The organism is Hymenobacter coccineus, assembly GCF_001816125.1.
Classification (GTDB): domain Bacteria; phylum Bacteroidota; class Bacteroidia; order Cytophagales; family Hymenobacteraceae; genus Hymenobacter; species Hymenobacter coccineus.
This window is the reverse complement of the sequence record NZ_MDZA01000255.1, coordinates 1-40,874: the sequence shown is the minus strand read 5'-3', so window position 1 is coordinate 40,874 and position 40,874 is coordinate 1. Positions and strand designations below refer to the sequence as shown.

Annotated in this window: 31 protein-coding genes and 1 pseudogene; 23 read left to right on the top strand and 9 right to left on the bottom strand. The window is 61.8% G+C overall.

Annotated elements, in window-relative coordinates; translation table 11 throughout:
- Positions 1–898, bottom strand: an 898-nt coding sequence (locus tag BEN49_RS14585; protein ID WP_070744587.1) for an alpha/beta hydrolase, incomplete at its 3' end; no start/stop codon positions are given.
- Between the two features lie 180 nt (positions 899–1,078).
- Between BEN49_RS14585 and BEN49_RS14580 the strand changes: the two genes are divergently transcribed.
- The 8 genes and pseudogenes from BEN49_RS14580 (at position 1,079) to BEN49_RS14545 (ending at position 8,311) form a co-directional block, all read left to right on the top strand.
- A complete protein-coding gene (locus BEN49_RS14580; RefSeq protein WP_070744585.1) occupies positions 1,079–1,783 on the top strand; it encodes an esterase family protein in 705 nt (234 codons plus the stop codon).
- 41 nt (positions 1,784–1,824) lie between these two features.
- The gene (locus BEN49_RS14575) at positions 1,825–3,021 is read left to right on the top strand and encodes an ATP-grasp domain-containing protein (RefSeq protein WP_083326114.1); all 1,197 of its coding nucleotides are present in this window, start codon (positions 1,825–1,827) and stop codon (positions 3,019–3,021) included.
- Between the two features lie 131 nt (positions 3,022–3,152).
- A complete protein-coding gene (locus BEN49_RS14570; protein WP_070744583.1) occupies positions 3,153–4,256 on the top strand; it encodes a carboxylate-amine ligase in 1,104 nt (367 codons plus the stop codon).
- A gap of 96 nt (positions 4,257–4,352) precedes the next feature.
- Positions 4,353–5,186, top strand: a complete 834-nt coding sequence (locus BEN49_RS14565; RefSeq protein ID WP_070744581.1) for a type 1 glutamine amidotransferase — start codon at positions 4,353–4,355, stop codon at positions 5,184–5,186.
- 72 nt (positions 5,187–5,258) lie between these two features.
- Positions 5,259–6,473 carry a hypothetical protein gene (locus BEN49_RS14560; protein ID WP_070744579.1) on the top strand — a complete coding sequence of 405 codons (1,215 nt, stop codon included), beginning with the start codon at positions 5,259–5,261 and terminating at the stop codon, positions 6,471–6,473.
- A 55-nt stretch (positions 6,474–6,528) separates the two neighbouring features.
- Positions 6,529–6,882: pseudogene (locus BEN49_RS30580) on the top strand (YkvA family protein); the annotation flags it as partial.
- 227 nt (positions 6,883–7,109) lie between these two features.
- Positions 7,110–7,409 carry a hypothetical protein gene (locus BEN49_RS14550; protein ID WP_070744575.1) on the top strand — a complete coding sequence of 100 codons (300 nt, stop codon included), beginning with the start codon at positions 7,110–7,112 and terminating at the stop codon, positions 7,407–7,409.
- A 101-nt stretch (positions 7,410–7,510) separates the two neighbouring features.
- A complete protein-coding gene (locus tag BEN49_RS14545; protein ID WP_070744572.1) occupies positions 7,511–8,311 on the top strand; it encodes a DUF1571 domain-containing protein in 801 nt (266 codons plus the stop codon).
- 195 nt (positions 8,312–8,506) lie between these two features.
- On the opposite strand, the gene BEN49_RS14540 is transcribed toward BEN49_RS14545, so the two are convergent.
- A complete protein-coding gene (locus BEN49_RS14540) occupies positions 8,507–9,373 on the bottom strand; it encodes an SDR family oxidoreductase (RefSeq protein WP_070744593.1) in 867 nt (288 codons plus the stop codon).
- A 170-nt stretch (positions 9,374–9,543) separates the two neighbouring features.
- On the opposite strand from BEN49_RS14540, the gene BEN49_RS14535 reads away from it, so the two are divergent.
- The 3 genes from BEN49_RS14535 (at position 9,544) to BEN49_RS14525 (ending at position 12,329) form a co-directional block, all read left to right on the top strand.
- Positions 9,544–10,404 carry an NAD(P)H-binding protein gene (locus tag BEN49_RS14535; protein ID WP_083326112.1) on the top strand — a complete coding sequence of 287 codons (861 nt, stop codon included), beginning with the start codon at positions 9,544–9,546 and terminating at the stop codon, positions 10,402–10,404.
- 37 nt (positions 10,405–10,441) lie between these two features.
- Positions 10,442–11,737, top strand: a complete 1,296-nt coding sequence (locus tag BEN49_RS14530; protein WP_239691946.1) for a BaiN/RdsA family NAD(P)/FAD-dependent oxidoreductase — start codon at positions 10,442–10,444, stop codon at positions 11,735–11,737.
- A 139-nt stretch (positions 11,738–11,876) separates the two neighbouring features.
- Complete coding sequence (locus BEN49_RS14525) at positions 11,877–12,329, top strand: PA2169 family four-helix-bundle protein (RefSeq protein ID WP_070744568.1); 453 nt, start codon at positions 11,877–11,879, stop codon at positions 12,327–12,329.
- 211 nt (positions 12,330–12,540) lie between these two features.
- On the opposite strand, the gene BEN49_RS14520 is transcribed toward BEN49_RS14525, so the two are convergent.
- The gene (locus tag BEN49_RS14520) at positions 12,541–14,583 is read right to left on the bottom strand and encodes a DEAD/DEAH box helicase (protein WP_070744566.1); all 2,043 of its coding nucleotides are present in this window, start codon (positions 14,581–14,583) and stop codon (positions 12,541–12,543) included.
- A 533-nt stretch (positions 14,584–15,116) separates the two neighbouring features.
- Here BEN49_RS14520 and BEN49_RS14515 point away from each other — a divergent pair.
- Positions 15,117–16,991, top strand: a complete 1,875-nt coding sequence (locus BEN49_RS14515; RefSeq protein WP_204376125.1) for a retaining alpha-galactosidase — start codon at positions 15,117–15,119, stop codon at positions 16,989–16,991.
- Positions 16,992–17,113: 122 nt separating this feature from the next.
- Here BEN49_RS14515 and BEN49_RS14510 read toward each other — a convergent pair whose 3' ends face one another.
- A complete protein-coding gene (locus BEN49_RS14510) occupies positions 17,114–17,308 on the bottom strand; it encodes a cold-shock protein (protein WP_068239330.1) in 195 nt (64 codons plus the stop codon).
- 149 nt (positions 17,309–17,457) lie between these two features.
- Here BEN49_RS14510 and BEN49_RS14505 point away from each other — a divergent pair, with 149 nt between their 5' ends.
- A complete protein-coding gene (locus BEN49_RS14505) occupies positions 17,458–17,880 on the top strand; it encodes an acyl-CoA thioesterase (RefSeq protein ID WP_070744563.1) in 423 nt (140 codons plus the stop codon).
- Positions 17,881–18,455: 575 nt separating this feature from the next.
- On the top strand, positions 18,456–19,745 hold the full coding sequence (locus BEN49_RS14500; RefSeq protein WP_070744561.1) for a sugar MFS transporter: 1,290 nt from the start codon (positions 18,456–18,458) through the stop codon (positions 19,743–19,745).
- An 85-nt stretch (positions 19,746–19,830) separates the two neighbouring features.
- Here BEN49_RS14500 and BEN49_RS14495 read toward each other — a convergent pair whose 3' ends face one another.
- Both BEN49_RS14495 and BEN49_RS14490 read right to left on the bottom strand, forming a co-directional pair.
- Positions 19,831–20,862, bottom strand: a complete 1,032-nt coding sequence (locus BEN49_RS14495; protein ID WP_070744559.1) for a LacI family DNA-binding transcriptional regulator — start codon at positions 20,860–20,862, stop codon at positions 19,831–19,833.
- Between the two features lie 157 nt (positions 20,863–21,019).
- A complete protein-coding gene (locus BEN49_RS14490) occupies positions 21,020–23,299 on the bottom strand; it encodes a GH92 family glycosyl hydrolase (RefSeq protein ID WP_070744556.1) in 2,280 nt (759 codons plus the stop codon).
- A gap of 562 nt (positions 23,300–23,861) precedes the next feature.
- Here BEN49_RS14490 and BEN49_RS14485 point away from each other — a divergent pair.
- The 8 genes from BEN49_RS14485 (at position 23,862) to BEN49_RS14450 (ending at position 37,688) form a co-directional block, all read left to right on the top strand.
- The gene (locus tag BEN49_RS14485) at positions 23,862–27,023 is read left to right on the top strand and encodes a SusC/RagA family TonB-linked outer membrane protein (RefSeq protein WP_083326111.1); all 3,162 of its coding nucleotides are present in this window, start codon (positions 23,862–23,864) and stop codon (positions 27,021–27,023) included.
- Positions 27,024–27,106: 83 nt separating this feature from the next.
- Positions 27,107–28,618 (top strand): RagB/SusD family nutrient uptake outer membrane protein, encoded by a 1,512-nt coding sequence (locus BEN49_RS14480; RefSeq protein ID WP_070744552.1) that lies wholly within the window; start codon positions 27,107–27,109, stop codon positions 28,616–28,618.
- Between the two features lie 199 nt (positions 28,619–28,817).
- The gene (locus BEN49_RS14475) at positions 28,818–29,426 is read left to right on the top strand and encodes a basic secretory protein-like protein (protein ID WP_204376124.1); all 609 of its coding nucleotides are present in this window, start codon (positions 28,818–28,820) and stop codon (positions 29,424–29,426) included.
- Positions 29,427–29,527: 101 nt separating this feature from the next.
- The gene (locus BEN49_RS14470; protein WP_083326110.1) at positions 29,528–31,837 is read left to right on the top strand and encodes a GH92 family glycosyl hydrolase; all 2,310 of its coding nucleotides are present in this window, start codon (positions 29,528–29,530) and stop codon (positions 31,835–31,837) included.
- Positions 31,838–31,962: 125 nt separating this feature from the next.
- Positions 31,963–33,381, top strand: coding sequence for a glycoside hydrolase family 125 protein (locus tag BEN49_RS14465; protein WP_070744547.1), 1,419 nt, complete (start codon positions 31,963–31,965; stop codon positions 33,379–33,381).
- Positions 33,382–33,492: 111 nt separating this feature from the next.
- Positions 33,493–34,125 (top strand): porin family protein, encoded by a 633-nt coding sequence (locus BEN49_RS14460; RefSeq protein ID WP_070744545.1) that lies wholly within the window; start codon positions 33,493–33,495, stop codon positions 34,123–34,125.
- Positions 34,126–34,302: 177 nt separating this feature from the next.
- Positions 34,303–37,260 carry a UvrD-helicase domain-containing protein gene (locus tag BEN49_RS14455; RefSeq protein ID WP_070744543.1) on the top strand — a complete coding sequence of 986 codons (2,958 nt, stop codon included), beginning with the start codon at positions 34,303–34,305 and terminating at the stop codon, positions 37,258–37,260.
- Complete coding sequence (locus BEN49_RS14450) at positions 37,230–37,688, top strand: hypothetical protein (RefSeq protein WP_070744540.1); 459 nt, start codon at positions 37,230–37,232, stop codon at positions 37,686–37,688. The genes BEN49_RS14455 and BEN49_RS14450 overlap by 31 nt, the downstream gene beginning before the upstream one ends.
- Before the next feature lie 90 nt (positions 37,689–37,778).
- Here BEN49_RS14450 and BEN49_RS14445 read toward each other — a convergent pair whose 3' ends face one another.
- The 3 genes from BEN49_RS14445 to BEN49_RS14435 form a co-directional block, all read right to left on the bottom strand.
- A complete protein-coding gene (locus BEN49_RS14445; protein WP_125916881.1) occupies positions 37,779–38,411 on the bottom strand; it encodes a hypothetical protein in 633 nt (210 codons plus the stop codon).
- Positions 38,378–38,938: a hypothetical protein gene (locus tag BEN49_RS14440; protein ID WP_070744536.1), complete on the bottom strand. Its 561-nt coding sequence runs from the start codon at positions 38,936–38,938 to the stop codon at positions 38,378–38,380. Before BEN49_RS14440 ends, BEN49_RS14445 begins: the two co-directional genes overlap by 34 nt.
- A gap of 83 nt (positions 38,939–39,021) precedes the next feature.
- On the bottom strand, positions 39,022–39,912 hold the full coding sequence (locus BEN49_RS14435) for an alpha/beta hydrolase (protein ID WP_204376123.1): 891 nt from the start codon (positions 39,910–39,912) through the stop codon (positions 39,022–39,024).
- Positions 39,913–40,065: 153 nt separating this feature from the next.
- Between BEN49_RS14435 and BEN49_RS14430 the strand changes: the two genes are divergently transcribed.
- The coding region (locus tag BEN49_RS14430; protein WP_141765677.1) for a transporter at positions 40,066–40,874 on the top strand (809 nt) is incomplete at its 3' end.

The following is a 40,874-nucleotide window of genomic DNA, read 5'->3' as shown; positions in this document are numbered from 1 at the left end:
GGGGGCCAGGTGCGGGATCGAGATGCAGGCGCACCACGGGCAGCGGCGGCGGCAGCGCGGCCGCCACGGCGGGGGCCCCAAACGCCCAGGCCAGGAAATCGGGCAGCACCCGGCCCCAGGTATCGGGGTGATGGTGGCCGCCCTCCACCTGCACGTAGCGCAGCTGCCGGGCAATATCAAGCCCTTGAGTGCGCAAGGCATCCACGAGGTCCAGAGAGTCCTCAATGGCGTCGATGACGCCGTTTTCGTTGCGGTCGTTGCGCTCGTCGAGGGTGCCGGTTTGCAGCCAGAAGGCGTGGGTGGGGTGCGCCGGCCGCGCCTGAATCTGCTGGTGCATAAGGCGGTCGGCGGGCGTGTAGCCATCGCCCACGGCCCGCCCGCGCCACCAGAACGAGCCCGAGAAGGCCCCCGCCCGCGCAAAAGCCTCGGGGTGGTGCCACACGGCATCAAAAGCCATCAGCCCACCCAGCGAGAACCCGGCGAATACGGCGTCGGCGGGGTCGGCCGTGGCGCGGAACTGGGCCTGGGCCCAGGGCAGCAGCTCGCGCAGCACAAAGTCGGTGTAGGCCTCAGCGCGGTTGCCGCGGCCGTTGTAGTCGGGCCGGCCGGCAATGCCGTACTCGTGCAGGCGTTGCTCGTTGGCGTGAGGCGCCACCAACACGAAGGGCCCCAGGGCCCCCTGGTCCCACAACGCGGCCAGCGTGGCGCGCAGGTACAAGCGCTCCAGGTCCTGGCCGTCGTTGAGGTAGAGCACAGGGTAGGGCGCGGGCCGGGCCATATCATGGCCGGGGGGCAGCAGCACACTCACCGCCACCGGGCGGCCCAAAAACTCCGACGCCAGCACTTCTTCGTGCTGCCGCACGGCTAGCAACGCCGCGTCTGCATTCACCACAACCATGCGGCAAAGTAACGGCAGCCCCGGCACTTACCGTACAACCCCTGGCTGGAGCCCCCACCAGTGGGCAGGGCCTGCCCCTTTATTTCTTACTTTATTACTACGGCTAATAATTTTCTTGCTAGTTTGCCGCACCGGCCGGTCCCTGCTGGCCCTCCATGCTTCTTCCCCCGCCCCCCGATTTTGCAAGAACAGCACCGCCGCTTTTATTCGCACCACCTCGGCCAAGACATCGACATGCTCGTGTTTGGCACCTGGGGCTACCCCGTAGTTATTTTCCCCACCTCGGGCGGCCGCCACTACGAGGCCCGCGATTTCAACCTCGTCGAGGCCGCCCGCCCGCTTATAGAAGCCGGCCGCGTGAAACTGTACTGCATCGACAGCATCGACCAGTACTCGTGGTACGCCAAGCACTTAGAGCCCGCGGTGCGGGTGCAGAACCACGTTTTCTACGACCGTTTTCTCTGCGAAGAACTCGTGCCGCAGCTCCAGCAGGAGTGTCACGTGGACAAGATTGCGGTGGCCGGGTGCAGCTTCGGCGGCTACCACGCGCTCAACTTCGCCTTCCGGCACCCCGACCAAGTGGCCCACCTGTTCACAATGGGCGCGGCCTTCGATATCCGCCAGTTCCTCGGCGGCTACCACGACGAGAACGTATACTACAACAACCCGCCCGAGTTCATGCCCGGGGCCCACAGCGAGCATTTCCAGTGGATGAACATCAACATGTGCACGGCTGAACACGATTTTTGTAAGGAATCGAATTACCAGATGGCCGCCCTGCTGGGCCGCAAGGGCATCCCGTACCGCCTCGACGTGAACCCCTACGGCACCCACGACTGGCCAATATGGCGCGAAATGTTTCCGCAGTACCTGAACACGATTTAGCCTGAGCTTCTCTTCTTAAACACACCCAAACGCTTCTTATCATGAAAAAAATTGGCATCCTCTTTGGCCAGGAAAACACCTTTCCGCAGGCTTTCGTCGACCGCGTGAATCAGAAAGCCGTCGATGGCATTACCGCCGAATTTGTCAAAATCGACCACGTCGAGCAAGCCGTGCCCACCGACTACGCCGTCATCATCGACCGGATTTCGCAGGACGTACCCTTCTACCGCGCCTACCTCAAGAACGCCGCCCTCACGGGTACCGACGTGATTAACAACCCGTTTTGGTGGAGCGCCGACGAGAAATTCTTCAACAACGCCCTGGCCGTGCAGCTCGGCGTGCCCGTGCCCAAAACCCTGCTGCTGCCCAGCAAGCACCGCCCCGACGACACCAGCGAAAACTCGTTTCGCAACCTCAACCTGTTCGATTGGGAAAAGGCCTTTGAGAAAATTGGCTTTCCGGCCTTCATGAAGCCTCACTCAGGTGGCGGCTGGAAAAGTGTGTATAAGGTCGACAACCCCTACGAGGCCTTGAGTGCCTACGAAGAAACCGGCCAGCTAGTGATGCTGTACCAGGAAGCAGTCGATTTTACCGACTATTTCCGGTGCTACTGCCTGGGCGGCAAAGACGTGCTCATCATGCCCTATGAGCCGCGCAACGAATTTCACCAGCGCTACCAAACTGAGATGAAAACCCAGGGCGAAGCCGGCGAAAAGCTGCTCGCTACCGTGAAAGACTACACCCTGCGCCTGTGCCAGGGCCTGGGCTATGACTTTAATACGGTGGAGTTTGCGGTGCGTGACGGCATTCCCATCGCCATTGATTTTGGCAACCCTGCCCCCGATGCCGACATTAACTCGGTGGGGCCCGAGAACTTTGAGTGGGTGGTAGAGCACGCCGCTAACCTCGCCATTGCGCGGGCCCAGGCCCAGCAGCCTGGCACTACCAACCTCACCTGGGGCACGTTTGTGCAGAAATCAGCTAGCCAAGTGGCTGCTCCATCGGCCGCTGGCAAGGCGAAAGTAGGTGCTTCCGTGCACGAAACCAATGATTTGGGCGCAACTGGGGCCCCAGCAGCCCCTAAAAAAGCCGCCGCGCCCAAAAAGTCCGGCGCTCCCAAGCCTGAAGCGCCCACGGGCAGCGTGCCCAAGCCTGCCCCCAAGCCCAAATCAGCTCCTAAGGCAGCTCCGGCTGGCGGAGCACCGGCCAAGCCCAAAAAGCCGGCGCCCAAAAAATAATCGCCTCTTCTTGGTGCCTCTGCCCAAAAAGGGCCGCCGTTGCACGTGGCGGCGGCCCTTTTTATGGCGGTGCTTTGGCACTCAGGAACTAACCCAGGGACTTTCTTCTCATTTTCAGTAGTTTAATTGCTATGGCCCGGCCAGTTTTCACCCTCGGAATTGAAGAAGAATTCCAAACCATCGACCCCATCACCCGCGACTTGCGCTCCCACATGTCGAAAATTGTGGAGGACGGCAAAATCACCCTGCACGAGCAGGTGAAGGCCGAAATGCACGAGTCGGTGGTGGAAGTCGGCACCAATATTTGCAAGAATATTGACGAGGCGCGGACCGAAGTGGTGCACCTACGCCGCCAAGTAATTGAACTGGCCGACCGCGTGGGCTTGAAAATCGCGGCGGCGGGTACGCACCCGTTTTCGCGCTGGCAAGACCAGCCCATTACGCCCGATGCCCGCTATGATAAAATTGTGGAGGAATTGCAGGAGGCCGCCCGCTCAAACCTCGTGTTTGGGATGCACGTGCACGTTGGCATCGAAAACCGTGATTTGGGCGTGTACATGATGAACGCCCTGCGCTATTTCCTGCCGCACCTGTTCGCGCTCAGCACCAACTCGCCGTTTTGGGAAGGCCGCGAAACGGGCTATAAGTCCTTTAGGACCAAGGTATTTGAGCGCTTCCCACGCACCGGCATCCCCGGCTTTTTTCACAGTGCCAGCGACTACGATGAGTTTTTGGCGCTCCTGATAAAGACCGGTTGCATCGACAACGGCAAGAAAATCTGGTGGGACATTCGCCTGCACCCCTTCTTCGATACCATCGAATACCGCATCTGCGACATGATGATGCGCGCCGACGAAACCATCGCCGTGGCGGCCGTCATGCAGGCGCTCGTAGCTAAAATCTATAAGTTAAAGGAGCAAAACCTGAATTTTCGGGTGTACCGCAGCGCCCTCATCAAGGAAAACAAGTGGCGCGCCGCTCGCTACGGCATCAGCGGCACGCTCATTGACTTTGGCACGCAGGAAGAAAAGCCGGCCCGCCAACTTATCCTTGAACTACTTGATTTTGTGGATGATGTACTGGACGAACTCGGCAGCCGCCACGAAGTGGAGTACGTGCTGAAAATGCTGGAAATGGGCACCGGCGCCGACCGCCAGCTCGCTGTTTTCCACCAGACCGGCGATCTGACCAAGGTTGTGGACTACATCTTGTCCGAAACCACGCACGGGTTGTAATTTTGGGGCTTTTCCAAACTAGAACGCCAGCCGCTTGGTTGGCGTTTCTGTTTTGCTTATTTTCCCTTTTACTGTTGATTACCAATTTCTTGCTTTATGAAAACTATTCGCTTAGCTATCCTGGATATGTACATGGGCGCGGCCAACGAGGGCATGCGCTGCATTCGCCAGCTCATTCGCCGCGCCGAGGCCGACCACGGCATCCACTTTGCCACCGAAACCTTCGACGTGCGCGGCCAGGACCAACTCCCGCGCCTCATCGACTTTGATATTTTTATTTCCTCCGGGGGCCCCGGCAGCCCGCTGGCCACCGCTGAGGCCTGGGAAAGCGGTTACTTTCAGCTGATTGATGAATTATTTGCCCACAACCAAACGTCAGGGCCCAGCAAGCACCTGCTGCTAATTTGCCACTCGTTCCAGCTCGTGAGCCGCCACTTCGGCCTCGGCGAGCTGAGCCAGCGCAAGTCCACTTCGTTTGGGGTGATGCCCGTGCACCTCACCGACGCCGGCCACGCCGACCCTGTGCTAGGGGCCCTACCAGAGCCGTTTTTCGCCGTCGACTCGCGTGATTACCAGCTCACTCACCCCAATTTGGAACGGCTGGGGGCCCTGGGAGCTGAAATTCTGTGCCTCGAAAAAGAGCGCCCCCACGTGGCGCTGGCCCGCGCCGTAATGGCCATCCGCTTCTCGCCCGAGGTACTCGGCACCCAGTTCCACCCCGAAGCCGACGGCGAAGGCATGCTTCGCTACATGCTTACCGACGAGCGCAAGCAGCAGGTAATCACCGCTTACGGCGAAGACAAGTACGACGAAATGGTGCGCCTACTCGCCGACCCTACTACCATCGAACTCACCGAAGGGATTGTGGTGCCCACATTTCTGCGCTTGGCCATGGCCCAGCTTGCCCCCGAACTAGCCGCTGTTAATTAGTTAATTTTCTTCCGAATAATTAATTAGAAATCATTAATTATTCGGCCCATTTAATTCAGCCCCGCTTCGCTTATGATTCCCGCCTACCGCCAGGTTTTCAACGCTGCGTTTTCGTCGGATACTTACCGGGAAATGATGGCCGACATGGACCAACAACTGCCCGGCCAGTTGGACTTCCGGGTGGCCGAAACGCCGGTATTTGTGCCCGCTGGATTGCGCGATAAATTAATTGCTGCCGGTGAGAACATCATCGACGTCATTGCGCAGTCCGATTTCAAGGCCCGCACCGAGGCGGCCATTCCGCCCCACCAGCGCGTGCCGAACGAAGACGAGCGGCCGGAGTTCTTGACGTTTGATTTTGCTGTGTGCCGCGATGCACAGGACGAGCTTGAGCCACAACTAATTGAGCTACAAGGCTTTCCATCTCTATACGCCTTCCAGGCCTGGCTACCTGGCGTTTTTCGCCAGCACTACCCCATCGCTAATGGCGTGTCGCCGTTTCTGGGTGTGCCCGATGCGGAGGCGTACCATGCGCAGATGCGCCAATTAATTCTGGGCGACGAAGCGGCCGAAAACGTGGTGCTGCTAGAATTATTTCCTGAACTACAAAAGACGCGGGTTGATTTCGCACTGTCGAAAAAATCGTGGGGTATTGATGCGATTCATCTGGGCAATATTCGCAAAAAAGGCCGGCAATTATTTTATGAAAAAGACGGGCGTGAAATTCCAATCAAGCGTATTTATAACCGGATTATTTTCGATGAGCTAGCGCGCCACCCGGAATTAAAAACCGAGTTTAATTTGACCGATGAAGTGGACGTGAAATGGGTGGGCCACCCCAACTGGTTTTTTCGCATCAGCAAGTTTACAATGCCGCTGCTGCGGGGCCCCTTCGTACCGCCCAGTCACTACGTGAGCGACCTGGCCGAGTACCCGGCCGACTTGGAAAACTACGTGTTGAAGCCACTTTACTCGTTTGCCGGAGCCGGTGTGAAGCTGGATGTTACCGCCGCCGATCTTGATGCCTTGCCCAATAAGGCGCACTATTTGTTGCAGCGCAAAGTCGCATATGCTCCCGTTATACAATCCCCCGACGGGCTGGTAAAGTGCGAAATCCGACTGCTGTACGTGTGGCAGCGCGGCGAGTCCCGTCCGCGCCTGCTCACCGGCCTGACCCGCCTGAGCCGCGGCGCCATGATCGGCGTCGATTTTAACAAGGACAAGGATTGGGTGGGGGGCACTACCCCGATGTTTGAGCGGGCCGCGCCTGCGGCGGCGCAGCCGTAGGAACATCCGGCGGCGGTTGTGCGTATCCGGCTCATTAATTCACCGACCGTATACCATGTCCAGCCTCGCTGAAAAAGGCCTTCGCATCTCCAAAAACGCCGCCTTTAACTTTTTTATTAAGCGTGCCACCAAGCTTCTGGGGCGGCCGTTCAAAGTAATTACTGTTTTAAACGAGGTAGCGACCAAGCTATCCGACGAGGAAAGTAAGGACAACAAGTTCAAGCAGTTGCTGAACGTAGCCATGACGCTGGTGCGGCTGGTGCGCCGCTACGTCAGCGGCGATTACCGTGAGGTTTCGGGTACCACCGTCGTGTCGGGGCTGGCTGTGCTGTTATACGTGCTGTCGCCAATTGACCTAGTTCCCGATTTCATTCCCGTCATTGGCTTCCTCGACGACTTGAGCTTAGTGAGCTGGTTTGTGGGCAAGTTCCAGGTTGAAATTACCAAGTTTCACGATTGGGAAAAATCGCAGGAAGGCGACTTAATTGACGAGCCCGATGCGGCGGCGGAACCCGCCCGCGGCGATGCCACGCTACCCGCCGTAGCCGAACTGGGCCACTCGTAGGCACCTTCTATTCATTAACAACCTGGCATTTAACAACCTGGCATTTTTTCGGGGCTGATTTTCTACTTACCATGCCTACGTTCGTCGTTACCATCTCGCTACCAGATACCTATGAAGACGAATTTCTGGCGCTCATTCCCCGCCACCGCTCGGTAATTAACCGCCTGCTATCGGAAAAAGTCATCGAAGCATACGCCATCAGCGCCGACCGCCGCCGGGGCTGGGTGACCATCAACGGCGACGATACGGGAGCGGTGCGCGGCATCGTGGAGAAGTTTCCGCTGTACCGCTATTTCCTCGGCATTGAAATTGATGAGCTGTTTATTTTCGACTCGGTGGCTACCCGATTTCCCATTATTGGCCTGAATTAGGGTTGGGCCCCTGCGGTCATTCTTTATTCTTTGCGTTAATGTCATTTTTGTTTATCCGTCGTTTCATTTTTTTAGCGATTGTCTTAGTTGCATTGGGCGGAGTGCTGACGGCAGCCCGCCCCGCCCCGGCCATTACCACCGGGCAGCTGGTGGAGCGCATGACCAGCGCCATCGAAAACCTGCGCTACCTGCGCTGCTCGGCCAAAGCGCAAGAGCGGCTCGGCCGGGAAATTAAGCCGTCCAGTAGCATCATGAAGCTGTCTTTCAATCCGTTTCGGGTGTATTTGAAAGACAATAAAAACGTAGAGGTGCTGTGGGCAACCGGCCAAAACGATGGCGACGCTTGGGTATATCCGGCCAGTTTTCCCTACGTCACACTCAGCCTCGACCCCAAGGGGGCCCTGATGCGTAAGGGTCAGCATCACACCGTATTACAAGCCGGCTTTGGCACCATTGCTGACCTGCTGCGGCCCACTCCCCTGCGCCAGGATGCTACGTATAGCCGCACGTTTCGCTACACTGGCGACACGACGGTGCTGGGCCGCTCGTGCCACGTGCTACGGTCTGATTTTCCGCAGTTTCGCTACGTGACCTACCGTGCTGGCAAGAAGGAAACCGTGGCCACTGTAGCTGAGCGGTTTGGCTGCGGCGAATACCGCATTCTGGAGCGCAACAACCTGAGCCCTGGCGCAATGCTGACAGAGGGCCAGGTACTGCAAGTGCCCAACGGCTACGGCCGCCGCGTCACCTTATGCATCGACCCTCAAAGCTACCTTCCCATTGTGGTAGACGTACGCGACGACAAGGGACTATTCGAGAAATTCGAATTCTATAACCTTGTAGTAAATCAGCCCATCCCAACCGAGGAATTTACCAAAACCTATAAAGGCTATAAGCTATAACCACGGATTTAAACTACTTCAGCAGATTTGTCGGGGTTCTGCTCGTGGTAATCCAGCATCAGTAGCATTACCAAAAACGATAAACAGAAAGGGCGACCCGATTGGGTTGCCCTTTCTGTTTATCGGTTTTTGGTAATGCCTCATCAGGAGCGGAACCTCAAAAAATCCGCTGGAATCAGTTAAATCTATGGTCCTTTAGCGGCGCATGGTTTTCTCGATCTGGTCCCACATTTCGGGCGTTAGGGCCCCTAGTTTATTAAATTCGCCGGCGCCGTTGAGCCACTCACCGCCGTCGATGGTAACCACTTCGCCGTTGACGTAGGCCGAGAAATCTGACACCAGGTAAGCGGCCAGGTTAGCTAATTCTTGGTGCTGGCCCACGCGCTTGAGGGGCACGCTGGCGGCGGGGTCGAGTTGGCTGGCCAGTGGCTCGGGGAACAGGCGGCTCCAGGCCCCCTCCGTCGGGAAGGGCCCCGGTGCAATGGCGTTGCTGCGGATGCCGTACTTGGCCCACTCCACGGCCAGCGAGCGGGTCATGGCCAACACGCCGGCCTTGGCCGCAGCCGAAGGCACTACGAAAGCAGAGCCCACCGAGGCGTAGGTGGTAACAATGTTGAGGATAGTACCGGGCTCTTTGTCGGCAATCCAGCGCTTGCCCACGGCCAGGGTGCAGTTGTAGGAGCCGCGCAGCACGATGTCCACAATTACGTCGAACGCCTTGTGGCTCAGGCGCTCAGTAGGCGAAATAAAGTTACCGGCGGCGTTGTTCAGCAGCACGTCCACGCCACCAAATTCAGCGATGGTGGCGTCGAGCATGGCCTCTACTTCGTCGTACTTGCGCACGTCGCAGGCCACGGCCAGCACCCGGCCGCCGGTTTGCGCCCGCAGCTCGGCAGCGGTGGCTTCGAGCACGTCCAGCTTGCGGCTAGTGATGGTAACTTGGGCCCCCAATTGTAGGAAATACGTGGTCATGGCGCGGCCCAGGCCGGTGCCGCCGCCGGTCACGATGATGGTTTTACCAGCCAGGGCGTTGTCGCGCAGCATGGGTTGGGCAAAGGGCATGGTCATATGAATACACAGCGAAAAAAGGTGGGAGTTTGACCAGCCGAAGGTACGGCAGGGCCCCGTCCAGGGCTCATCGGTAAAATATTTATTAGCAGAAGTATATATTACTGGTGGTTTCCTTCGCAGCTTTGCTGCTTATTGCTGAGCTTTACCATTGCCCTGTGCCTATGAATATGGCTTCTGACGTGCCTTCGCCCGAGATGCCCACCGTGGTTTTGTTGGGGTGCGGCTGGCTGGGCACGGCCCTGGCCCAGCACCTGTTGGCCACCGGGTACCCCGTGGTGGGCACCACCACCACCCCGGCGCAGCTGCCCGTGCTCACCGAAATGGGGGTTCAGCCGCACCTGTTGCAGCTAGGGACCGATTTTGGCCCGCCCGCCTACGACCAGCTGACGGACCTGCTGCGTACCGCCGACGTGCTCGTGCTGAACGTGCCGCCGCGCACCGCCGCCGCTGGGGGCTACCCGGCCCTGCTGCGCCCCGTGCACCGGGCCGTGGCGGCGGCTGGCATCAGCCGCGTGCTGTTCGTGAGCTCCACCGGCGTGTACCCCGACGAGCCGCGCACCATGCGCGAGGCCGACGCCTACAGCAACCGCGACGCGGCCTCGGACGTGCTGCGGGCCGAGGGCCACTTTGTGCCGCGCTACGGGCAGTGGCGCAGCACCGTCGTGCGCCTGGGGGGCCTCATCGGGCCGGGTAGGGCCCCGGGGCGCTTCCTGGCCGGCCGCCAGGAGCTGGCCCAGGGCAACGCGCCCGTCAACCTGCTGCACCTCACCGACGCGGTGGGCGTGCTGGCCGCTATCATTCAGCACGATACCTGGGGCCACACCTTCAACGTGGCAGCGGCCGGGCACCCGCTGCGGCGCGATTTTTACCCCGCCGCGGCCCACTACCTCGGCCTCGTGCCCCCCACGTTCCGCCCCGAAACCAGCCCCACCGGCAAAACCATCGACAGCAGCCTGGTGCGCGAAAAGGTACCTTACGTGTTTCAGCACGACGACGTGCTGGGGGCCCTGCCCTACTGCTAAGGCGCTGGGGCCCCGCGCCCGTGCGTAAATTTGCGGTGTGAATAATTTGTCTTCCAACGCCCCCGTGGTGGCCGTGCTGGGCGGTGGCGCGGCCGGTTTTTTCGGTGCTATTGCCTGCGCCGAGGCCAACCCCGGCCTGCCCGTGCTGCTGCTCGAAAAAACCGGCAAGCTGCTGGGCAAGGTGCGCGCCTCGGGCGGCGGCCGCTGCAACGTGACGCACGCCTGCGACTCCGCCGCCCAGCTCGTGGCCCACTACCCGCGCGGCGGCAAGGCCCTGAAAGCAGCGTTCCAGCGCTTCGGGGTGGCCGATACCATCGCCTGGTTTGCCCAGCGCGGCGTGGCCCTCAAGGCCGAGGCCGACGGCCGCATGTTCCCCACCACCGACAGCAGCGAAACCATTGCCCGGGCCCTGGAAGACGCCGCCCGCCACGCCGGGGTGCAGGTTTTCACCAACACGGCCGTGGAAGAAATCAGGCCGCTGCCCGGCGGCGGGTTTGAGTTGCAACTGGCCGGCACCGGCCGGCCGGGCCGCACACTGGCCGTAGCGCGCCTGCTGGTGGCCACCGGCGGCCAGCCCAAAAGCGCCCAGTACGACTGGCTGCGCCCCCTGGGCCACGCCCTGGCCGAGCCTGTGCCGTCGCTTTTCACCTTCAATGTGCCCGAATCGCCGCTGCGCGAGCTGCCGGGCGTGAGCGTGCCCCGCGCTCGGGTGACGCTGGCCGGCGAGAAGCTGCAATACGAGGGGCCCCTACTCGTCACGCACTGGGGGGTGAGCGGCCCGGCCGTGCTCAAACTCTCGGCTTGGGGGGCCCGGCGCCTGAGCGAACTAAACTACACGGGCACCGCGCTCATCAACTGGCTGCCCGACCACACCGACGACACGCTGCGGCCCTGGCTGCACCAGTTCCGGCAGGAAAACGGCCGCAAGGGCATCGCCGCCAATCCCCAGCTCGGCCTGCCCCAGCGCCTGTGGCGCACCCTGGCCGAGCAGGCCGGCATCGGCCCCGAGGTGCGCTGGAGCGACCTGCCCGCCAAATCCCAAAACCGCCTGCTGGAGCTGCTGCTGCGCACCCCGCTGGCTGTGCGCGGCAAAACCACTTATAAAGAGGAATTCGTAACCTGCGGCGGTATTGCCTTGGCCGACATTGACCTACAAACGATGGAAAGCCGCCGCGTACCCGGTCTCTACTTCGCCGGCGAAGTACTCGACATCGACGGCATCACCGGGGGCTTCAACTTCCAGGCGGCTTGGACGACGGGCTTTCTGGCCGGGCAGGACATGGCAAAACTGAGCAATGTGGCCGAAACACGGGTGGCCTCAACGGGCAACTAGAGCCCCAGGCTTGCGCCAGGGGCCCTAATTAATTTCCCCTTCATCTGCCAACCGATCCAATAAAAGGTCGGCTGTAACCTTCCCCGGGCTCCGGTAGTAAACAAGGGCATAGTTTCTCACCCTAGTATTTACTTTTCCCATGGAAGCCAAAGCCACCCAAGCCCTGCTCAACGAACTGGTTGAAACCCTGAAAGACGGCCAAAAAGGCTACGCCGACGCCATGACCGACGTGGAAGACTCGTCGCTGAAAGACACGTTTAAGCACTTGGCCGTGCAGCGCGCCGGTTACATCACCGAAATTGAGGACCAGATGTTCAAACTGGACCTGCACCCCAAAACCGACGAAGGCTCGTCGGTAACCGGCACCATCCACCGCGCTTGGATCGACCTCAAGGCAGCCATTACCAGCAAAGACAACCACGCTGTGCTGGCCGAGTGTGAGCGCGGCGAAGACTACGCCAAGAAAGCCTACGCCACGGCCCTCAAAGCCCAAGACCTGCCCAGCGCCCTGAAGTCGGTACTTGAGAAGCAGTCACAAGGCATCAACGAGGCCCACGACAAAATCCGCGGGCTGCGTGACTCATCGAAATAATTTATTTCTCGCTTTCGGTACCAGATCTATTACCCTGACCCGGCACCAAAGGCAAAAATATTAATTATAGGCCAATAAAAAAGCCGCTCAATTGAGCGGCTTTTTTATTGGCCTATAATTAAATCACTTTAATATTTCACACTAATAAGAACCAGCAGGAGGCCTTAGCCAACCCGTCTAATCTACGGGTGGCCAAGGTCGTCCGGATTGCTTACTCGTCAAAACTTTCGGTGCGGGGCGGACGAGCGTCATTGTCGCGGTCGCCGCCTTTGTTGCCGTAGGGCTTGCTGCCGTAGGCCGGGCGGTCGCCAGCACCACCGCGGTTGCCGTAAGGTTTGGGGCGGTCGCCGTAGGCCGGACGGTCACCGTAAGCGGGCCGATCACCGGCACCGCCGCGGTTGCCGTAGCTGCTGCCACCGTCGCGGTTGCCTTTGTAGCCACCGCCCGAACCGCCTTCGCGGCGCTCGCCGTAGCTACCGCCGCCGCGGTTGCCGCCGAAGCTGCCGCCGCCGCGGTTGCCACCGTAGCCACCCTCGCGGCGCTCACCGCCGCCGAAACCGCCGCGGCGCTCGCCACCGCCGAAGCTGCCGGGGCCCCGGGTGTTGCCTTCTTCCTTAGCCGCTGCGTCCTGCACGGGCGTGGCGATGCTGAAGCTCACGGGCTGGCCCTGGATGCTGCTGCGGCCCAGTTGGCCCACAATCTCATCGGCAAACTCGCTGGGTACTTCCACGAAGCTGAACTTGTCGTAGAGGGCAATGTCGCCCACTTTGCCACCTTGCAGGTTGGTGCTCTCCGAAATCAGGTCCACGATGTCGCGGGGGTGAATCCGGTCTTTCTTGCCCATCGAGATGAACAGGCGGGTGAAGCCGGTGCGCACCACCCCAGCCGTGCGGCTGGCGTCGAGGCTTTGCTCGGCCCGCTTGTCTTCCTTCATGGTCATCTTGAGCAGCGCGGCGGCGATGTCGAGCGAGGTAATTTCCTCGCTCTGATCGAGCAGGCGCTGCACGCGGCCCACGTACTTCTCCAGGTTGCCCTTCTCCACAATCTCTTTGATCTGGTTCAGGAACAGCGTGGTTTTCACCTCCGACACGTCGGCGAACGACGGTACCTGCTCCAGCTTGATCTGGGCCTTGGTGAAGCGCATGATGTCGCGCAGCTTGTAGATGTCGCGGCCGCTCACGAAGGTGAAGGCTTTGCCCGACTTGCCGGCGCGGCCCGTGCGGCCGATGCGGTGCACGTAGTACTCTTCGTCGGCGGGCAGGTCGTAGTTGAACACGGCCTCCACGTTGTCCACGTCGATGCCGCGGGCGGCTACGTCGGTGGCCACCAGCACCTCCAGGGTGTTTTTGCGGAATTTATCGAGCGTGTTCTGGCGCTGCTGCTGGCCCATGTCGCCGTGCAGGCCCTCGGCGAAGTAGCCTTTGGCTTGCAGGTCGGCCACAATCTCGTCCACCATGCGCTTCGTGTTGGCGAAAACGATGGTCGATTTCAGGTTGTACATGTCGAGGATGCGCGTGAGCACGTCCTTTTTCTGGGGGCCCCGCACCTCGAAGTAGCTTTGCTCGATGTTCGTTACCGTCATCGTCTGGTGGTTCACCTTCACTACCTGCGGGTCGCGCTGGTACTTTTTGGTCAACTCCATAATGGGCTTGCTCATCGTGGCCGAGAAGAATACCGTCTGGCGGTCGGCCGGCATCTTGCTGAGCACGAACTCGATGTCTTCGCGGAAGCCCATGTCGAGCATCTCGTCGGCTTCGTCGAGGATAATTTTCGTGGTCTTGTCAAGCTTCAGCGTACCACGCTCGATGTGGTCCATCACGCGGCCGGGGGTGCCGATGACGATTTGCACGCCGCGCTCCAGGGCCCGGAACTGGCGGTCGTAGCTGCTGCCGCCGTAAATCGGCACCACGGCCAGGCCGCGCTTGTACTTGCCCAGTTTCTGAATTTCGCCCGATACCTGCACCGCGAGTTCGCGGGTGGGGCACAGCACGAGCACTTGCACGTCGCGCGAGTCGCCGTCGACGCCCTCAATGGCGGGGATCGAGAAAGCGGCGGTTTTGCCAGTACCCGTCTGGGCCTGGCCGATAACGTCTTTGCCAGCGAGCAGCACGGGAATGGCGGCGGCTTGGATGGCCGAAGCTTCCTCGTAGCCCATCTCGGTGATGGCGCGCTGCACCTCGGCGGAGAGGTTCAGGTCTTCAAATTTCACTACGATTTTCTCCGCAGTTTTTTCTTGGGTTTTTTCGGGTTCCATAAGTTGGAAATAGAAATGGGGAAAGAGACTACGCTCTGAAAACAGCCGATACAGCGACGTTTCCCCTCCTTCTACCTTCGACAAACAGGCGGGAAAAAACTACCGGAAAAACTACGCGGCCAACGCGTTAACGCCAACTCATGGCGGATGCGGACAAGAGGCCATTCTCAAATGCGGGTGCAAAGATACGCAATTTTTGCGGCAATACCTACCATTGTTGCCTAACATAGCAGGCAAACCACGTTTTACTTGGCGTGCCCCACTAGCGCAGTGGTGCATTGCTAGCCTTTTCTGAGCATTTGGGCCGGGCTTGGGGCCCCGGCGGTGTCGGTTGGGTAAGTTGCTCGCCATTGACGCCGCACCGGTTGCTTTCCGGAGCCGACGCCATCACAACCTCCACCCACCTCATGAAGCACTCGTTCTTTTTTCTGGGCTGCTTGCTCGCCGGCCCTCACCGCGCAGGCCCAGTCCCCCCAAACGTACCACGTGAAATCACCGGACGGCAAGCTCGACCTAACGGTGGCCACGGCCCGGTGCTCACCTGGGCCGTGCGGCACGAGGCCACGCCAGTGCTCGCCCCTTCGCCCCTGTCCCTGGCGCTGGCGGGCGGCGAAGTGCTCGGCCCGGGCGCCACGGTAGCAAGCGCCAAGACGGCGGCCGTCAACACGACCATCGCAGCCCCAGTGTACAAAAAAAGCCAAGTGGTGGACCACTACAATCAGCTCACCCTCATGTTTAAAGGCCAATACGGTTTGGTGGTGCGAGCATACGACGACGGGGTGGCCTACCGTTTTTTCACGCAGCGCAAGGGCCGCCTCACGGTGCAGAGCGAGGAGGCTACCTTCAACTTTGCACCCGGGGCCCCGGCACTGCTGCCCTTCGTGCGCGACCTGCGGGTGCCGACGGACTTGTATATGTCCTCGTTTGAGAGCCTGTACACGCCGCTAAGCCTGGCCGATATGACGAAAGTGAAGGGCGACACGCTGGCGTTTTTGCCCGCGCTGGTGACTCTGGGCGACGGCAAGAAAGCGGTACTGGTGGAATCTGACGTGGAGGACTACCCGGGCATGCTACTGAAAAGTGGGGCCCCCGGGGGGCCCAGCCTGCGCGGCGATTTTGCCCGGTACCCAGCGGTGGAGCAGGCGGGTGGCTTCCACAACATGCAGCTGGTGGTGCCGCGCCGGGAAAACTTTATTGCCCAGACCAGCGGTACGCGCACCTTCCCGTGGCGGGCGCTGGTGGTAAGCACCCAGGATAAAGAGCTGACCAATAGTGATATGGTGTACAAGCTGGCAGCACCGTCGCGGGTGAAGGACGGGACGTGGATCAAGCCGGGCAAGGTGGCCTGGGACTGGTGGAACGACTGGAATCTCACGCACGTCGATTTCCAAGCCGGCATCAACATGCCTACCTATAAATACTACATCGATTTTGCCGCGGCCCACCAGCTTGAATACGTAATTTTGGACGAGGGCTGGTCCGACGAAACCGACATCCTGAAGGTATCACCGGCCGTCGATTTGGGGGCCCTATTGGCCTATGCGAAACAAAAAAACGTGGGCATTATTTTGTGGGCCAACTGGCGGGCCATCAGCGAGAAAATGGACGCGGCCTATGCGCAGTACGCCGCAATGGGCGTGAAAGGCTTCAAGATTGACTTCCTCGACCGCGACGACCAGAAGATGGTGGCCTCGTCGTACGCGCTGGCCAAGAAGGCGGCCGACTACCACTTGCTGGTCGATTTTCACGGCATGCACAAGCCCGACGGCCTGATGCGCACCTACCCCAACGTGCTGAACTACGAGGGCGTGAAGGGCCTGGAAAACAGCAAGTGGACGCCCCACGACGACGTACCGCGCTACGACGCCACGCTGCCGTTCGTCCGGATGGTGGCCGGGCCGCTGGACTATACGCCCGGGGCCCTGCGCAACGCCACCAAGGCCGAATTTCACCCCAGCCACTCCCTGCCCATGAGCCAGGGCACGCGCTGCCACCAGCTGGCGATGTACGTGGTGTTCGAAGCCCCACTCCAGATGCTGGCCGACAGCCCCAGCGCCTACGAAAAGGAGCCCGAGAGCACCGATTTCATTGCTCAGGTCCCCACCACCTTCAATCAAACCGTGGCCCTGGACGGCAAAGTGGGCGAGTACGTGGCCCTCGCCCGCCGCAAAGGCGATACCTGGTACGCCGGGGCCCTGGGCAACTGGGAGCCCCGCGAGCTGACCCTGGATTGCGCATTTTTGGGCCCCGGGACCTACGAGGCTGTGATTTTTCGCGATGGCCTGAACGCCGACCGCGACGCGACCGACTACCAGCGCGAGGTGGTGCGGGTATCGGCCACGGACAAGCTCCGTATCAAGCTGAGCGGCGGCGGCGGTTGGGCCGCCCGCATTTACCCGGTGCGGTAGGCAGGTTTTTGGGGCCGGGCTAGCGGCGTGGCGGCTGGCTCGGGGCCCCAAAACTGGGACTGTTGGGCATAAAAAAAGCCCGCCGTCGGCGAGCTTCTTTATCACAAAGCAAAAGCTGGAAACTAAACCAGCGACACTTTAACAGCGTTCGGGCCTTTTTTGCCCTGAGCTACTTCGTATTGCACTTTGTCGTTTTCGCGGATCGAGCTAACTTGGAGGTCGCTGATGTGAACGAAGATGTCTTCGCCAGTTTCGTCGTTTTTGATGAAACCAAAGCCTTTGGTGTCATTAAAGAATTTTACCGTTCCGGTGGGCATGGTGGTGGGTTGTGGAGTTTCGCTAAGCGTTTGGGCCACCGTGGCTTGATGTCTTAGGTTGGGCCAAAGATAAGCATACTTTTCAATTACGCAAGGCTGCCAAAATTTTCTGGCCCCCGACCTTTGCGCTCGTTCTTCTTCACCCCCGCATGACCGCCCCGCCTCGCCCCGACGCCTCCGCCTTCCGTTTCGCCCACGAATTTGTGGTGCCCGAAACCGCCATCGATGCCCTGGGCCACGCCAACAACGTGGAGTATGTGCGCTGGGTGCAGGACGTAGCGGGGGCCCACTGGCTGGCCATTTGCCCCCCTGCGCGGCAGGATGCCTACGTTTGGGTGGTGCGCGAGCACCGCATCCGCTACCGGCAACCGGCCTTTGCCGGCGACGTGCTGCGCGCCACTACGTGGGTGGGCGACACCAGCGGGGCCACCTCGGTGCGCTATACCCGCCTCACCCGTGCAACTGACGACGCGCTGCTGTGCGAAGCGGAAACGACCTGGGTACTGCTCGACCCCAAGAGCGGCCGGCCGGTGCGCGTCGATGCCGAAGTGCTGGGGTGGCTAAAAGCCTGAGGGGCCCCTGCCCCGGCACTTATGAAGATTGGTTTGCCGGGTGGTGGCCCAGTGCCCGGTGTTGCCAGGGCTTGATTATTCCGTGATGTCAGGCGCAGGCCACCGTGCCGTTTTCTCGTCGGCCTGCTGCTTTTGGTTACCTAATACAACGGCCAATGGCTGCCATTGCAAGCTAGTAGAGCACGGCTTGAACGTCTTGCTTATTAACAAAATCGATTGTTTTGGTGCCCAACACATCAAGGCTGGTTTAATTTGCTAAAACCTTTTAGTCCTCATTCAAAGCCTAGTCAGGCGCGCAAAAGCAGGCGTGTTTGGGGCCCTAAACCGCATTCGTACGCTCTCAGCGTTGCCTGGTACGCCGTAGTTCGCCATTGTTGATCAGTCCGGCTACAGCGAAAGCAGCGGTGCAGCGACGGGAGCAGGCCAAGGCGGTTGGTGCGAGCGCAGCCGGGTTTCTACCTTAGTCCAACGATTGCTTACGGCATTGCGCACCGGCGGGCTGCTTTTTAGGAAGCAGTATTTGTATTATCAATTGCATTTTTTTCATTCCTCCCCCTCCTATCCCGCTGTTTCTTATGGCTGCTCCCGCTCCCATTATTCTCAACCGCCCAGCTGCTGATGCGGCGGCCGGCACGGCGCCGCGCTACACCTCGGCGCTGAGTGCCGTGACGACCTTATTCTTCTTGTGGGGCTTCATTACCTGCCTCAATGACATCCTGATTCCGTACCTAAAGGCGATTTTTCAGCTTTCGTATGCCCAAGCGAACCTGATCAATTTGTGCTTTTTCGGGGCGTATTTCCTGATGAGCATTCCGGCGGGCAAGGTGGTGGCGCGGGTGGGCTACAAGCGCGGCATGCTGCTGGGCTTCGTGGTAGCCGCCGTGGGGGCGTTTCTGTTTTACCCGGCGGCGGCGGCGCGGGCCTACGGGCTGTTTCTGGGGGCCCTGTTTGTGCTGGCCTCCGGCATCACGCTACTGCAAGTAGCGGCCAACCCCTACGTGGCCATACTGGGGCCCCCGGCGGCGGCCTCGTCCCGCCTCTCGCTCACACAGGCCTTCAACTCGTTGGGCACCACGCTGGCCCCACTGCTGGGCAGTGCGTTGATTTTAAGCCAGCTGCCCACGCTTAACACGGCTACTTCGGCGGCCGCCATTGACGTGCGCGCCGTGCAGCTGCCGTACCTCGTCATCGGCGGGGTTTTGCTACTCATTAGCTTGATGCTGAGCCGCGTGACGTTGCCCACCATCACGTTTGCCGCCGAAGCGGAAACGGCCGGCCCCGAGCGCGGGGCCTGGCAGTACCGGCACCTGGCGCTGGGTGTGGTGGGCATTTTTGCCTACGTGGGCGCCGAAGTGGCCATCGGCTCGCACATTGTGAGCTACCTGGCCCTGCCCAGCGTGATGGGCCTGGGCCCCAAGGACGCCGGCGACCAAGTGGCGTTTTACTGGGGCGCGGCCATGGTGGGGCGCTTCGCGGGGGCCTATCTACTCAACAAGTTTTCGCCAGCTAAGCTGTTGGCCGTGAATGGCGTGGGGGCCGTGGCGCTCATCCTGATTTCCATCAATACCACGGGCGCGGTGGCCATGTGGAGCCTACTGGCCGTGGGCCTGATGAACTCGCTGATGTACCCAACCATTTTTGCGCTGGCCCTGCAAGGCCTGGGGCGCCGCACCGAGGAAGGCTCGGGGCTGCTGTGCACCGCCATTGTGGGCGGCGCGCTGGTGCCGCTGCTCTTCGGTTTCATCGCCGACCATAGCAGCCTGCGCCTGGCCTTGCTGCTGCCCATCGTGTGCTACGTGTACATCATGTGGTACGGGCTGCGCGGCAGCCGCCCGGTAATGCCGGCGCAGGGGCTTCATTCCTAGCCAACAGAAAGCTTCCCCGGGGCCCTGCCAACGCGGTAGGGGCCCCGGGGAAGCTTTCTGTTTGGGGCCGTATTGGAACAAAAAATCAGCTGGTGAGGCGCAAGGAAGAACCGCGTACTACCAATTGTGGAGCGAGCTGAAGCTGCACCATGCGGCCGGTGCCCTCGGTATTGGGGCTCTCCAGCGCAGCTAACAAGACGCTGATGCTTTCCTCGGCCATGGCCTCCATGGGCTGCGCCACCACGGTGATGGGCGGGGAATAGAGCCGGAACAGGTCGTTATCGTCGAACGATACTACGGCCATTTCGGCGGGGATGCGCCGGCCCAGGCGGCCGAGGGCTTCCAGGCCGTACACGCCCAGGTAGTTGGTGGCGAATATAACGGCGTGGCAGGCCGGGTGGGCGGCAAAAAACGTCTCCATTTCCTGCAAAATGTGCTCGGGGACCTGCGGGAAAGCAATTTCCTGCACCAGCTCGGGCAGGCCGCGCTCACGCAGGGCCTGGGCGTAGCCCTGCGCACGGGACGCCATTTGCAGCTGGCCCGCCCGGGCCGTGACCAGGGCAATGTTGGTATAGCCCTGCCCCAGCAGGTGGCGGGTGGCGTCGTACATGCCGCTGGCGCCGTCCACCACCACGGCGTTGGTGAGCAGGCCGGGCAGCAGGCGGTCGAACAGCACCAGGGGCTTGCCGCTGCGCACCAGTGCGCGCACCTCCTCCTCCACCCCGGCGGGCAGGGCCAGGATGTAGCCGTCGACGTGCCGCGCCTGGAAAACCGAGAGCAAGTCGCGCGTCTTGGCCGCGTCGTCGTTGGTACTGCAATAGATGATGTGGTAGCCGCGGGCCAGGGCTTTTTGCTCAATCAGGGCCGCCACGGTGGCGAAGAAGGGGTTGGAAATGTCTTCCACCACCAGCCCAATTACGTTCGTTTTGCCCGTGCGCAGGCTTTTGGCCAGCTGGTTGGGCTTGTAGCCCACTTCCTCCACGTACCGAAGCACTCGTTCGGCCAGCTCGTCGCTGATGCGCTTCTCCTTGGCTTTGCCATTGAGCACGAGCGACACCGTAGCGATGGACACGTCGAGGTGGTTGGCGACGTCGTGGATGAGTATTTTCTTTTTCAATGCGTTAGTAGTCAGCTAGTAGCTTTTAGCTGCTGGCTATTAGCTCCCGTTTAACAAATCAATTAATTACCTAACTTTCATTACGTAGTTAACTCCAACAAATTACTGAACAAAAAGGCCGCCCGGGGGCCCGGGCGGCCTTTTTGTTCAGCAGTCGCTATTCGTATATTTCCCGGGGGCGGTTGGCCGCCGCGGTGCCGAAGGCCAGGTTTGGCCGGGGCCCCATCGTCAGTTCCAGCGTGCCACCGGCCACCACGTCGCGGTGCAGCACGTAGCTGTTGGCGTAGGGCTTGCCATTCAGGGCCACCGACTGGATGTAGGGGTTCTGGGGCCCGTTGTTCTTGGCGTTGATGACGAACGTTTTGCCCTGGGGCAGGTGAATGGTGGCGCGGTCCATGAGCGGGCTACCCAGCACGTAGGCCCCGCTGCTGGGGCTAACGGGGTAGAAACCAAGGGCCGACATGATGTACCAGGCCGACATCTGCCCGCAGTCTTCGTTGCCACTGATGCCGTCGGGTTGGTCTTTGTACATCTCGCGCAGCACCTGGCGCACCTTTTCGGCGGTTTTCCACTGCTGGCCGGCGTAGGCGTAAAGGTAAGTGGTGGCGTGGCTGGGCTCGTTGCCGTGGGCGTACATGCCAATCAGGCCCGAAATGTCGGGCGAAGCGCTTTCGCCCAGGCTGCCCTGCACCACAAACAGGCTATCCAGCTTCTGCACAAACGCCGCGTCGCTGCCGAACAGGCCGATGAGGCCCGGCACGTCGTGGGGCACCAGCCAAGTGTACTGCCAAGCGTTGCCCTCGGTGTAGTTGTTCTGGCGGTGGATGGACTGGATGGGGTTGAAAGGCAGCTGGAACTTGCCGTCGGTGGTGAGGCCCCGCATGAAGCGGGTGCGCGGGTCGAAGTACTTCTTATAGTACAGGGCCCGGGCGCTGTACGTTTTATAATCGTCCATGCGCCCCATCTTCTTGGCTACCTGCGCGATGCTCCAATCGTCGATGGCGTACTCCAGGGCCTTGGCCACCGATTCAGGCTCCTTATCAGCCGGAATGAAGCCCAGCGTTTTCAGGTACTGCGCGCCCATGTCGTCGCGGGTGCTGGAGGCCTTCATCTGAGCCAGCATCTCGTTGGCGTCGATGCCGGGCGTGCCCTTGAGGTAGGCTTCGGCCAGGGACGGCACGGCGCTGTAGCCCACCATGCAATCGGTTTCGCTGCCCACCAGGGGCCAGATGGGCAGCTTGCCCTGCTGCCGGCCGATGGCCAGCATCGACTGCGACATGTCGCTCAACCGCTCGGGCTGGGCCAGGGTAAAGAGCGACTGCTCGGTGCGGTACGTGTCCCAGAGCGAGAACGTGGTGTAGTTGGCAAAAGCAGCCTTGGGGTACACCTTCTTGTCGGTGCCGCGGTAGTCGCCGTTGGCGTCGTTGAACAGCGAGGGCGCAAACCAGGCGTGGTACATCGACGTGTAGAAGATGCGCTTGGCCACCGGGTCAGTCGTCTCGACGGTAATCTTGTCCAGTTCCTTGTTCCACTGGGCATCGGCGGCTTTTTGCACCTGGGCAAAGTCCCAGCCGGGGGCCTCGGCCGCGATGTTGGCCAGCGCATTCTGCGTGCTAACCGGCGAAATGCCCACCTTCAGCTGCAACGCGGCCGGGGCCTTAGCGAAGCTGAACACGCCCTTAATGGCCAGGCCCTGGCCCTTTTTGCCCTTCAGCAGCTGCGCCTCGTTGTAGATGGCAAATTGCGGGATGGGCGCCGAGGTTTTAATGGCGAAGTAGAGCCGCTGGTCTTTGGCCCAACCCTTGGAAAAGCGGTAGCCCACAAAGGTTTGCGGGTCCACCTGCTCGATGTAGGTATCGGTAGCCTTGTCGTCGATGCCCTCTTTCAGGTCAACGATGACGTGCGCCTCCTTGCCCCCGGCCGGGAACGTGTAGCGGTGCATGCCAACCCGGGCGGTAGCCGTCAGCTCGGCGCGGATGCCGTAGTCGGCCAGGGTCACGGCGTAGTAGCCGGGCCGGGCCGTTTCGGTTGTGTGCGCGTAGCGCGAGAGGTAGCCTTGGTGCGGCACCTTCTGCTGGCCCTTGTCGGTTTTCAGGGGCCCCGTGTAGGGCATAATCAGCACGTCGCCCAGGTCGGACCCGCCCGTGCCACTCAGGTGCGTGTGCGAGAACCCGACCATCAGGCTATCCGAGTAGTGGTAGCCCGAGCACCAGTCCCAACCCTTAATGATGTTCTGGGGCCCCAGTTGCACGGCCCCGAAGGGCACGTTGGCCCCGAGGAATACGTGGCCGTGCCCGCCGGTGCCAATCATGGGATCGACAAAGGAAGTGAGGCTTTGGGCTTGGGCGGTGACTGCGCCCGCGGTGAGGCAGACGGCGAGCACGACCGTTAGCCAGGGAGCGGCGGGAGTGGAAAGGAAAGGAAAGCGCTGGGCCATGAATGGTTGAGCTTATAAATGGGTGGAAAGTAGAGAAGCAGCAAGCAGCGGCAGCACCAAGGCAACCCAGCTAGGCACAAATGTGGGGGGCCAAGCCGTTGCTTTTGCTAAAATGTTTAAGCATTTTTTTAAAATTATGTAAATTTCATGTATTATTGCTCAAAATACCATTACTTCGTTACCAAATGACAGCAATATCCTTATTGCTATAGCCAGAATACAATGATTGGCCCTCTCCGTAGTGATAGGCATTTGAAGTGAATAATCGATTGCAAAAGCCCTGTCTGTTTAGTGAGAGCAACTCTTATCTAGCCTGCTGCTAAAAAAACCAATCGCTTCCTCTTTTCTTCCCTTTTTAGGCACTTAGGGCCCCGGGGCATTCTCCCTTCTTGGCCCCCGGCCGACCGCAGTGGCTTTAGCGAGTACCCTTTCGAGGGGTTTTGCTAAAACGTTTAATCATTTGTCGAAACACTGTCCCCGTTCCCACCCATTCAACACATACTTCTGATTACCTGTGGTTTGATTACCCCAGGCCGTTCCTTCCACCCACAAACCTCCCCCTATGCGTACTTTTTTATCCGTTAGAAACTGGCGCGGTATCCCCCTGCTGCTACTGGGGCCCGTGGTTGCGCTGGCACCGCTGCCTGCGCTGGCGCGTAATGACAATCGATTGCTGGGCTTGCACCTCGCCCCAGTGACGGTAGAAGGCACCGTGACCGACGACAAAGGCAGCCCGCTGCCTGGTGCGACCATCGTGGTGAAGGGCAATAGCGGCGTGGGCGTGAGCGCCGACGTCAACGGCAAGTTTTCGCTGACGCTGCCTACTAGCAATGAAACGCTTGTTATTTCCTCCGTGGGTTTTGTGGCGCAGGAAATCAGTTTAGCTGGCCGCACCACGCTCAACATCAAGTTGGTAACGGATACCAAGGCCCTGGACGAAGTAGTAGTGGTGGGCTACGGCACCCAGCGGCGCTCGGACCTGACCGGGGCCGTGGGCAGCGTGAGCAGCAAGGAGCTAACCGAACGCCCGGTTGTCAACGTTGCGCAGGGTTTGCAAGGCCGGGTGGCGGGCGTGAACGTGGCCCTGAACTCGGGCCAGCCCGGGGCCGGCGACCCGGTGATTCGCATCCGGGGCTACGGCTCCATCAACGCGGGCAACAACCCGCTCATCGTGGTGGACGGCGTGTTCTGGACTTCGGGCATCAACAGCATCAACCCCAATGACATTGCCAACATTGAGGTACTGAAAGACGCTTCGGCCACGGCCATCTACGGCTCGCAGGGCAGCAACGGGGTAATTATCATCACGACCAAGCGCGGCAAAGAGGGTTCGCAGGTGAGCTACGATGCTTTTGTGAGCGTCAGCCACATTGCCCGCAAGCTGTCGGTACTCGACGCCAAGGGGTTCCTGGCCACCGAGGACCTGGGCTACCAGAACGTTCAGAAATACGACCCTGCCGGCTGGGCCGCCGGCAAGTACGTCAACAAGAACCCCATGATTAAGCGGCGGGCCCTGGCCGACCCCAACAACCCGCACCGCTTGTTCGATGCGGACCTGAACCCGCTCTACGATACCGACTGGCAGGATGCCACCACCCAGACCGGGGTGACGCAAAACCACAACCTGTCGTTTTCGGGCGGCAACGACAAGCTTACCTACGGCTTGTACCTGAACTACACCAATGCGCAGGGCACTATTCTCAGCACCTACCAGAAGCGTTACAATGCCCGCCTGGTAGTTGATAACCAAGTGAAGAATTGGTTGAAGGTAGGGGCCACGATTAACTACTCGAACATCAACGAGAGCATCGGCAACGACTTTACGGGGGGCAACAACATCCCGCGCATGATGATTGAGATGCCTTCCATCTTTCCCATCAAGTACCTGGACGGCACCTACGCCAAGCGCCAGGACTACCCCGACATGGAGAGCGGCGACAACCCGGTAGCCATCACCGAGCAGGACCAGGAGCTGCGCAGCCGCCAGATACTATCAGGCAATGGCTACGCCAGCTTCACTATTTCGCCGAGCCTGAATTTCCGCAGCGTACTGGGAACAACCATCGAATCGCGGAACGACCCGTCGTTCGCCAGCACCCTGATTCAGCTGCGCGGGCAGCAGGGCTACGCCAGCATCAACACGTTCAATTCCACGGCGTTGCAGTGGCAGAACTATTTGACCTTCAACAAGCAGCTGAGCGAAAACGGTACGCTGAACGTGGTGGCCGGCGTGGACGCGCGGCGTTTCAGTAGGCTCTTGAACGGGGCCAGCACCACGCTGCTCGTGGACAACGCTTACAATTACTACAACCTGGGCGTAGGCTCGACGCCCAACCCGCCCAGCTCGGACTACACTGCTGACCAATTTTTCTCTCTTTTCGCTCGGGCTAACTACAACTACAAGAACCGCTACCTACTGACCGGTACCATCCGCCGCGACGGCTCGTCGCGCTTCGGGGTCAACAGCAAGAGCGCCGTTTTTCCATCGGCCGCCGTGGCTTGGCGCATTTCGGAGGAAGATTTCCTCAAGGATAACTCGATTTTCTCGGACCTGAAGCTGCGTTTCGGCTACGGCCGCACCGGCAACAGCGGCCCGGACTTCGGCAACTACGTGTCGCAGAGCTTTTTGGGTACCAGCAGCTACGTATTCAACGGCAACCGCACCAACGGCGTCGCCATTGGCTCGCTGGGCAACCCCCTCTTGCAGTGGGAAACGGCGGACCAATTTGATCTGGGCCTGAACGTGGGCGTGCTGCAAAACCGCATCACGTTCGAGGCCGACATTTACCAGCGCACCACCAACAACCTGCTGCTGTATGCCCCGGTACCGCGCAGCAGCGGCTACGGCAACATCCCGAGCAACATTGGCAGCGTGCGCAACCGCGGCCTGGAGCTGGCCCTGAACACGGCCAACGTGCAGACCACGGACTTCACCTGGAGCACGACGTTCAACATCTCCTTTTTGCAAAACCGCATCCTGCAACTGGGCGCGGCCGGTGACGACATCTTTCCTGGCCCGAACTTCCTCAACGAAACCAACGTGCTGCGCGTGGGGCAGCCGGTGGGCTCGTTCTTTGGCCTGGAGCGCCTGGGCACCTGGAGCACGGCCGAGGCCGACCAGGCCTTGAAGCTCAACCGTTTTCCCGGCGACCTCAAGTTCAAGGACCAGAACGGCGACGGGCAAATCAACGACCAGGACCGGGTGCTGCTGGGCAAGAACATCCCCACCGGCTACGGCTCGTTCATCAACAATTTCCGCTACAAGAACTTCGATTTGCTGGTGGACTTGCAGTTTACCTACGGCAACAGCGTGATGAACCTGACCGAGCACTCAGCACAGGACCGAACCGACCAGGCCAATAGCTACACCCGCGCCCTGACCGAGGCCTGGACGCCTGAGAACCAGAACACGAGCATTGCCCAGGTGCGGCCGTCGTACCTCTCCTACGACTCCCGGATTGACTCCTACAAAGTGGAGGACGGCTCCTTCATCCGGGGGCGCAACGCTTCGTTCGGCTACAACTTCAGCAACGACTTGACCAAGCGCTACGGCCTGACCCGCCTGCGGGTGTACGTCGCGGCCCAGAATTACTTCCTCATCACGAAGTACTTCGGCTACGACCCCGAAACGTCCACCTTCAACAACGCCTTTTCGCAGGGGATTCAGTTCTTCGACTACCCCAAAGCACGCACCTTCACGGCCGGCTTGAACTTGTCTTTCTAAGTAGTCGGGGCCCTAAAAACCGCGTGGATATTTGGTTTTTAGGGTTCTGATTCCGAAGGCTCCAACTTCTAATCTCTACCCCTATGTTTCTTAACTTCCAGCGTTTTATCCGGCCCGCCGCGCTTAGTGCGGCATTGCTGACGGCCACCGGTTGCAAAAATTTCCTGGACGTAGACAGCCGTACCAACATCCGGCCCGACGACTTCTACAGCACGGCCAACCAAGCCCAGTCGGCCATCGACGGCCTCTACAACAACCTGCGCCTGGTGCAGAGCGGCACCGGCTACGGCGAGGCCATCTGGATCACCCTGGACCTGATGCCGGGGCACGCCACCACCCTGGGCCAGAGCTTCAACAACGGGCAGCTCATCCTCCAGAGCATTGACCCGGCCAACCCGTTCTTTTCCACCGTCTGGAACAACGCCTACAACGGCATCGGGTCGGCCAACCAGGCCATTTTGCGCATCCCGGACATCAGCATGGACGAGGCCAAGAAGAAGTCGTTGCTAGGCGAGGCGTACTTCATCCGGGCCTACCTCTACAACCTGCTGGTTCGGCTCTACGGCGACGTGCCCCTGCTGACGGCCCCCGTAACGGGCCCCGGCCCAGACCTTTACCCCAGCCGCAGCCCAGTAGCCGACGTGTACAAACTCATCATCAGTGACTTGCAGGCGGCCGAAGCGGCCGGCTTGCCTGTGGTGGACCGCAGCGGGCGTATCTCGCAGTCGGCGGCGCAGTCGCTGCTGGCCAGCGTGTACCTGACCACGGCCGGCTTCCCAATGCAAATCAAGGAAAACTACCAGAAGGCTGCCGATGAGGCCGCCAAGGTGATTGACGCCGGCAACTACCCGCTGTTCGACAACTACCTCTACCTGCACGACAATACCCACAAAAACCAGGGCGAGTTGATTTTGCAGGCGCAGTACGCCAACGGCATCGCCACCAACGGCCTTAGTTCGCAGGTGGTGCCTTACTTCTCGGGGATTTCGGCCTACGGGGATGAAACCGGCTCCCTGATTCCGACCGATGGCTTTTTCAACAGCTACGAAGCCGGCGATTTGCGGACGCAGGAGCAGCAGTTCTACTTCTCGCAGTACCCTTCCTTTAAGAACCCCTCGGCGGGCATCGTCAAGTTCAACGCCCACGCGCTCTACAAGTACTTTCATTTAGAAAGCGCCCTGAACCGCAACTACGGCAGCGACGAAAACTGGACGCTGCTGCGGATGCCGGAAGTGATGCTCATCTTCGCCGAAGCCACCAACGAAGCGGGCGCGGCCAGTGCCAAAGCCTACGCCCAGGTGAACGCCATCCGGACGCGCGCCAAGCTGCCCAACCTCACCCCCGGCCTCAGCCAGGAGCAGTTCCGGCAGGCCGTGTGGAAAGAGCGCTACCACGAGCTGGCCTACGAAAACAAGGCGTACTTCGACATTCAGCGCACCCGCAAAACCTACGACGTGGTGAACAACCGGTTCGTGGATGTGGTGGGCTTTAAGGCGGAAGTAGGACCGGCTTTCCAGGAAAAATACCTGCTGTGGGGCATCCCCTCCAGGGAAATCAACAATAACAAAGCACTGACCCAAAACCCGGGCTGGTAATTAAATAACAGGGCCCCGGAGTACCCCGCCCCATTCGTGGGGGTGGGCACTCCGGGGCCCTACAATTTGTAAGCATGGGCATTAAACTGCTTTTTTTTCTTCTCGCCGGGGCCCCGGGCGCGGGCCACTGGGGCCCCACAGGCGCCGCGCTGGGGCCCCAGTGGCCAGTGCCCGGTCGCCTTACGCCGCCAAAGATTCGGTGACGAAAGGGGGTTACACACTCGTTTTCATCTCCAAGGATTCCACGTTTTCGGCCGCTACCAAGCAGCGGATGACCGACACTTTTTTTGCCGTGTACCCGCGGGAAGCCAAGCGCTTCAACCCGCGCACCCTCAAAAGAATCACGTTCGTGATTGACCCCGCTTACGACGGGGTGGCCGCCACGGGCAACGGCGTGGCCACGTACAGCCCCAAGTGGCTGCTCGCCCACCCCGAAGACCTCGACGTGGTAACGCACGAGGTAATGCACGTGGTGCAGGCCTACCCCGAGGATTCGTGCCCGGGCTGGCTCACCGAGGGCATTGCCGACTACGCCCGCTACGCCTACGGCGTGAACAACGTGGCCGGCCACTGGGCCCTGCCCGACTACAAAGCCGGCCAGCAGTACACCAACAGCTACCGCGTGGTGGCCCGGTTTCTGGTGTGGCTCGAGCAGCACGGGCACCCCAACGTGGTGACCGCGCTGGACCGGGCCGCCCGCAACCGTACCTACACGGCGGGCATCTGGAAGCAGCAAACCGGCCACACCCTCGACGAGCTGTGGGCGAGCTACGTGGCGGCGCCAACCGTGCAGCTGGCCTACCACTAACCCGAATTTCTTCTCCGCTCCTATCCGGGCAGCCGCGCTGGCCGAGTTATTTCGTGCACCTTGCCGGACGGTATTGCGTCCCTTTACTTCATCCTAACCGAATGTTGAAACCACTTGCCGCCGTTGCCGGCCTCTTTTTGCTGGCGGCCGGGGCCCCCGCCGCCCGGGCGCAGGGCCCCACTGATGCCGCCGCTAATGCCGACCTTGCCCAGTGGGTGAACCCCATCATCGGCACCGACTCCAAGCCCAGCCTGTCGAACGGCAACACGTACCCGGCCATCTGCCGGCCCTGGGGCATGAACTTCTGGATGCCGCAAACCGGCAAAATGGGCGACGGCTGGGCCTACCAATACAGCGCCGATAAGATCAGGGGCTTCAAGCAGACGCACCAGCCCTCGCCGTGGATGAACGACTACGGCCAATTTGCCATCATGCCCACCACGGGCAAGCGCGTGTTTGAAGAAAACGCGCGCGCCAGCTGGTACTCGCACAAGGCCGAAGTAGCCGAGCCCAACTACTACCGCGTGTACTTGGCCGACTACGACGTGACGACGGAAATTGCGCCTACCGAGCGGGCCGCCCGCTTCCGCTTCACGTTCCCGAAAACCGATAGCGCCTACGTCGTGATTGACGCCCTCGACAAGGGCTCCTACGTGAAGGTGGTGCCCGGGCAGCGCAAGGTCATCGGCTACACCACGCGCAACAGCGGCGGCGTACCCAAAAACTTCAAGAACTACTTCGTGGTGGAGTTCGACCACGAATTCACCAGCACGGCCCTGTACCAAGACAAGGCGGCGGCAGCGGCGGGCGTGCTCGAAATCACGGCCAACCACGCGGGGGCCGTCGTGGGTTTCAAAACCCGCAAGGGCGAGCGGGTGAACGCCCGCGTGGCGTCCTCGTTCATCAGCCCCGAGCAGGCCGAACTGAACCTGAAAGAGATTGGCGACCACGACCTAGAAGCCGTGCGCCAGGAAGGCCGCGCGGCCTGGAACAAGGTTCTGGGCCGCGTCGAGGCCGAGGGCGGCACCGACGACCAGCGCCGCACGTTCTACTCGTGCTTGTACCGAGCGCTGCTGTTCCCGCGCAAGCTCTACGAGGTGGACGCTGCTGGTAAAACCGTGCACTACAGCCCGTTTAATGGCCAAACGCTGCCGGGCTACATGTACACCGATACCGGCTTTTGGGACACTTTTAGGGCCCTGTTCCCGTTCCTGAACCTGCTGTACCCCGAGGTGAACGCCGAAATTCAGCAGGGCTTGGCCAACGATTTCCGCGAGAGCGGCTGGCTGCCCGAGTGGGCCAGCCCCGGCCTGCGCAGCGTGATGGTGGGCAACAACTCGGCCTCGGTGGTGGCTGACGCTTACCTCAAGGGCATCCGCGGGCAAGACATGGAAGTGCTCTACCAAGCCTTGTTGCACGGCGCCAACAACGCGGGGCCCCTGGACGCGGTGGGCCGCGCCGGCGTGCAGTACTACAACAAGCTCGGCTACGTGCCCTACGACGTTAAAATCAACGAAAACGCGGCCCGCACCCTGGAGTACGCCTACGACGACTTCGCCATCTACCAACTGGCCAAGGCCCTGAAGCGGCCCAAGAAGGAGATTGACTTGTACGCCAAGCGCAGCCAGAACTACCGCAAGCTTTTCGATAAGGAAAGCGGCCTGATGCGCGGCAAAAACCAGGACGGCACGTTCCAGAAGCCGTTTAGTCCCTTTAAGTGGGGCGACGCCTTCACCGAGGGCAACAGCTTGCACTACACCTGGTCGGTGTTTCACGACATCCAAGGCCTGGTGGATTTGATGGGCGGCAAGCAGAAGTTCGTGGCCACGCTGGACACGGTGTTTACCCTGCCGCCGGTCTTCGACGATTCGTACTACGGCGGCACGATCCACGAAATCCGGGAGATGCAGATTGCGGGCATGGGCAACTACGCCCACGGCAACCAGCCCATCCAGCACATGATTTACCTGTACAACTACGCCGGCCAGCCCTGGAAAACCCAGTACTGGGCCCGCGAGGTGATGAACCGCCTGTACTTGCCCACCGCCGACGGCTACTGCGGCGACGAGGACAACGGCCAAACGTCGGCCTGGTACGTGTTTTCGGCCATGGGCTTCTACCCCGTGTGCCCCGCCACCGACCAGTACGTGCTGGGGGCCCCGCTCTTCCCCAAAACCACCCTGCACCTGCCCTCGGGCAAGGACATTGTGCTGAACGCACCCAAGAACTCGGACGCCAACCGCTACGTGAACGCGCTGACCGTGAACGGCAAGCCCTACGACAAGAACTGGCTCAGCCACGAAGAACTGCTGAAGGGCGCCGTGCTTGATTTCGACATGAGCGCCACGCCCAACAAGGAGCGCGGCACCTCACCCGACGCCGCGCCGTATTCCTTCTCCAAAGCCAAGTAGCCATTTGTAGCGTGGACTTTGTAGTCCGCGGCTCTCGCTTCGTCCTGCCGGTGATATGCAGCGACCGGGCAGCGCCGCGGACTACAAAGTCCGCGCTACAGTTGCGCTACATTCAATCCCACACTATGAACCGCAGAAATTTTGTGCAGGGCGCCACGCTACTTGCTGGCAGCGCCTTTCTTCCGTCTTTTTCCTTCGCCGCGGGGGCCCCAGCGTTTCCGGTGGTGCGGCCGGCGGCGGCCAAGCGCCGGTTCAAGAGTCGCGCGGTGGAGGCGGCCATCACTGAATTCAAGAAGAAAGTGAAGGACCCGGAGCTGGGCTGGCTGTTTGAAAACTGCTTCCCGAGCACGCTTGACACCACCGTGACCTACGCCGCGCGCAACGGCCGGCCCGATACCTACGTCATCACCGGCGACATCGACGCCATGTGGCTGCGCGACAGCTCGGCCCAGGTGTGGCCCTACCTGCAGCTCATCGGCCAGGACACCGAGCTGCGCCAGCTGGTGGCCGGCGTGATTAACCGCCAGACGCGCTGCATTATCAAGGATCCCTACGCCAACGCGTTTTACGGCGACGACACCAAGGTGGGCGAGTGGAAAACCGACAAAACCGCCATGCAGGCCGGCGTGCACGAGCGTAAGTGGGAGATCGACTCGCTCTGCTACCCGATCCGCCTGGCCTACCATTACTGGAAAAAGACCAACGACGCCGCGCCCTTCGACGCGCAGTGGCAGCAAGCCGTGCAGGCCACGCTCCAAACCTTCCGCGCCCAGCAGCGCAAAGACGCCCTGGGGCCCTACCACTTCCAGCGCAACACCACCAACTCCACCGACACCCAGCCCATGAAAGGCTACGGCTACCCGGTGCGGCCGGTGGGGCTCATCTGCTCGGCGTTTCGGCCCAGCGACGACGCCACGCTCTACTCCTTCCTGGTGCCCAGCAACTTCTTCGCCGTGACCAGCTTGCGCCAGGCCGCCGAGATGATGACCGCCCTGGCCAAGGACGCCAAAACCGCCGGCGAGCTGGGGGCCCTGGCCGACGAGGTGGAAGGCGCCCTGCGCAAATACGCGGTGGTGGACCACCCCCAGCACGGCAAGATTTACGCCTACGAAGTCGACGGTTTCGGCAGCCAGGTGCTGATGGACGACGCCAACGTGCCCAGCCTGGTGGCCCTGCCCTACCTGGGGGCCCTGCCCGTCACCGACCCCATCTACCAGAACACGCGCAAGTTCCTGCTCTCCACCGCCAACCCGTTCTTCTTCAAGGGCACGGCGGCCGAGGGCATCGGGGGGCCCCACGTGGGGCAGGACATGATTTGGCCCATTGCCATCACCACCCGCGGCCTCACCAGCACCGACGACGCCGAGATTCGGGCCTGCGTGCAGAGCCTCAAGGCCACCCACGCCGGCACGGGCTACATGCACGAGTCGTTCCACAAAGACGACCCCAAGAAATTCAGCCGCGCCTGGTTCGCCTGGGCCAATACCATTTTCGGCGAATTCCTCTGGAAAGTGTACCAGGAGAAGCCGCAGCTGCTGGCCTAGGGCCCCAGCCCACAATTTGATTGGCTTTTAACGAACGGGCCGGCGCTATAAATAGCACCGGCCCGTTTTGTTTAGGGGCCCCGCTGGCGCCGGGCGGACGTTCTTTGCGGCATGAAACAACTAGTACTAATCATCTTTTTCTGCGGGTCGGCGCTAGCGGCGGCGGCCCAGCGCACCGCCGAGCAGTCCAATTATTACGCCCGCCCGGCCAAGGTCCGGTTCGGGGCGAAGGTTGGCCTGAACCTGTCGAACACCGATTTCAACCGCGGCTTCCCGGCGCCCGCCGTGCCGGTCGAAACCAGCTGGCGGCCCGGGTTTGCGGCCGGTTTCACGCTGCAAGTGCCCGTGGGGCAGCGGGGGTTCTCGGTGCAGCAGGAGTACTTGTTTTCGCAGCTCGGCGGCCGGGTATCGGCCACGGGCACTACCTACACGCTGCGCTACTTGTCGCTGCCGTTGCTGCTCAAGTACGGTGTTTCGCGGCGGCTGGCGGTGCTGGCGGGGCCCCAGGCCGATTTATTAATTCAAGCCAATCAGCAAGTTGCCGGCACCACCACCAACGTTACGCACGACACCGAGGAGCGCAGTGTTGGGGCTACGGCGGGCCTCGAATACTTCCTGGGGCCCCGCCTGAGCCTCACGGCCCGCTACGTGCACGGCCTCAACCACGTGGGCCTGGGTCAGCGCTCGGCTGTCACCGAATTCAAGTTTGAGGCCGTGCAGCTGAGCGCCGACGTCAAGTTTTAATTAATAAAGTTATTTCTGAATTGCACACAACAGGCCGTCATGCAGAGCGCAGCGCAGCATCTTTCTGGCGCCAGTAATCAGGATTAGTTACGCCAGAAAGATGCTGCGCTGCGCTCTGCATGACGGCCTGTTGTGTAAGGTTTTTGATTCGGAAATAACTCCGCAATAATTAATTAAATGTCCCCCTCCTTCCGCATTTATTCTTCCTCGGCCGGCTCGGGCAAAACCTACCAGCTCACCAAGGAATACCTTACCCTCGCCCTCAGCTCCGAAGACCCCGCGTACTTCAAGCGCGTGCTGGCCATCACCTTCACCCGCGACGCGGCCGGCGAAATGAAGGAGCGCATCGTGGGGGCCCTGCGCCGCTTCGCCTACCCCGAAGCCGGCAGCAAGCCCGACGCGCTGCTCACCGACGTGGCCGCGGCCCTGGGCCTGGGCCCCGACGCGGTGCGGCGCCGGGCAGCCGCCACGTTCCGGCTCGTGCTGTACCACTACGCCGATTTTGCGGTGAGCACCATCGACGCCTTCGTGCAGCGCATCGTCACGGCCTTCACCCGCGAGCTGGACTTACCGGCCAGCTTCGAGGTGGAACTCGATACCGACAGCGTGCTGCAAAGCGCCGTGGCCGCCCTGCTCGACAAGGTGAACCGCAACGCCGACACCCGGTTGCTCTCGGCCACGCTGGCCGACTACGCCCTGGGCCGCGCCGACGAGGGCAAGAGCTGGAGCCGCCTGCCCGAAGAGCTGGCCACCTTCGGCCGCGCCCTGTTCAACGAAACCGTGCAGGAAGCCGTGACGGAGCTAGGCAAGCTGGATTTGGCCGATTTCCGGCGCATCGACAAAGAATTGCGGGCCCGGCGGCTCGAAATCGAAGCCGCTTTCACCCAGGCCCAGGAGGCCGCCGTGGCCGTGCTGGACGAGGCAGGGGCCCTGGAAGGCGATTTTTACCAGGGCAAGCGCGGCATTTTCGGGTACGTGCAGAAGGGCACCGAGCTGCTGGCCCCCGGCGCGGGCCCCAACAGCTACGTGCAGGCCACGCTGGCCGACGACAAGTGGTACAGCGGCAAAATAAAAACCCCCGCCGACCGCGCCCGCGTCGACGCCGTGAAGGAGCCGCTGCGCCAATTAGTAACCACGCTTGATACGCTGCGGGCTAATTATTTACCGAATTATGTTTTGCTCACGGCCATGCAGCCATATTTATTTCACGCTTCGCTGCTGAGTGAATTAAATAAATTAGTGGAGCAAATTAGCCGCGAGCGGAACGTGGTGTTAATCTCCGAATTCAACCGCCGCATTGCCGCCATTGTGCTCACCGAGCCGGTGCCGTTTCTGTACGAGCGGTTGGGCGAGAAATACGAGCATTTATTAATTGACGAGTTTCAGGACACGTCGGTTTTGCAGTGGAATAATCTGCTGCCGCTGGTAGAAAACACACTCGCCAATGGCTTCGATAGTTTGGCCGTGGGCGACGCCAAGCAATCCATTTACCGCTGGCGCGGCGGCGAAATGGAGCAGATCCTGCGCCTGCACCAGGGCAATACGGGGCCCCTGGCCGACCGCGCCCGCGAGCCCGAAATGCGCGAATTGCTGCGCCTGCGCTACGAAACCGTGGAGCCCGCGCTGAAGGCCGAAGCCCTGCAAATTAATTACCGCTCGGCCCGCGAAATCATTGAGTTTAATAATTCCTTTTTTGCCGCGGTAAGCGCGCGGCACGCCGACTTGCCGTTGGTGCAAGGCATTTACGACGCGCACTTTGGGCAGCAAGTGCCCGCCGGGGCCCCCAGCGGCCAGCCGGGGCACGTCGAATTATTGTTTACCCAGAAGGACGCGCCCGCCCAGCAGTACGACGCCGCGGCGGGGGCCCACACCGGCGCGCCGCTGCCCGGCCACGCCCCCGGCGCCACGCTCACCTACGAGGAAAGCACCTGCTACCTGGCCCTGGCCCTGGTGGAGCAGGCCCTGGCCAATGGCTACGCACTGGCCGACGTGGCGGTGCTGTGCCGCACGCGGCAGGCCAGCAAGATCATGGCCAAGTTCCTGAAAGAGCGCGGCTACGCCATCATTTCGGCCGACTCGCTGGCGCTGGAATTTGCCGAGGTGGTGAACCTGCTCATTAGCATTTTCCGGGTGCTGCACCAGCCGGCCGACACCCTGGCCCGGGCCGAGGCGCTGCTGCTCATCGACAAGGTGGTGCGGCTGGAGCCCCCCACGCCGGCCCGCGTGCGCCACCTGGCTGACATCGCCAACGCGAAGCTCGCCACGCCGTTTTTTGACGAGCTGCGAGCCCTGGGCTACGACGTGCAGGAGGAGGAAACTGGCAACCTGGGCCTCTACGAGCTGGCCGAGCGGCTCATCGACCTGTTTGGCCTGCTGGGGCGCAACGGCGAGAGCGACTACCTGTTTCGCTTCCTCGACCTGACACTGGAATTCAGCCTGCGCCACGGCAACAACCTGGGCAATTTCCTGGCCGATTGGGAAAGCCGCAAGGGCCGCGTGAGCATCAACGCGCCGGGCGGACGGGCGGCCATCACCATCACCACCGTGCACAAGGCCAAGGGCTTGGCCTACGGCGTGGTCATCGTGCCGTTTGCCGACTGGAGCCTGGAGCCGCACCGCAACACGCTGCTCTGGGGCCACCTGGCCGCCGACGAGAAGCCCCTGCCCGGCCTACCCGAAGTGGCCGTGGTGGGCCTGAACGCCACTTTGCAGCAAACCGCGCTGGGGCCCCAATACGACGAGGAGCGCGAGAAAACCTTCCTCGAAGGGCTGAACACGCTGTACGTGGCCTTCACCCGGCCCCGGCACCGGCTCTACGTACTCAGCAAGCGCCCCGAGGCCAGGAAAGCTGCCAAAGCGACTCCGGAAACCGAGGAGCTGGGGGCCCCGCTGGCCGCGGCCCGCACCGTGGCCGACCTGCTGCACGGCTACGTGCTGGGCCGGGGCCAGTGGCAGGACGAGCAAGTGGCGTTTGTGTTATCCCAAGGCGCCGAGGCGCCCGCCCGGGCCGGGGCCCCGCGCCAGCCGGCCGCACCTACGCCCTCACCAACCTGGGGGCCGCACCCTGGGAGGAGCGCCTGCAACTGCGCCGCCACGCCACCACGGTGTTCGATTTCGACGAGCAGCGGCACCTGAGCGAGTGGAACCGCAAGCTGCACTACGGCCTGCGCCGCCTCATCGCCGCCCCCGACGTGCCCCGCGTGGCCGGGCAGCTCGTGGCCGAGGGAATCATCAGCGCCAAGGAGCGCGACGAGCTGACGGCGCGCCTGGCGCGCCTGGTGGCCGACCCGCGCCTGGCCCCCTATTTCGCCGAGCACCTGAGCGTGGAAACGGAGCGCGAAATCCTGCTCGGCGGTGTGCAGGTGCGTCCCTACCGGCCCGACCGCGTGGTGCTGGACCGCGCGGGCCGCCGCGTCACGCTGCTCGATTTCCGGCTGCCGCCGCCGCAGCACGCCCACCGCCAGGCCCTGCGCAACTACGCCACGCTGTTCGAGCAACTGGGCTACGAGCAGGTGCGAGGCCTCATTTATTATTTCGAAACCGAGGAAATCGTGACGGTATAGGGCCCCGGGGCGGGGCGGTTTTGGTGGTTATAAGGCGGCTATTAGCTTCTTAGTCAGCGAAAAATACAGATCACACGCCCAAACCAACTCCTAATCTTGCAGGCGCTGGTAGCGCACGCGGCGCGGGTTGAGCGTGTCGGCGTAGAAAGCGAATTGGGCGTCTTCGCCCTGCATTTCGAAGCGTACTTCCTGGGCTATCTGCGGGGGCACGAACCGGGGCATTTCGGCGAATTTCAGCACCGTGGGGGCCCCGGCGGCCATGGGCACCAAGTAGAGGCCGTGCTTCTCGTCGAGCAGGTAGCTGATGTGGGCGGCGGGCAGGCTGAAATGGGGCACGCTGTAGCCCATGCCTTCGTAGTAGCCGCGGTAGCGAAAGCTGCTGACGGGCTGGCCGTTGCGCACGCGCAGCACGAAGGCGTTGGGCGCTTGCAGCTGCTGGGGCGTGGCGCGGCGCTCGTAGTTTACGAGGCCGTCGGGCAGGCGCACGGGGCGGTTCTTGCCCGGGTCGTACACGGCCAGCACGGTGGTATCGGTCAGGAAAAAGGCGCCGGCCAGGTCGGCCCCGGGGCGGGCCAGGCGCAGGGGCGGCAGGCCGGGGCGCAAAACCTCGGTGTTGGTGAGCACGGCGCGGCCGTTGCTGGCCAGGGCGGGTTCGCAGTCGGCTCCCCCGCTCAGGGAGCGGCCTTCGCTCAGGCGCAGCACTTGGCCAGCAAGGTCGAGCAAAAGCACCACCTGGAACCCCACGTCGCTGTCGGGGCCCCAAAATTGACGGTGAACACCAGCGCCCGCAGCGCCGCGGAGTAGCCCAGGAACACGGGCTTGTTCGCGGCGCTTTCCACCACCACGTCGGGCGCGCCCATCTTGGCGAAATCGGCCTTGCGCAGCTCGCGCCGGAACACGGGGGCCCCGGCCGCGTCGCGCAGCGTAAAGGTGAAGCGCCCGTCGTAGCCCCGCACCTTGGTGAGGCGCTGCCGGGCCCGGTCGTCATCGGAGAAATACGCCAGCGCCGTCAGCGGGCGCGCCGAATCGGGCCGGGCCTGCGTGGCCAGGTAATGCACTTTGCCGTTGACGCTGAACGCGGTACCCGGCACCACTGGCGGGGCGGGCAGCGGCACGGCCGCCGGGGCCCCAGAACTCGCCACCGCGGCGGCAGGCATCGCCTGCGGGCGGCGCTCCTCCTTAATGTACAGGTGTTGCTCGCAGCCGGCCAGCCCCAGGCCACTGATAATCGCGTAAAAAATTAGGCGCATAGGCACGGGCGGCAAAAGGCTCCGCAAAGAAAACAGGTAAACCGCCGTTCTTACCGGGAAGGTTGCCGCCGGGACTGCCGCGCTTAGCGGGTCAGCCACCCATTGGCGGCCAGCCACTCGCGCAGGCGCTCCGACCAGTCGTCGGTGGTGCTGCCGTTGTGCAGGCCAAAACCGTGCCCGCCCTTGGCAAACAGGTGCATTTCGGCGGGCACACCGTGGTGCACGCAGGCTTCGTAAAAGGCCAGGCTATTTTGCACTTTCACCGTTTTATCGTCCTGGGCGTGCACCAAAAACGTGGGGGGCGTCTGGGCCGTCACCTGGCGGTCGGCCGAGTACTGCACCATTTGCGCCGCCGTTGGGTTTTGGCCCAGCAGGTTGGTGCGCGAGCCGCCGTGGGCCAGGCTGTCGCTGAAGCTAATCACCGGGTAAATCAGCATCAGAAACGCGGGCCGCACCGACGCCGGGCCGGGCTTGGGGCCCACGGGCTTGGCAAACTGGGTGCCGGCCGTGGCCGCCAGGTGGCCGCCGGCCGAGAAGCCCATCAGGCCGATGCGCTCGGGGTTGAGGTTGTACTTGGGGGCCACTTCGCGCACCAAGCGCAGGGCCTGCTGGGCGTCCATCAGCGGGGCAATGCTTTTATCGGGCTGCATGGCGTCGTTGGGCAGGCGGTATTTTAGGATGAACACCGTGATGCCCATGCCGGTGAAGCGCTGGGCAATTTCGGTGCCCTCGTTGGTCATCGACAAAAAGCCGTAGCCGCCGCCGGGGCACACAATGATGGACGTACCGTTGGCCGTGCCCGCCGGCGGCACGTACACCGTCAGCGAAGGCTGCACTACGCTGGTAACGTGCACGTTGCCGTTGGCTTCGGTGTTCGATTTTTCCTGCCCGTTGCTCGGAATGGAGTTGGGAATGTTGCCGGTGTAGAGGGGCAGCACCGGCTGGGCCAGCACCGGGGCCAGGGGTAAGCTCATGAGGAAAACGGCGGACAACCAAGATTTAATTTTCATTGGGAGCAGAACAGTCAAAAGGTTGGGGCGGCTACGTAACCGGCAAGTTCGAGGTTGCCGCCCCGGAACCATTTAGGGCCCCGGCGGGCTTAAGCAGCCCATGCGCACGACCACTCTGTGGGCCGCGGCCGCCCTGCTGGCACCGCCGCCCCCGCCCTGGCCCAAAACACGCCGGAAGAAAACAACCCCAACCTAGACGCGCCCTTTGTGCGCAACCTGCGCGCCGACCGCCCCGGCCAAACCATTACGGCCCAGGTGCTGCGCGCCGGCCAGTTCCAGCTCGAAGCCGGGGCCCTGCGCCAGCTGCCCCGCGCCGGGGCCGCCGGCTGGGGGGTGTTGCCCACCCTGCGCATCGGCTTCTTCAACGGCATGGAGCTGCGCGTGAGCCAGCCCTACCAAGGCCTGGCGCTCGGGCAAAGCCTCGCGCCCGGGGCCCCAGCGGCCACCGCCGAAGCGCCCCTGGGGGTCCCGGCGGCCCGCGGCGGCTGGGCCCCGCTGGTGGTGGGCACCAAGCTGATGCTCTCGCCCAACTACGACACCCGCACCCAGGTAGCCCTGCTGGTCGAAACCGCCGTGCCCGGCACTGGGGCCCCCGCCCTCAAGCAAGCCCACTGGGCCCCGGCGGCCCGCCTGCTGGTGAGCGAGCAGCTCGGCCAGCGCTTCGGCCTGGAGGCCAACCTGGGCTTCGGCCAGCAGGGCCTCACCCTGGCCGATGTGGAAGCCGGCCAGTTCCTGGGCACGCTGGCCCTGAACGGCCCGCTGGGCAACCGCGCCGGCTTTTTTGTGGAAGGCTACACCGCCGGCCGCACCAACTGGAACACCGGCGCCACCGCCGGCCTCTACTGGCGCCCCCAGCCCCTGCTGCGCCTCGACCTGAACACCGGCCGCGTGCTGGGGGGCCCCGCCGCGGGCACCGCCACCGCCGG

Bases quoted from the DNA above. Each gene is read 5' to 3' on its own strand.
- BEN49_RS14540 (WP_070744593.1), bottom strand. From the start codon at position 9,373: ATGCCCTTTGCCCAACCCATGCTGCGCGACAACGCCCTGGCTGGTAAA.
- BEN49_RS14560 (WP_070744579.1), top strand. From the start codon at position 5,259: ATGATTCCCGCCTACCGCCAGGTTTTCAACGCTGCGTTTTCGTCGGAT.
- BEN49_RS14485 (WP_083326111.1), top strand. From the start codon at position 23,862: ATGCGTACTTTTTTATCCGTTAGAAACTGGCGCGGTATCCCCCTGCTG.
- BEN49_RS14440 (WP_070744536.1), bottom strand. From the start codon at position 38,938: ATGCGCCTAATTTTTTACGCGATTATCAGTGGCCTGGGGCTGGCCGGC.
- BEN49_RS14535 (WP_083326112.1), top strand. From the start codon at position 9,544: ATGAATATGGCTTCTGACGTGCCTTCGCCCGAGATGCCCACCGTGGTT.
- BEN49_RS14455 (WP_070744543.1), top strand. From the start codon at position 34,303: ATGTCCCCCTCCTTCCGCATTTATTCTTCCTCGGCCGGCTCGGGCAAA.
- BEN49_RS14470 (WP_083326110.1), top strand. From the start codon at position 29,528: ATGTTGAAACCACTTGCCGCCGTTGCCGGCCTCTTTTTGCTGGCGGCC.
- BEN49_RS14575 (WP_083326114.1), top strand. From the start codon at position 1,825: ATGAAAAAAATTGGCATCCTCTTTGGCCAGGAAAACACCTTTCCGCAG.
- BEN49_RS14525 (WP_070744568.1), top strand. From the start codon at position 11,877: ATGGAAGCCAAAGCCACCCAAGCCCTGCTCAACGAACTGGTTGAAACC.
- BEN49_RS14435 (WP_204376123.1), bottom strand. From the start codon at position 39,912: ATGAGCTTACCCCTGGCCCCGGTGCTGGCCCAGCCGGTGCTGCCCCTC.
- BEN49_RS14460 (WP_070744545.1), top strand. From the start codon at position 33,493: ATGAAACAACTAGTACTAATCATCTTTTTCTGCGGGTCGGCGCTAGCG.
- BEN49_RS14565 (WP_070744581.1), top strand. From the start codon at position 4,353: ATGAAAACTATTCGCTTAGCTATCCTGGATATGTACATGGGCGCGGCC.
- BEN49_RS14465 (WP_070744547.1), top strand. From the start codon at position 31,963: ATGAACCGCAGAAATTTTGTGCAGGGCGCCACGCTACTTGCTGGCAGC.
- BEN49_RS14505 (WP_070744563.1), top strand. From the start codon at position 17,458: ATGACCGCCCCGCCTCGCCCCGACGCCTCCGCCTTCCGTTTCGCCCAC.
- BEN49_RS14490 (WP_070744556.1), bottom strand. From the start codon at position 23,299: ATGGCCCAGCGCTTTCCTTTCCTTTCCACTCCCGCCGCTCCCTGGCTA.
- BEN49_RS14480 (WP_070744552.1), top strand. From the start codon at position 27,107: ATGTTTCTTAACTTCCAGCGTTTTATCCGGCCCGCCGCGCTTAGTGCG.
- BEN49_RS14570 (WP_070744583.1), top strand. From the start codon at position 3,153: ATGGCCCGGCCAGTTTTCACCCTCGGAATTGAAGAAGAATTCCAAACC.
- BEN49_RS14500 (WP_070744561.1), top strand. From the start codon at position 18,456: ATGGCTGCTCCCGCTCCCATTATTCTCAACCGCCCAGCTGCTGATGCG.
- BEN49_RS14510 (WP_068239330.1), bottom strand. From the start codon at position 17,308: ATGCCCACCGGAACGGTAAAATTCTTTAATGACACCAAAGGCTTTGGT.
- BEN49_RS14550 (WP_070744575.1), top strand. From the start codon at position 7,110: ATGCCTACGTTCGTCGTTACCATCTCGCTACCAGATACCTATGAAGAC.
- BEN49_RS14520 (WP_070744566.1), bottom strand. From the start codon at position 14,583: ATGGAACCCGAAAAAACCCAAGAAAAAACTGCGGAGAAAATCGTAGTG.